This is a genomic window from Dokdonia pacifica (assembly GCF_900188275.1).
Taxonomy (GTDB): Bacteria; Bacteroidota; Bacteroidia; order Flavobacteriales; family Flavobacteriaceae; genus Dokdonia; species Dokdonia pacifica.
In genome coordinates, this window is record NZ_FZNY01000006.1 from 57672 (window position 1) to 115135 (window position 57464).

At 33.8% G+C, this 57464-nt stretch carries 63 protein-coding genes and 2 tRNA genes (2 of these 65 cut by a window edge); 14 read left to right on the forward strand and 51 right to left on the reverse strand.

Annotated features, from left to right (window positions below; translation table 11 throughout):
- From secDF to CHB80_RS16825, 3 genes are all read left to right on the forward strand, one after another.
- Positions 1-183, forward strand: partial view of a protein translocase subunit SecDF gene (gene secDF, locus CHB80_RS16815; protein WP_089372676.1) — the 3' portion only. 2850 nt of this gene lie to the left of the window's left edge; the window shows 183 of its 3033 coding nt (coding positions 2851-3033); its start codon lies beyond the left edge, outside the window; its stop codon occupies positions 181-183.
- A 208-nt stretch (positions 184-391) separates the two neighbouring features.
- Positions 392-1345, forward strand: coding sequence for a signal recognition particle-docking protein FtsY (ftsY, locus tag CHB80_RS16820; protein ID WP_089372677.1), 954 nt, complete (start codon positions 392-394; stop codon positions 1343-1345).
- A 92-nt stretch (positions 1346-1437) separates the two neighbouring features.
- Positions 1438-3111 carry an amidase family protein gene (locus CHB80_RS16825; protein ID WP_089372678.1) on the forward strand — a complete coding sequence of 558 codons (1674 nt, stop codon included), beginning with the start codon at positions 1438-1440 and terminating at the stop codon, positions 3109-3111.
- 73 nt (positions 3112-3184) lie between these two features.
- Here CHB80_RS16825 and CHB80_RS16830 read toward each other — a convergent pair whose 3' ends face one another.
- Complete coding sequence (locus CHB80_RS16830; protein ID WP_089372679.1) at positions 3185-4303, reverse strand: serine hydrolase domain-containing protein; 1119 nt, start codon at positions 4301-4303, stop codon at positions 3185-3187.
- Between the two features lie 327 nt (positions 4304-4630).
- Between CHB80_RS16830 and rimO the strand changes: the two genes are divergently transcribed.
- Complete coding sequence (gene rimO / locus CHB80_RS16835) at positions 4631-5983, forward strand: 30S ribosomal protein S12 methylthiotransferase RimO (RefSeq protein ID WP_089372680.1); 1353 nt, start codon at positions 4631-4633, stop codon at positions 5981-5983.
- Positions 5984-5996: 13 nt separating this feature from the next.
- On the forward strand, positions 5997-7220 hold the full coding sequence (locus tag CHB80_RS16840; RefSeq protein WP_229746926.1) for a sialidase: 1224 nt from the start codon (positions 5997-5999) through the stop codon (positions 7218-7220).
- 105 nt (positions 7221-7325) lie between these two features.
- Here the strand turns inward: CHB80_RS16840 and CHB80_RS16845 are convergent, their stop codons facing one another.
- The 5 genes from CHB80_RS16845 to CHB80_RS16865 form a co-directional block, all read right to left on the reverse strand.
- Positions 7326-8207, reverse strand: a complete 882-nt coding sequence (locus CHB80_RS16845; protein WP_089372681.1) for a helix-turn-helix domain-containing protein — start codon at positions 8205-8207, stop codon at positions 7326-7328.
- 27 nt (positions 8208-8234) lie between these two features.
- Positions 8235-8897 carry a hypothetical protein gene (locus CHB80_RS16850; RefSeq protein WP_089372682.1) on the reverse strand — a complete coding sequence of 221 codons (663 nt, stop codon included), beginning with the start codon at positions 8895-8897 and terminating at the stop codon, positions 8235-8237.
- Positions 8898-8994: 97 nt separating this feature from the next.
- Positions 8995-9471, reverse strand: a complete 477-nt coding sequence (locus CHB80_RS16855; protein WP_089372683.1) for a hypothetical protein — start codon at positions 9469-9471, stop codon at positions 8995-8997.
- 14 nt (positions 9472-9485) lie between these two features.
- On the reverse strand, positions 9486-10142 hold the full coding sequence (locus CHB80_RS16860) for a putative signal transducing protein (protein ID WP_089372996.1): 657 nt from the start codon (positions 10140-10142) through the stop codon (positions 9486-9488).
- 153 nt (positions 10143-10295) lie between these two features.
- Positions 10296-12779: a M14 family metallopeptidase gene (locus CHB80_RS16865; protein WP_089372684.1), complete on the reverse strand. Its 2484-nt coding sequence runs from the start codon at positions 12777-12779 to the stop codon at positions 10296-10298.
- Positions 12780-13020: 241 nt separating this feature from the next.
- On the opposite strand from CHB80_RS16865, the gene bshC reads away from it, so the two are divergent.
- Positions 13021-14640 (forward strand): bacillithiol biosynthesis cysteine-adding enzyme BshC, encoded by a 1620-nt coding sequence (gene bshC, locus CHB80_RS16870; protein ID WP_308489842.1) that lies wholly within the window; start codon positions 13021-13023, stop codon positions 14638-14640.
- Here the strand turns inward: bshC and CHB80_RS16875 are convergent.
- The 7 genes from CHB80_RS16875 to CHB80_RS16905 all read right to left on the reverse strand — a co-directional run bounded on the left by CHB80_RS16875 (position 14630) and on the right by CHB80_RS16905 (position 21493).
- Positions 14630-15085: a tRNA (cytidine(34)-2'-O)-methyltransferase gene (locus CHB80_RS16875; RefSeq protein ID WP_089372686.1), complete on the reverse strand. Its 456-nt coding sequence runs from the start codon at positions 15083-15085 to the stop codon at positions 14630-14632. The two genes, bshC and CHB80_RS16875, sit on opposite strands and share 11 nt — an antisense overlap.
- A gap of 157 nt (positions 15086-15242) precedes the next feature.
- A complete protein-coding gene (locus CHB80_RS16880; protein WP_089372687.1) occupies positions 15243-15719 on the reverse strand; it encodes a cupin domain-containing protein in 477 nt (158 codons plus the stop codon).
- A 163-nt stretch (positions 15720-15882) separates the two neighbouring features.
- Entirely contained in the window at positions 15883-16599 is a 717-nt protein-coding gene (locus CHB80_RS16885; RefSeq protein ID WP_089372688.1) for a gluconate 2-dehydrogenase subunit 3 family protein, read from the reverse strand.
- Positions 16600-16608: 9 nt separating this feature from the next.
- On the reverse strand, positions 16609-17064 hold the full coding sequence (locus CHB80_RS16890; protein WP_089372689.1) for an OmpA family protein: 456 nt from the start codon (positions 17062-17064) through the stop codon (positions 16609-16611).
- Between the two features lie 3 nt (positions 17065-17067).
- On the reverse strand, positions 17068-18786 hold the full coding sequence (locus tag CHB80_RS16895; RefSeq protein ID WP_089372690.1) for a GMC family oxidoreductase: 1719 nt from the start codon (positions 18784-18786) through the stop codon (positions 17068-17070).
- Between the two features lie 609 nt (positions 18787-19395).
- Positions 19396-20409, reverse strand: coding sequence for a glycosyltransferase family 2 protein (locus CHB80_RS16900; RefSeq protein WP_089372691.1), 1014 nt, complete (start codon positions 20407-20409; stop codon positions 19396-19398).
- Between the two features lie 88 nt (positions 20410-20497).
- Positions 20498-21493, reverse strand: a complete 996-nt coding sequence (locus CHB80_RS16905; RefSeq protein ID WP_089372692.1) for an NAD-dependent epimerase/dehydratase family protein — start codon at positions 21491-21493, stop codon at positions 20498-20500.
- 131 nt (positions 21494-21624) lie between these two features.
- On the opposite strand from CHB80_RS16905, the gene CHB80_RS16910 reads away from it, so the two are divergent.
- On the forward strand, positions 21625-21813 hold the full coding sequence (locus CHB80_RS16910; protein ID WP_089372693.1) for a hypothetical protein: 189 nt from the start codon (positions 21625-21627) through the stop codon (positions 21811-21813).
- Positions 21814-21979: 166 nt separating this feature from the next.
- Positions 21980-22174, forward strand: coding sequence for a hypothetical protein (locus CHB80_RS16915; protein ID WP_089372694.1), 195 nt, complete (start codon positions 21980-21982; stop codon positions 22172-22174).
- Between the two features lie 72 nt (positions 22175-22246).
- Here CHB80_RS16915 and CHB80_RS16920 read toward each other — a convergent pair whose 3' ends face one another.
- The 8 genes from CHB80_RS16920 to CHB80_RS16955 all read right to left on the reverse strand — a co-directional run bounded on the left by CHB80_RS16920 (position 22247) and on the right by CHB80_RS16955 (position 30116).
- Positions 22247-22717: a sterol desaturase family protein gene (locus tag CHB80_RS16920; protein WP_089372695.1), complete on the reverse strand. Its 471-nt coding sequence runs from the start codon at positions 22715-22717 to the stop codon at positions 22247-22249.
- A gap of 8 nt (positions 22718-22725) precedes the next feature.
- Positions 22726-23565 carry a phytoene/squalene synthase family protein gene (locus CHB80_RS16925; RefSeq protein ID WP_089372696.1) on the reverse strand — a complete coding sequence of 280 codons (840 nt, stop codon included), beginning with the start codon at positions 23563-23565 and terminating at the stop codon, positions 22726-22728.
- A 5-nt stretch (positions 23566-23570) separates the two neighbouring features.
- The gene (locus CHB80_RS16930; protein ID WP_089372697.1) at positions 23571-25028 is read right to left on the reverse strand and encodes a phytoene desaturase family protein; all 1458 of its coding nucleotides are present in this window, start codon (positions 25026-25028) and stop codon (positions 23571-23573) included.
- Positions 25021-25950, reverse strand: a complete 930-nt coding sequence (locus CHB80_RS16935; RefSeq protein ID WP_089372698.1) for a MerR family transcriptional regulator — start codon at positions 25948-25950, stop codon at positions 25021-25023. Before CHB80_RS16935 ends, CHB80_RS16930 begins: the two co-directional genes overlap by 8 nt.
- Before the next feature lie 233 nt (positions 25951-26183).
- On the reverse strand, positions 26184-26615 hold the full coding sequence (locus CHB80_RS16940) for a hypothetical protein (protein WP_089372699.1): 432 nt from the start codon (positions 26613-26615) through the stop codon (positions 26184-26186).
- A 4-nt stretch (positions 26616-26619) separates the two neighbouring features.
- Positions 26620-27201, reverse strand: coding sequence for a hypothetical protein (locus tag CHB80_RS16945; RefSeq protein WP_089372700.1), 582 nt, complete (start codon positions 27199-27201; stop codon positions 26620-26622).
- Positions 27198-28601, reverse strand: coding sequence for a hypothetical protein (locus CHB80_RS16950; protein WP_089372701.1), 1404 nt, complete (start codon positions 28599-28601; stop codon positions 27198-27200). Before CHB80_RS16950 ends, CHB80_RS16945 begins: the two co-directional genes overlap by 4 nt.
- Positions 28602-28607: 6 nt before the next feature.
- A complete protein-coding gene (locus CHB80_RS16955) occupies positions 28608-30116 on the reverse strand; it encodes a hypothetical protein (RefSeq protein ID WP_089372702.1) in 1509 nt (502 codons plus the stop codon).
- 305 nt (positions 30117-30421) lie between these two features.
- Here CHB80_RS16955 and CHB80_RS16960 point away from each other — a divergent pair, with 305 nt between their 5' ends.
- On the forward strand, positions 30422-30733 hold the full coding sequence (locus tag CHB80_RS16960) for a LytR/AlgR family response regulator transcription factor (protein WP_179218201.1): 312 nt from the start codon (positions 30422-30424) through the stop codon (positions 30731-30733).
- Positions 30734-30837: 104 nt separating this feature from the next.
- Here CHB80_RS16960 and CHB80_RS16965 read toward each other — a convergent pair whose 3' ends face one another.
- The 11 genes from CHB80_RS16965 to CHB80_RS17010 form a co-directional block, all read right to left on the reverse strand.
- Positions 30838-31029 (reverse strand): hotdog family protein, encoded by a 192-nt coding sequence (locus CHB80_RS16965; RefSeq protein WP_089372704.1) that lies wholly within the window; start codon positions 31027-31029, stop codon positions 30838-30840.
- A 148-nt stretch (positions 31030-31177) separates the two neighbouring features.
- Complete coding sequence (locus tag CHB80_RS24720; protein ID WP_179218202.1) at positions 31178-31327, reverse strand: hypothetical protein; 150 nt, start codon at positions 31325-31327, stop codon at positions 31178-31180.
- Between the two features lie 204 nt (positions 31328-31531).
- Positions 31532-31726, reverse strand: coding sequence for a hypothetical protein (locus CHB80_RS16970; protein WP_089372705.1), 195 nt, complete (start codon positions 31724-31726; stop codon positions 31532-31534).
- 178 nt (positions 31727-31904) lie between these two features.
- A complete protein-coding gene (locus CHB80_RS16975) occupies positions 31905-32087 on the reverse strand; it encodes a hypothetical protein (RefSeq protein ID WP_089372706.1) in 183 nt (60 codons plus the stop codon).
- Positions 32088-32223: 136 nt separating this feature from the next.
- Entirely contained in the window at positions 32224-32496 is a 273-nt protein-coding gene (locus CHB80_RS16980) for a hypothetical protein (RefSeq protein WP_089372707.1), read from the reverse strand.
- A gap of 37 nt (positions 32497-32533) precedes the next feature.
- Positions 32534-32974, reverse strand: coding sequence for a DUF3592 domain-containing protein (locus CHB80_RS16985; protein WP_089372708.1), 441 nt, complete (start codon positions 32972-32974; stop codon positions 32534-32536).
- A 285-nt stretch (positions 32975-33259) separates the two neighbouring features.
- On the reverse strand, positions 33260-33403 hold the full coding sequence (locus CHB80_RS24725) for a hypothetical protein (RefSeq protein ID WP_179218203.1): 144 nt from the start codon (positions 33401-33403) through the stop codon (positions 33260-33262).
- Between the two features lie 898 nt (positions 33404-34301).
- A complete protein-coding gene (locus CHB80_RS16995) occupies positions 34302-34580 on the reverse strand; it encodes a hypothetical protein (protein WP_089372710.1) in 279 nt (92 codons plus the stop codon).
- The gene (locus CHB80_RS17000; protein WP_089372711.1) at positions 34577-35290 is read right to left on the reverse strand and encodes a HEPN domain-containing protein; all 714 of its coding nucleotides are present in this window, start codon (positions 35288-35290) and stop codon (positions 34577-34579) included. The genes CHB80_RS16995 and CHB80_RS17000 overlap by 4 nt, the downstream gene beginning before the upstream one ends.
- Positions 35291-35531: 241 nt before the next feature.
- A complete protein-coding gene (locus CHB80_RS17005; protein WP_089372712.1) occupies positions 35532-36464 on the reverse strand; it encodes an STM4504/CBY_0614 family protein in 933 nt (310 codons plus the stop codon).
- 283 nt (positions 36465-36747) lie between these two features.
- Positions 36748-37665, reverse strand: coding sequence for a GTP pyrophosphokinase (locus CHB80_RS17010; protein ID WP_089372713.1), 918 nt, complete (start codon positions 37663-37665; stop codon positions 36748-36750).
- 502 nt (positions 37666-38167) lie between these two features.
- Between CHB80_RS17010 and CHB80_RS17015 the strand changes: the two genes are divergently transcribed.
- Positions 38168-39097: a hypothetical protein gene (locus CHB80_RS17015; RefSeq protein WP_089372714.1), complete on the forward strand. Its 930-nt coding sequence runs from the start codon at positions 38168-38170 to the stop codon at positions 39095-39097.
- A gap of 212 nt (positions 39098-39309) precedes the next feature.
- Here the strand turns inward: CHB80_RS17015 and CHB80_RS24730 are convergent.
- Both CHB80_RS24730 and CHB80_RS17020 read right to left on the reverse strand, forming a co-directional pair.
- A tRNA-Leu gene (locus tag CHB80_RS24730) sits at positions 39310-39392 on the reverse strand.
- A gap of 52 nt (positions 39393-39444) precedes the next feature.
- Positions 39445-39517, reverse strand: a tRNA-Lys gene (locus tag CHB80_RS17020).
- A 123-nt stretch (positions 39518-39640) separates the two neighbouring features.
- Between CHB80_RS17020 and CHB80_RS17025 the strand changes: the two genes are divergently transcribed.
- Positions 39641-40162 (forward strand): shikimate kinase, encoded by a 522-nt coding sequence (locus tag CHB80_RS17025; protein WP_089372715.1) that lies wholly within the window; start codon positions 39641-39643, stop codon positions 40160-40162.
- Here CHB80_RS17025 and CHB80_RS17030 read toward each other — a convergent pair.
- Positions 40154-40657, reverse strand: a complete 504-nt coding sequence (locus CHB80_RS17030; protein WP_089372716.1) for a phosphoribosyltransferase family protein — start codon at positions 40655-40657, stop codon at positions 40154-40156. The two genes, CHB80_RS17025 and CHB80_RS17030, sit on opposite strands and share 9 nt — an antisense overlap.
- Positions 40658-40685: 28 nt before the next feature.
- Entirely contained in the window at positions 40686-41090 is a 405-nt protein-coding gene (locus tag CHB80_RS17035; RefSeq protein ID WP_089372717.1) for an RNA-binding S4 domain-containing protein, read from the reverse strand.
- A gap of 89 nt (positions 41091-41179) precedes the next feature.
- On the opposite strand from CHB80_RS17035, the gene CHB80_RS17040 reads away from it, so the two are divergent.
- Positions 41180-42193, forward strand: a complete 1014-nt coding sequence (locus tag CHB80_RS17040) for an FKBP-type peptidyl-prolyl cis-trans isomerase (protein WP_089372718.1) — start codon at positions 41180-41182, stop codon at positions 42191-42193.
- Positions 42194-42263: 70 nt separating this feature from the next.
- Here CHB80_RS17040 and CHB80_RS17045 read toward each other — a convergent pair whose 3' ends face one another.
- The 7 genes from CHB80_RS17045 to pyrE all read right to left on the reverse strand — a co-directional run bounded on the left by CHB80_RS17045 (position 42264) and on the right by pyrE (position 47056).
- Positions 42264-42485 carry a hypothetical protein gene (locus tag CHB80_RS17045; protein WP_089372719.1) on the reverse strand — a complete coding sequence of 74 codons (222 nt, stop codon included), beginning with the start codon at positions 42483-42485 and terminating at the stop codon, positions 42264-42266.
- A gap of 161 nt (positions 42486-42646) precedes the next feature.
- Positions 42647-43273, reverse strand: a complete 627-nt coding sequence (locus tag CHB80_RS17050; protein ID WP_089372720.1) for an outer membrane beta-barrel protein — start codon at positions 43271-43273, stop codon at positions 42647-42649.
- Positions 43274-43367: 94 nt separating this feature from the next.
- Positions 43368-44321, reverse strand: coding sequence for a transketolase family protein (locus CHB80_RS17055; protein ID WP_089372721.1), 954 nt, complete (start codon positions 44319-44321; stop codon positions 43368-43370).
- Positions 44318-45037 (reverse strand): hypothetical protein, encoded by a 720-nt coding sequence (locus tag CHB80_RS17060; protein ID WP_143337170.1) that lies wholly within the window; start codon positions 45035-45037, stop codon positions 44318-44320. The genes CHB80_RS17055 and CHB80_RS17060 overlap by 4 nt, the downstream gene beginning before the upstream one ends.
- A 2-nt stretch (positions 45038-45039) precedes the next feature.
- Positions 45040-45885: a transketolase gene (locus CHB80_RS17065; RefSeq protein WP_089372723.1), complete on the reverse strand. Its 846-nt coding sequence runs from the start codon at positions 45883-45885 to the stop codon at positions 45040-45042.
- Between the two features lie 113 nt (positions 45886-45998).
- Entirely contained in the window at positions 45999-46394 is a 396-nt protein-coding gene (locus CHB80_RS17070; protein WP_089372724.1) for an SRPBCC family protein, read from the reverse strand.
- A 23-nt stretch (positions 46395-46417) separates the two neighbouring features.
- On the reverse strand, positions 46418-47056 hold the full coding sequence (pyrE, locus tag CHB80_RS17075) for an orotate phosphoribosyltransferase (RefSeq protein ID WP_089372725.1): 639 nt from the start codon (positions 47054-47056) through the stop codon (positions 46418-46420).
- Between the two features lie 7 nt (positions 47057-47063).
- Between pyrE and CHB80_RS17080 the strand changes: the two genes are divergently transcribed.
- Entirely contained in the window at positions 47064-47687 is a 624-nt protein-coding gene (locus CHB80_RS17080) for an NUDIX hydrolase (RefSeq protein WP_089372726.1), read from the forward strand.
- Here the strand turns inward: CHB80_RS17080 and CHB80_RS17085 are convergent.
- The 8 genes from CHB80_RS17085 to CHB80_RS17120 form a co-directional block, all read right to left on the reverse strand.
- Positions 47655-49409 (reverse strand): M14 family metallopeptidase, encoded by a 1755-nt coding sequence (locus CHB80_RS17085; protein WP_089372727.1) that lies wholly within the window; start codon positions 49407-49409, stop codon positions 47655-47657. The two genes, CHB80_RS17080 and CHB80_RS17085, sit on opposite strands and share 33 nt — an antisense overlap.
- 153 nt (positions 49410-49562) lie before the next feature.
- Positions 49563-51866 (reverse strand): T9SS type A sorting domain-containing protein, encoded by a 2304-nt coding sequence (locus tag CHB80_RS17090; protein ID WP_089372728.1) that lies wholly within the window; start codon positions 51864-51866, stop codon positions 49563-49565.
- Positions 51867-51985: 119 nt separating this feature from the next.
- Positions 51986-52639, reverse strand: a complete 654-nt coding sequence (locus CHB80_RS17095; protein ID WP_179218215.1) for a uracil-DNA glycosylase family protein — start codon at positions 52637-52639, stop codon at positions 51986-51988.
- Between the two features lie 10 nt (positions 52640-52649).
- On the reverse strand, positions 52650-53378 hold the full coding sequence (locus CHB80_RS17100; protein ID WP_143337171.1) for a hypothetical protein: 729 nt from the start codon (positions 53376-53378) through the stop codon (positions 52650-52652).
- Between the two features lie 78 nt (positions 53379-53456).
- Positions 53457-53912: a hypothetical protein gene (locus CHB80_RS17105; protein ID WP_089372731.1), complete on the reverse strand. Its 456-nt coding sequence runs from the start codon at positions 53910-53912 to the stop codon at positions 53457-53459.
- 222 nt (positions 53913-54134) lie between these two features.
- Positions 54135-54899, reverse strand: a complete 765-nt coding sequence (yaaA, locus tag CHB80_RS17110; RefSeq protein ID WP_089372732.1) for a peroxide stress protein YaaA — start codon at positions 54897-54899, stop codon at positions 54135-54137.
- 209 nt (positions 54900-55108) lie between these two features.
- Positions 55109-56146 (reverse strand): RluA family pseudouridine synthase, encoded by a 1038-nt coding sequence (locus CHB80_RS17115; protein WP_089372733.1) that lies wholly within the window; start codon positions 56144-56146, stop codon positions 55109-55111.
- On the reverse strand, positions 56133-56750 hold the full coding sequence (locus CHB80_RS17120; RefSeq protein ID WP_089372734.1) for a PASTA domain-containing protein: 618 nt from the start codon (positions 56748-56750) through the stop codon (positions 56133-56135). The genes CHB80_RS17115 and CHB80_RS17120 overlap by 14 nt, the downstream gene beginning before the upstream one ends.
- 190 nt (positions 56751-56940) lie before the next feature.
- On the opposite strand from CHB80_RS17120, the gene CHB80_RS17125 reads away from it, so the two are divergent.
- Positions 56941-57464, forward strand: partial view of a D-alanine--D-alanine ligase gene (locus CHB80_RS17125; protein WP_089372735.1) — the 5' portion only. It continues 457 nt past the right edge of the window; 524 of the gene's 981 nt are visible here — the first part of the coding sequence; it begins with the start codon at positions 56941-56943; its stop codon lies beyond the right edge, outside the window.

The following is a 57464-nucleotide window of genomic DNA, read 5'->3' on the forward strand; positions in this document are numbered from 1 at the left end:
GTGTTATTAGCAATCTTCTTCCTAGGAGCAGATTCTATTAGAGGATTAATGTTTGCATTAATTGTTGGGGTAATCGTAGGAACGTATTCTTCACTATTTATTGCAACTCCAGTAATGTTTGATACGGTACAGAAGAAAGCATTAAAAGAAGAGAAAAAAGAAGAAGAAACAGAAGAAGCTTAATCTTTCTTTTCTATTAGAGATACAAAAACCCGTTATACAATTGTGTAACGGGTTTTGTTTTTATGTATATATGAGTCCGCTTTCGCGAAAGCGTATAAAAAACCTGTCAAAACAGTAGATAATAAAGCAATAAAAAGAGATACCTACCTGACATAATTGCATTCTCAGGAAAAGGCATTATTTTTGACATTCTATCCAAAAAAGAAACATGAGTTTTTTCAAAAAAATATTCTCAAAAGACAAAAAAGAAACCTTAGACAAAGGACTCGAAAAATCAAAGACTAGCTTCTTTGAAAAAATGAGTAAAGCCGTTGCGGGAAAATCTAAGGTAGATGATGACGTTCTCGATAACTTAGAAGAGGTGTTAGTAACTAGTGATGTAGGCGTAAAGACTACCCTTAAAGTGATAGAGCGTATCGAAGCACGTGTTGCAAAAGATAAATATTTAGGAACCGATGAGCTTAATAAAATCCTTCGAGAAGAAATAGCAGGATTATTAAGTGAAACCAATACCGGAAATGCTACCGAATTTGAAGTGCCTGAGGGAACAAAACCTCATGTAATTATGGTGGTAGGTGTAAATGGTGTTGGAAAAACAACCACCATTGGAAAATTAGCTTATCAGTTTAAAAAACAAGGCAAAAAAGTAGTTTTGGGCGCAGCAGATACCTTTAGAGCAGCAGCAATAGATCAATTACAAGTGTGGGCAGATAGAGTAGATATTCCTATTGTAAAACAACAAATGGGAAGTGATCCAGCCTCTGTAGCTTTTGATGCTTTAGAAAGTGGCGTAAATCAAGGTGCAGATGTGATTATAATAGATACTGCAGGACGTTTACACAATAAAGTAAACTTAATGAATGAGCTTACAAAGGTAAAACGTGTGATGCAAAAAGTAGTAGGTGATGCACCGCATGATGTTTTATTAGTATTAGATGGTTCTACAGGCCAAAATGCTTTTGAACAAGCCAAACAATTTACCGCAGCGACCGAAGTAACATCACTTGCTGTTACAAAACTAGATGGCACTGCAAAAGGAGGCGTTGTAATTGGTATTTCAGACCAATTTCAAATTCCTGTAAAGTATATAGGAGTAGGAGAAGGAATCGAAGATTTACAGGTATTTAATAAAATAGAATTTGTCGACTCATTCTTCAAATAATGAGATTGTATATAAAATATTGAAAAGGCTTTGCATTGCTATGTAAAGCCTTTTTTTATACCTTGAAAACAAAAAGAAAATATTTGCACATTATGAAAAAATCGTTACTCCTGTTTTTAAGTATTAGTTATTGTCTATTCTCATGTAAACAAGCTCAAGAAGAAACACCAGTTATAAAAAATGAGCCTATAGTCTGGCAAGCTTATGACGAGACTGAAGATCTGGCAGGCACACAGCAATTAGAAAACCCTAGAATGCATCTCAAACTAATAAACTCTAAAGTTCGAGATAAAAACGAAATTTGGAAACCTGTTCAAGGTATTTTACAAGGTTTTTCAATAGCGCGTTATAAAGAACTTTTACCACAAATTTTAGAAAAAGATATTCCTACATTACAGCAAAGTATTAAAAATGGAATATTCACTTATGAAGAACTTACGCTATTCTATTTATACCGTATTGCTAGTATAGAAAGTGATAATGATCGTGCGCTTAATGGTGTGATAGTCTTAAATTCAAATGCGGTAGCAAAGGCTCGAGAATATGATCAGGTAGATAAAAATCAAATTGATACATACTCTGTTTTTGGAATGCCTATTCTTTTAAAAGATAATATTGGTACTGCGGGCATGAATACTACTGCTGGAGCAATCGCTTTACAAGATAATCAAACAGGAAATGCATTTATTACAGAAAGACTAGAAGCAGAAAATGCTGTTATACTAGGAAAAGCAAATTTGAGTGAATGGGCTTATTTTCTTTGTACAGGATGTCCTGTGGGATATAGTGCTGTAGGTGGTCAAACCATTAATCCCTATGGGAGATTGCAATTTGAATCTGGAGGATCAAGCTCTGGAAGTGGCGTTTCTGTAGCAGCAAACTATGCGGTAGCAGCTATAGGAACAGAAACTGCCGGATCTATCTTATCTCCTTCTAGTCAGAATTCTGTGGTTGGTTTAAAACCTACTATTGGAGCCTTAAGCCGAACAGGAATTGTGCCTATTTCTAGTACGTTAGATACACCTGGACCTATGACTAAAAACACAATAGATAATAGCATTATCTATCATGCTTTGGTTGGGAAGGATTTAGCAGATTCAAAATCTGTAACACTTCCTACCTTTAATGCTTCGGAAGTAACAAAAGGGTCCGTAAATGGAAAACGATTTGGAGTTATAAAATCATATTTTGCAGATACACTCTATGCCAAAGCAATTGATAAAATAAAAGCGAATGGAGGAGAAATAATAGAAATAGAACCCGAACGTGTTAATCTTCCTGGCTTTCTTACGGTGTTGAATATAGATATGAAAAAGGATTTACCTGAATATATAGAGAAGCATGCAGGGACTTCGGTAACCATTAAAAACATAGAAGATGCCGTGGCATTTAATAAGAAAGATACACTACTACATGTACCTTATGGGCAGCAATTATTTGAAGGTATTTTAGCAGATACAACAACAGATCAGGAATTAGAAAAAATTAAAAACAACTTAGAGACTATTTCTAGAGCATATTTTGATGTGTTCTTAGATGATTATGAATTAGATGCATTTTTATCTATCAATAATTATCATGCGGCTTATGCAGCGATGGCAAAATATCCTGCACTTACGGTTCCTATGGGTTATACTGAAGATGGCGAACCTGAAGGACTTACTTTTATTGGAAAACCCTTTACAGAAATGGACCTCTTACAATTGGGATATGGCTATGAGCAGATTTCTAAAGAACGTAAACTCCCTAAAGGGTATGAAGAGTAACTTTTTATTATAGAGAGGTTGTCGTATACGCCATTTCGATAAGCTAAATATACGCTTTCGCGAAAGCGTACCCTTACTCAATCACAGCATTGATTTTTTCCCAAAGCTCATTATCAAATCCAGAAGGACCTAAAACCTCCATTCCTGTGCTATCACCCATCCGAATGATCACGAGGTTTTTGCTAGGTGCGATATATAGTTTTTGGTCATTAGCTCCTAAACCAGCAATAAGATCGTCCGGGGCATTGGGGATAAGGCTTCCTGAGAATTGAGCAGTGCTACTAGGTAATCTATAACTGTCTTTTCCATTAAGCCACCAAAGATATCCATAAGCAGGATTCAAGTTTTGAGAAGTAGTTGTCATCTCATCAAAATAAGAAGACGAGATAAGTGGTGTTCCATCCCAATTTCCTTCGTTAAGATGTAATAATCCAAAGCGAGCCATGCTTCTGGCTGTACTAAAATAAACACGATTAAAACCAAGATCAATCCATGCGCCATTCATGCCAATGACGTTTTTAAGTTGGCTGTCAAAATAAGCGTCAAACCCTTGCGGAATTGCTTGATGTAGTACAGGCTGTAGTAAGGTATAAAATGCATTATGATAATACCAGTCAGTACTAGGTGCATTGAGATATAAAAGACATTCCGGATCTGTACAAGAAGTATTTGAAACCGTATAATCACCTCCCGAAGTCATGGTTAATTGATTTCTTATGGTAATGGCTTGTTCTTGTTCTAAAGTCATAGCGGTCCATTCATCACCTAAGTATGAAGATGTAGTGTCATCTATAGATAAAAAACCATCATCTTGCGCCATTCCTGTTATAAAACTGGTGAGTGTTTTTCCTGCCGAAAACCAAGGATTGTTATCACTTATCGCAGCACCATTATAATAGTCTTCGATTACAATCTTTCCATCTTTTAAAATCATGAACGCTTTGGTGTTATGGTCTATCAAAAATGTACGTAGTGATGCTAATTCCGAGACATCCCATCCTATTGTTTCTGGAGTGATTGTTTCCCAAGTGTCACTATCTATGGGAGGGAAATACAAAGTTGTATTTGAAGTGTCACCGTTAGTAGGTGTAGGCTCTTCTGTGGTCATCTCTTCAGATGTGATATCTGTAGGATCATCAGAAGAAGAACAACTTAAGCATATTAAAAACGCAATGAAGTACATAACTCTCATCTAGATTATATTGATTTTGGTTATCTTTTGGACTCTGTAAATCTCAAATAGTTTAATAGTAACCCATTGTGCATTTGATTCTATTTCTACTATTTTTCCTACCCTAAAGGGTAAATAGTAGAAATTTTCATTCCATCCTTTAGGATTTGAGGAAAAGAATGAAAATACAGTAACTAAACACAATCTATTCTTCCCAAATGTACAAGTGTTAATAGTCGTATAAAAAAGTATGATGTTGCCTAAGACTGACTAGCAGCTTGTTTTACTAATTTATGTGTTGCTCCTATTTTTTATAACGTATCTTTGCACCCCGAATAAAAGATAGGTATGAGAACGAAAACCCTCAAAAAGAATAAGATCAATGTAGTCACTCTTGGATGTTCTAAGAATGTATATGATAGTGAAGTATTGATGGGACAACTAAAGGCAAACGGTAAAGATGTGGCTCATGAAGAAGAAGGAAATATCGTAGTGATTAATACCTGTGGTTTTATTGATAATGCCAAAGAAGAGTCTGTGAACACCATTCTTGAATATGTAAAACAAAAAGAAGAAGGTGAGGTAGATAAAGTATTTGTGACAGGTTGTTTATCTGAGCGTTATAAGCCAGATTTGCAGAATGAAATTCCAGATGTAGACCAATATTTTGGTACTACAGAATTACCAGGTTTACTAAAAGCATTAGGAGCAGATTATAAACACGAACTTATAGGAGAGCGTCTTACCACGACACCTAAAAACTATGCTTATCTTAAAATAGCCGAGGGCTGTGATCGCCCATGTTCGTTTTGTGCCATTCCTTTGATGCGTGGAAAACATAAATCCAAACCTATCGAACATCTTGTTACAGAAGCTCAAAAACTGGCAGCCAACGGAGTTTCAGAATTAATTCTGATTGCACAAGATCTTACTTATTACGGATTAGACTTATATAAAAAACGAAATCTAGCAGAATTGCTAGAAGCACTCGTAAGAGTAGAAGGGATTGAATGGATTCGTTTGCATTATGCCTTTCCAACAGGATTCCCTATGGAGGTTTTGGAGGTGATGAATCGCGAGCCTAAAGTGTGTAACTATATTGATATTCCATTACAGCATATCTCAGATCCTATCTTAAAGTCGATGCGACGTGGTACCACCATGGTGAAGACCAATGCTTTGTTAGACCGCTTTCGCGAAAGCGTACCCAACATGACTATCCGTACTACTTTAATTGTAGGATACCCAGGTGAGACCGAAGAAGATTTTCAAACACTGAAACAATGGGTGAAAGATCAACGTTTTGAACGTTTAGGTTGTTTTACATACTCTCATGAAGAAAATACACATGCTTTTAACTTAGAAGATGATGTACCTGAAGAAGTGAAAATGGACCGAGCCAATCAAATCATGGAAATTCAGTCGCAAATTTCTTGGGAATTAAATCAGCAAAAAATAGGACAAGAATTCAAAATTGTAGTCGATCGTAAAGAAGGAAATTACTTTGTTGGTCGTACAGAATTTGATAGCCCAGATGTAGATAATGAAGTGCTGATAGATGCCACAAAGTATTACTTGAAAACAGGAGGCTATACCACGGTAAAAATAATAGAAGCAGAAGATTTTGACCTATATGCAGAGCCTCTAGAAATATTGGAAAAACCAAAACCAATGCATGCCAAGTCTAAAGCTACTAATTAAGTAATGTCTATATATGAGATACTTTATTCTATTACTCATCTGTGTGTCTTTTTCGTGTAAACAAAAAGAAGATACCCCTCAAGTAGAAGAAAAGGTACAAGAAGTTGTATCAGGTTCGTTATTTAAAACTATAGAAAACCCAAGTACAGGAAAAGCACATTTGCCTAGATTAGTTGCTCAAAATGGCACTTTGCATATGAGTTGGGTAGAAGAGGAAGACTCACTTGCAATACTTAAATATGCTTCTTACAACGATGCAAAATGGACGACTCCTAAAACCATTACTTCTGGTTCGGATTGGTTTGTGAATTGGGCAGATTTCCCAGCATTGGCTGTCAATGGAGAAACGATACTTACCAATATCCTTCAGAAATCTGCACAAGGTACATATGACTACGATGTGAAACTGAATTTGCTATCTGGAAATGAAATTATAAAATCTAATTTTCTTTTAAACACGGATGGCATTCCTGCCGAACATGGTTTTGTTTCTATGCAACCCTATGATGATGGTTTTTATGCCACATGGTTAGATGGACGTCATACAAAAAATGAAAACGAAGAGCTTAATCAAATGAGTTTACGAGCGGCTATTGTAGGGCTAGATGGAACGATAAGAGAAGATGCCGAAATAGATGCCAGAGTTTGTGATTGTTGTAATACGGCTATTGGGATTACCTATAATGGACCAGTAGTTGTGTATCGTGATCGTTCTGAAGATACAGAAGAAATACGTGACACCTATATCGTACGTTGGGAAGATGGTGCTTGGGGACTCCCTACAGCAGTGTATCATGACCAATGGAAATTAAATGGTTGTCCTGTAAATGGACCAGCTTTAGATACGAAGGAAGAGAATGTGGTTATTACTTGGTTTACCGCTTCCAATGATACTCCTAGAGTTTTGGTCACTTTTTCAAAAGATAATGGTGTAACCTTTGGAGACCCTGTACGAGTAGATGCAGGAATGGCCATTGGGCGAGTAGATACCTCGTTTCTTAATGATGGAAGTGCCTTGGTAAGTTGGTTAGAACCCAAAGAGAAAGCTGTTGTTTTGCAAATGGTGCGTGTGTATCAAGATGGACATAAAGACGCTCCCATGACTATCACAACAACATCTGCACAACGCGCCAGTGGTTTTCCTCAGATGGAAACTATTGATGATACCGTATATGTCGCCTGGACCGATCTTCAAGGGGATGCTTCACAAATAGAGATGGTATCTTTTAAACTATAATTGCTGTTTTATACGCTTTCGCGAAAGCGAACTTGTGAGATTCACAACCAAAGGGAGAGTGTAGCGTTAAAGCGTATAAAGAATTTTTCAGCTTTAAAAAAGATATTAATTCAATTCTGCTTTTCCAAAACCAACAGTGTCTCGATACATTTGCGGAGAAATAGCAGTATTGTTTTTAAAGAACCTGCTAAAATAAAACTCGTCTGCATACCCTAATTCCCATGCAATCTCTTTGATTGTTTTTCGAGTCATATATAATTCCCGTTTTGCTTGAATAATGATTCTTTCTTTAATAAGATGCGTAAGCGTCTTGTTATAATGGGTTTTTACCAGTTTGCCTAACGCATTGGGTGATATGTTTAATAAATCGGCATACTGACTGGCGGTGTGTTTTTCTTTATAATGAATTTCTATGGCATCTTTAAGACGTTGAAGCTTGTATGGTGTTTTTGTGTCAGCAAATCGTATGTGTTGAGAAGAAGATTTCTCTTTTGCTCTAGAAGCCTGAACTAATAGAATTTTTAAATGAGGAACAAGTAATTCATAGTTCTCAAATTCATTTGCAGTAACTTCTGTTTTTAATTGTGAAACATACATTTCAAATTTTTCTTGATAAAAAGAAGTAAGTGTGAAAAAGGGAGCTTCATATATATTATTAAAAAGAATAGTATTACAATTGGTTTCAGTAGGATTTCTATGAATGCAATAAAAATCTGAATGAAATTGTATCGCGATTCCTTTAAAACGATCATTAGCCGAAAAAAAGAAAGGTTGAAAAGGAGCAAAAGAAAGCAATGTGTTCTCTTGAATGGTGTATTGTGAGAAATCTACTTTAAGTAATGCTTCTCCTTTTTGTAACCAGATAATAGTATAAAAGTTGTTTTGTTGTAATGTATCAAAATGACTGTTATCCTGAAATGAAAATAATTTAAAAGCAAGATTGCCATTTTGTTGATTTACTAACGTAAAAACATCTTTTTGTGCCATGGTACAAATATAAAACAGTTACTACATCTAGTTCTTTTTTAAAAGTTTTAGAATGGATGCTGTATGAATCCAAAGGAATAAGACTCCTCCAAAGAAAACAACATATTGCATATTATGATGAGGCCCTATGTCTTCCCATACAAAGAAGCAGATACTCGTAACTATAATTAAAATATCAAGTACACCAATAATATTGGCAATCCATAATGCGGTGGTTTTTAAAGACGAATTTTTTACATAGAGTATGGCTGCTATTAATGCTGAAAAGGCAGAGATGGCATGCATAAAACCATCTAAAATTCCAAAATAAAGCGGAATAATACCTAAAGCTGCTTCTGTAAAGAACCCTGCTGAAACAAAAATACGCACCCCTTGAATCATTTGTAAATGTTCTTGAGAAAGATTAAAGAAAGGAGTTCTTAGTGTGAAATAAAATGTGCCTACTCCAAGAGTAGCAACTCCTAAAATAATTCCAAAAAAAGAGAGGCCAGAAATGGTTTCAGAAAAGAGAATATGACTTCCAATAAGCCAATGCTCTAGCATAATGTATACTAAACTTATAACTCCTGTGATACGTATTGTCTTTTTAGATGCTTTCCCAATATGTAGAAGTAATAATAGGCAACCTGCAAGTAGGATGTTGAGAATGATGACATAGTAGGTCGTTGCAGCATAAGTTGTGATATCCATGTTTTAAAGCTTTTATGTAATGTTATTAGTGGCGTTACAAAGATGTATGAGCTTTAAAAATTATAGAATGGATAATTTATGCTTTGACATGGATGATTTAAAAAATGTTTTTCAAGTTATTTAATACTGTTATAAAGTTTTTATCTCTTAGTTCATATTTCTCTTTTCCGTAACTTTTATATAAAAGTGTTATTTCTGCATGATCACTTTTGATGATTATTTTATCTTTTTCAATAATTTGGATGTCGGTTATAACATAGTTGGGAATATTATTCTCTTTAATGGACTGTAAAACATTACTATTATGAAATAAGAATTTAGTACTACGACCTCTATAATAATCATAGCCAGAAATTAAGATGTCTTTTTCGTTATGAAATACCTTCAAATCAATATCATTTAAAATGTGAAGGGAAGAAAACGTAACTTTTCCTATAATTTTAAACTGATATTTATATCTGGTTTCTAAAGTTTTTAAAAAAGTATCAGTAATCTTATTCTTTTTGTGAGTATAAAAAACATTAGATATAATAATTAAGACAAAAACGATAATAAGAGGAGAAACATATATCATGAATTTTCATTTAATTAAAACTCAAGAAAAACTCGAATGAGTAGCGCAAGTGGAATTAAAATAAGGCCTATGTAAAATATATATTTCCCGTGTTTTCTATCTTTTTGAGCATATGAATATACTTTTTGACCATTAGGTAATACTTTTTTAGAAGTCCATAAGAAATACCCTATAATGAGCCCTAAAAAGCCTCCTAGAAATGAAAATACATACCCAGCGATAATCCATGGTTTTTGATTGCCCTCTGGTGCTGCAAGATCTTTTAAACGTTCATTTTTTAAGGAGTTTAGTAAACTTTCGTCAACAGGTTTTCCTCGTTCCAAAAGTATATTTTGAGCAAGCGTATAGTCAAAAGCACTCCACTCATCAGATTTCAATAAGATTTCATAAAGTTCTTCATTTGTAAAATCAAATAGATAATAATCACGATCTATTTCATTAATGATATTTTTTGCATTTTTTTCTAAAAGCTTTGTGGCGGTCTCAAAATCTTCTTGTGGAATGCGTACTTCAACCTCATGTTGTAATGTATTTCCAGAAAATGTGACATCTACAGATGGTACATTATCACCAAGAAGACAAGGAATATTATGATTTTCTAATAGTTCTTTTAGTTCAGTAGCTAATTCTAAATTGGGGAATTTTCTGAATATTGCGTATTGTTCTTCCATAGCTGTTGTGAGCAAATTTCTCAACATATTATATCGTGTAAGATATATCTTTTATGTGAGGTATATAACTGAAAATTCGCCAGAATTTGTATTTTAAAATTTACAAATTCTGGCGAATAGTCAACGTTACGTTAGGTAAAGAACGTGTTATTTTTAGATTCTAAATTTATTATTGTTAGTAAAGAAAACAGCATTGGCAAAAAATAACTTTCCATTTTGCCAGAATGCACGGAATAAAGGATCATCAGCCATATAGATAATACTACCGCGCCCCATACGCTCTTCTCCAAAAACTAGGGATTTTGGCAACCTGTCTTTCGCTGCATCTCCAGCAAAACCAGAAACATTGGTAGGATTTTCTCCAATGTATGCTACATTAAAACCATTATCAAGATATTTATAAGCACTACTTCCTAGTTTTAAGCTGTAATAGGTGTCTCCGTATCCAAAAGCCATCGGATGTGTAGGATCTACAGTAGTTTTAAAAATACTTCCAGTAATAAAATTAGTAACACTTGCTTCCTCACGATCTGCATAAGGAGTTAAGTTTTCTTTTTTGTCTTCTTTCTTCTTATCGTCTCCAGAAGATGTATTTCGCTTTAAGCTAAAACCGCTTTGTCCAGCAAAAGAATTTAATGCATTTCCGGTTGCAATTACTTTTCCGCCTCCACGCACAAAGTCTTTTATACTACTCATAGTGCCTTCATTAAGAACACCTCCATAATATCCATTAGGGATGATGATAATATCAAACTGGTCTAGATTCACACGTCCAATACGATCTGCTTCTATAGAAGTAACTGGGTATTCTAGATTTTGTTCAAAATAATACCAAGTAGCTCCATAGCTTAGCGATGAAGTACCTTCCCCTTTTAATAAAGCTATTTTTGGCGGGTTGATTAATTTTATTTCTGGAGAGCCAAAATCAGGACCTTCTTTAGAAAAACTAGAAGTAGCAGGAATTAATTTTCTGTCATGCGAAGCCGCTACTTTATACACATCACTTACAAAATTTGGATTGTTTTTATTATCGCTTTTAGTAATGATAAGCGATCCGCGATCAAATTTCTGACCACTATTAGTCATAGGTTTTTCTGTAAAACGTACTTTGATACCAGCTTTTAATAAACCTGCAAGGAATTTCGCATCATCCATACTGTCCCATTTTGCGATATAACCAGGAGCATCTATACGTTGTTGATTGACTACCTTCGAAAAAGGATTGCTACTATTTGAACTTACTTTTGAAGTACTAGCAATAGCATCTAGGCCATACGCATGTGGTAAACTCCATGCAGTAATATCATAGGTAAGAGGTGTAGATAGTTTTGCATCTGGTTCAAATAATACCTTCACCATTTTTCCTTTAGGCTGATCAGTCTGAACAATCATAGCAAGATCATAATTCATGCTACCTTGTCCATTATTCGTATAGCTAAAACCACTTGCTTTTCCGTTAATAGCAAACTCATACGTAATTTCGTGGAGATCTAATAAACTCGCTAATGCCATAAGATTGTCTTGTGAGCCTTTTAATACATAACTCTTATACTTTAAATTACGATTGTCAAAAAACTTAGCAAACTCGCTATTTATTTTTGAAGCTGTTTTTGAAGAGATTTCTACCGTAGAAAGCCCCGTAGTTTTATGATGAGCCACACGATCAAAAAGTGTAAGTTCATAGCCTTCATCAGTATTAATCCCTAATCCTGCGCGACCATGACCAGCTTGTTCGTAGGTCATTCCAATAGCCCCCATATAAGTTGGGTAAGTATCTCCATAACTAGGGTATAGTAAATCAAAACGTTCACGTGTAAAAAATAACCATCCCTCTTGATCAAAGTAGCGTGCGTGATTTTGTCCTATTTGTGTTTGGAAATCACGTTGCCAGTCTGATATAATCTCATGAAAAGGCTCGGCGGCTGGCGCAAAATAATAAGGCTCATTAATCCCTTGCTCATGAAAATCTACGTGTACATGAGGTAACCATTTGTTGTATATTTTTAAACGTGCTTTAGACTCTACTTGTGTTGCCCATGCCCAATCACGGTTCAAATCAAATAAATAATGATTTGGTCGACCTCCTGGCCAAGGCTCATTATGTTCTGAAGCTACTTGAGAAGGGTCATAAGGTGTTGAAGCAACTTGGTTGAACCAATTTGCATAACGATCACGCCCGTCTGGATTAATACACGGATCAATAATAACAACCGTATTGTCTAACCAAGCTTTTTTTGTAGTGATAAGTTCATATAATGTCACCATAGATGCTTCTGTACTAGAAGCTTCATTTCCGTGTACGTTATAGGATAACCAAACAATAGCTTTATCTGCAGTTGACGAGGAAGAACCAATACCAGCTTGCGCAAGATTTGCCGTTCGTATATTTTCAAGATTCCCATGATTTGCTTTTGAGGTAACCACTGCATACGTAAGTGGGCGACGCTCATTGGTACGTCCATATTCCTGATACGTTACAAGGTCACTATTTTGAGCAACATGCTCAAAATAACGAACCACATCTGAATGTCGAGAAAATTGAGAGCCAATCTCATATCCTAAAAATTCTGAAGGAGATTGAACCTGTGCTTGAAGTATTCCTGTAAGTAAGAATAGGAATAAAGTGAAATGACGCATAAAAACTTCTTTAAGATAAAAGTTTAAATATACCTATTATAGGAAAATAAATACGTGTTTTTAGACAAATTTAGGTTTTGTAAGTCCTTAAAACTATGTAGGAGATACAAATGCTAACTATGAGAAAAACCAGTTTTAACGATGTATTATATCATGCTATGATTTTCATAGAATGAAATGTAATTTTCATCGATACATTCAGACAGACCATATTATGTAATCATCATCAAAAGACCTATTTTTGAAAGGAAATTGTTATACCAAGATGCAAAAAGACACCATTACGTATTCTGAGACGGGATATTTTTCAAAGCTTATTTGTCATTATCTAGATCAGGATGAACGAGTAACTCCTTTTTATCATAGATTCCCATCATTAGAGAATTTTGAAGCACAGATTATAGAAAAGCAAGCTTGGTTTTCATCGGCTTCTAGGAATGCATTGGTGACCTCTTTAGAAAAACAATACGAACAATTTTCGGTATCTGATGCCACACAATTACATATAGAAAAACTTTCGGCAGCTACGACTTTTACTATTACAACAGGGCACCAGTTAAACCTCTTTACGGGACCGTTGTATTTTTTATATAAGATTATCCATACGATTACGCTTTCGCGAAAGCTAAAACAACAACACCCCAATTATGATTTTGTACCTGTGTATTGGATGGCTACCGAAGATCATGATTTTGATGAAATTAATTACTTCCGATTCAAAGGATCAAAAATTCAATGGAATCGGGAAGATGGTGGTGCTGTAGGCGAACTATCTACCGAAGGTCTTGATGCTGTTTTGGAATTATTTTCGACAGCTTTAGGGAGCTCAAAAAATGCACAATATTTAGCCTCTCTTTTTGAAGAAGCCTATATAAAACATAGTAATCTTGCAGATGCGACGCGATACCTGGCTAATGAGCTTTTTGGTGAATATGGTCTTGTGATTGTAGATGGAAATGATGTAGGTTTAAAAACACTATTTGCACCTTATGTAGAGCGAGAACTATTTGAAGAAGTTGCTCATCAAACAGTAAATTCACAAACAGAAAAACTCACTGCTTTAGGGTATCCAGAACAAGTACACCCTAGAGAAATTAATCTTTTCTATATCATAAAAGGGATTAGAGAGCGTATCATTAGAGATGGCAATGATTTTGTAGTAAATAATACAGAGATTCGTTTTACAGAAACTGAAATTCGTTCTGAATTGCAAGCATATCCTGAGCGCTTTTCTCCAAATGCATTATTGCGCCCTTTATTTCAAGAAATTATTTTACCTAATCTTACCTATATAGGCGGAGGAGGAGAATTGGCTTATTGGTTTCAATTGAAATCTTGTTTTGAAGCAATGGAAGTTCCTTTTCCTATGGTATTGCTTAGGAATTCTGCATTGATCAGAACAGAAAAGCAAAAGAAAAAAACGGAAGCATTATCGATTACAGATTCACAATTGTTTTTAAAACAAAATGAGTTAGTGAATCAGAAAATACGCGCCATTTCAAATATAGATATAGATCTTTCTAAACAACGCCAATTTTTACAAGAGCAGTTTAAAGAAATGCATACTCTTGCTGCCGAGACTGATGCTTCTTTTATAGGCGCTGTCAAAGCACAAGAAGTAAAACAATTAAAAGGGCTTGATCACTTAGAACAACGGTTATTAAGGGCTCAAAAAAGGAAGCTGAAAGATCAGGTGCAACGCGTTGTTGATATTCAAAATGCTGTATTTCCATTACAAAGTTTACAGGAACGCAATACCAATTTTGCAGAATTCTATTTGGAATTTGGAACTGATTTAGTGCCTGCATTACTAGAATGCTTAGATCCTTTAGGTGGAGAATTTACATTAGTTACTTTGTAGATAACTGCCGTATGCCTTCGTAGACTACAATACCAACAGCATTTGCGAGATTTAAACTGCGTATATGCTCACTGTATAAAGGAATTTTGTAAAGTGCCTCTGAGTGCTTCTCAGTAATTTCTTTTGGCAGTCCTTTTGATTCTTTTCCAAAGACTAAGAATAAATTGTCTTGGAATGGAATCTCATAATGAGATTTTGTGCCATGACTGGATAGAAAGGCAAATTTTGCAGAAGCATTTACAGAAAAGAAATCATCGATACTATCATAATAGGTAACCGATAGGTGTTGCCAATAATCTAAACCTGCGCGTTTAAGGCGTGTATCTGTAATTTCAAAACCTAGTGGTTTTACAAGATGTAAACGACATCCAGAACCCAATGCAAGTCTACCAATATTTCCTGTATTATTAGGAATTTCTGGGTGTATAAGAACAATGTTGAGCATAAATTATAACAGTAAGTTATCGTAAGATATGATCTTGCTTATGTGTTGATTTATTTTAAGATTTTTCAAATCATAGCTTAATATATACTTAACTAAATAAGTGCAATATTAAAATGAAACTCTCGTGATTCTACTTTTTAGGTAAATTTCCTTTTATTTAATGATCTCCTAATTTTTTTGCAATGTTATCATAATATTCTTGCGTAACTACTTCAGTCCAAGTTGTTGGTTGTCCACCACCATATAAAGCTAAATAAGTTACATCACTATTCTTAGTTGATGAGTGCCAATGTTCGATATCTTTTTCACATTTAATTAAATCACCTTTTTTTAAAATGACTGGTTTTTTACCTCTTTCTTGATAATATGCTTCTCCATCTACAATTATTAAGACTTGAGCAGAACTATGTTTGTGCCAATCTAACGTTGAATTTGCTTTAAAGGTAGCTTTTGTGATATTGTAACCTAATTCAGTGTCATCGTGAATAATTGCATTTAACCAAGCTTCCCCTATATAATGAGTATTTGGAGCTTTTATTCCTTCTGTAAAATATGAGGAAACTTTATAGTCAGCATCTTGGGAAAACCCAGATAAAGAATTTAAAATTAACAGTGCTAAAATTATTTTTTTCATTTTGATAATTTATTAAATATTTATTTTTAAAAATAATACCAAATTTACATTTTCAATATCCTAAAGGGATGGAAAATTTTTAATCATGACAAGATTGAGAAAAAGTCCACCCTTCAGGGTAGGGGAAAAAGCTTTTTCGGATTTTTGGTGCGTTTTAACTAAATCAAGTCAATAAATTCCCATGTTCATCCCATTTTGCGATGTCTCCGCGTTTACTTTGATCAATGCATTTTGCAATCCATTCTGGATCATAGGCAACACCATGCTGATCGAGTACGTCTTGTGGTACACCATCCCAAACATTAGGTTGATTTCCTTTGTAACCTAAGTCTTTGATTCCCCACTCAGAAGTGTAGTAACCTGTCATGGTAAGATTTCGCATCAAACTAAACCATTGAATTTCAAAAGGACGTTTTCTAGACGGAACCTCAGGATCGTAAAAAGCAATGGGATCTAAGATTTGCTTTTGTTGCGAAAGCTCTAGGGATTTGAACTCCTTATTAAATAACTCAAGCGATTGGTTGTCAAGCCACAATAAACCACCCAATAAGGTGTTTTGCATTCTTGGCATGTCTTTGCCAATAAACTCTATAAATTCAGGAACACCAGCTTCTAATGGGCCTCCTACTTCAGGTTTTGGAGGTAAAATTACTTCGCTTAATACAGCAATAGTTTCTAATTCATGCTCATTAAAAAGTTGTTCGGCATTCAGTTTTTCTATGCGTTCTAATTCTTCTGGAGTTCGTCCAAAAAAACCATCGGCGCTTTCAATAATTTGTTCTTCTAATGCAGGTTCTCCTTCACTTACACAACTGTGTAAGCCAAGGCTTATGGCGCCTGCGCCTAGTAACATGGTTTGTATACTTTGTCTTCTGTCCATAACCAACAGTTATTTTTTTATTATATAAATTTCTACTCTCTGATTTTTTGAATCATTTTTTAAGGAGCTAACAGGTTGAGTATCTCTATTATCATTTATTTCAATATTTCCTATTTTGAATCCTAATTCTTCCATCAAAGTTGCTATTTTTTCTGCTCGTTTTAATGATAGTTTACTATCTCTTAGTAATTCATTTGTATTACAATGACTACTTAACTCTATAGAGTGAATGTTATTTTCTAGGAGTATGTTAGTAAAAAATCTTAATGAATCTTTATGAGGGTATTCAATAGAATACGTCTCAAAATAAAATACAGGTAATCGTGTCTCATTATTAATACAGTTTGAAATTTCTAATTCTTTTCCTGTTTCTTTGCTCGTTACTTTAATTGTATTTTGAGAAATTACTTGATGTCCTATTAATAAGTAAGTAAAGAATAATAAAGTACTAATTCTATTTTTCATTACTTAAATATTCTGTTGTTTCAACTGCTCAATAATATAGTCTGATGCTCTCCAAGAGAGTGCCAATATGGTCCATGTACAGTTTTTATCTGCTTGGGAAACAAAAGGCCCGGCATCTACAATAAATACATTGTCTACATCGTGCAGTTGATTAAACTTATTAGTTACTGATGTTTTAGGATCATTCCCCATACGGGTAGTTCCTACTTCGTGTATGATTTCACCGGGTTTATTTAAACCGTTGTCAGGTCCTCCAGGTCTGTCACCTAATACTTGCCCACCCATATTATGGATAATTTCTTCAAAAGTATCTTGCATATGAGTCGCTTGTTTACGCTCTAAATCACTCCACTTGTAATTAAATTTGAGTACTGGAATTCCAAATTGATCAACAGTAGTTTCATCAATTTCACAGTAATTATCTTTACGGGCAACTCCTTCGCCACGACCAGCCATTCCGACAACAGCTCCATAATATTTCTTCACATCATCTCGTAAGACATCGCCATATCCGCCTACTTTAGTTCCAAAGAATTTATTGAATTCATTGGCATTAAATCCAAAACCATAACTAGGCATTCCCATACCTCCCCAGACTTCAATATGATATCCTCTTGGGAAATCTAGTTGAGAGTTGTCACCCCACCAAGGTGAGTAGACATGCAGTCCGCCGACACCATCTTCATTGTAAGAAGGTTTTCTATTCATTAACTGAGGAATAAAACCTGAGCGACTAGACCCTGTAGAATCATGTAAATATTTACCCACCACATCAGAACTATTTCCTAAGCCATTAGGATGCTGAGGACTTTTACTATTCAATAATATACGAGCAGAGCTACAAGCAGAAGCAGCTAGTACAACCACACGAGCTTTTAATTTATATTCTCTACGATCATCTTTACTAATGTACGATACCCCTGTTGCTTTTCCTTCTTCATTTGTTGTCACTTCACGTACGACACAGTTGGTATATAAGCGCACTTTTCCGCCACTTTTTTGAGCTGGAAAAATAAGGCAACTTCCTGAAGAAAAATCGGCATAAGCAGAGCAAGAACGTGCACATTGCCCACAGTAAAAGCATACCCCACGATCATTATTTATTCGTTTGGTAAGCATAGACATTCTACTAGGAATCACAGGAATTCCAGATTTTCTGGCGCCTTGTATATAAAAAAGTTCGTGTAATCTTGGTTTAGGAGGCGGTAAAAAGAACCCATCAGGATCATTTTCTAGCCCTTCATTAGTACCAAAAACACCAATGAGTTTATCTACTTTATCATAATAGGGTTTGACATCTTCATACCCTATAGGCCAATCTTCTCCATATCCATCGCGTGTTTTTCCTTTAAAATCTTTAGGCCCAAAACGTAAAGAGATCCGTCCCCAGTGATTGGTACGTCCTCCTAGCATATGCGATCGAAACCAACGGAACTCGGTTCCTGGTTCATGCGTATACGGTTCTCCTTCTATCTCCCAGCCGCCATATGCCATATCAAATTCCCCAAAAGGACGATCTGTTCCCGCACCTCTTCTAGGCGATTGATGGGGCCATTTCATTTGTGTCATTGTTTTGGGATCGGCGGGATCAAAAAAGGGACCTGCTTCTACAACAGCAACATTAAAACCTGCGTCTGCTAATTGTTTGGTGGCCATACCGCCACCAGCACCAGAACCTACAATGATCACATCATAAATTTCGGAAGATTCTTTTATTTGCATAGGATTGGAATAGTTTCCCCTAAAATACTAAAAAAAGAGTCAAGAAGAATTTACTTTTTCGCTTTCGCGAAAATGTATGCTGTTTAAGGGTTTAAGGGTTTAAGGGTTTAAGGGTTTAAGGGTTTAAGGGTTTAAGGGTTTAAGGGTTTAAGGGTTTAAGGGTTTAAGGGTTTAAGGGTTTAAAAAAGATATATAAGATACAAAGAATAGGATTCGTTTCTTCAATGGAACTACATAGATTATGTTAGATGATTGAGTGATTTTCGCTTTTCGCGAAAATAGTATCGAAATTATCTGTTAGAAATAGAGTAACACTCTATTTTATGTGCTAAAAAAACTCATTTCTATAGAGAGGGAAGGGTGGGTGATCTCTCAACTGCGCTTGAGATGACTAGTTCTGTCATTTCGAGGGAAACGTAGTGGCGAGAAATCGCATAACAGTGAGTACGTCTAGGTTGACTTGTTTGAGATCTTGTTAGCTACTTTTCTGAGCTAGCCTATGTGATCTCTCGACTGCGCTCGAGATGACTCATCTTTTGTGAAGTGTATGTAATGATGCTGTTTTTTCTCACCCTTTGGGAGAGATGTCCGTAGGACAGAGAGGGAAGATTATGCAAAAAACCAATAATCTTCTACGGGTTTTTTGGTCCATTTTTGGAGGTGTTCTAAAATTTCTTTCTTCCCATCTGGGGACGAAACAACAATAAGGATTTGTGGATTTTCTATGGTTGGAATAGCTTCAAAAGACTGCATGCGTACCTCATAAATATCTTTGCCTATCTGTTTTGAATTATTAGATACCCAATGGAATGTATCTTGGTACGACTGTAAGATTTTTGCCATATCTTTTCCATTACGACCAGCACCCCAAAGTACCAAGGGTCTACTATAATCTCGATCGATCTCGTAAAAAAAACGCATTTTTAAATCAAAATAACGATTGTCTTTATATTCCTCCCACGTTCGGGATATTCTATTAGAGCGATCTCTCCAGTGATGTAAAATAACATTTATTCCCATAACTTTTAAACCATGACGATACATTCTAAAACAGAGATCATAATCTTCTGGATATACAATGGGATTAAAAGCACCTACGGCATCAAAATCTTCTTTATGGATAAGCCAGCAATGTGAAGGAATCACACATTCCTTATAAATTTGTTGGTAATGAGTACTTGTTTTGGCTACTTCATTCAGCCAGCGTTCATAGCGTAAAAAACCATCTCCTACTTCACCTTCGTCTACAAAATGTTCGGTGCCTCCAGCAATGACATGACCTTTGCCGTATTTATGCCACTCATCTACGAGTACTTGAATTTTGTAGTCTGGCATTTTGTCGTCAGAGTCCATTCTATTAATGAGTGTGCCTTTAACTTCTCGATATCCGTATTGTAAGGTCGGAATAAGTTTAGGCGTATCACTATGAAATACACGTATTCTTGAGTCCGCTTTCGCGAAAGCGTCCAAAATATCAGGCGTAGCATCGGTACTATGATCATTTACGGCAATGAGTTCCCAGTTTTGATAGGTTTGTGCTATGATAGAATCGATACAGTCGTGTAAATACGGAGCCGTGTCTTTTACGGCCATGATAATAGAAACGAGGGGTTCTGGATTCATAGATTTATAATTTTCGCTTTCGCGAAAGTAACTAAAGCTTCTAATATAGTCATAAGAAATGCTCAAGATAAAAGAGAGAATTTGCACGTTATGACTTCCAAGACTCAGGTAAGTTTTTAGTAATCTCTATGTTTTCAAATGTACTACTTTCTCTAGCGCCATGACTGTATACCCAATCTACCATTTTTAAGATGCCTTCTTGTAAAGGAGTTTCTGGCGAAGGATTAAAAATGGATGAAAATTTGGAATGGTCTGAATAGGCATGAACAACTTCTTCTCGTTGTTCGAGATGTTCTATATGTACTTCTGTTTTCATTGCCGTAGCAATTTCTTGTGCTAAGGTATTGACGGTAGTAGGAATGTCACTTCCTATATTAAAGGTTTGATTATACGCTTTCGCGAAAGCGGGAGCCTTTGCTATATAAGGCGCAACATCATCTATATAGGTGAACGCACGACTTTGATTGCCATCTCCAAAAACAGTTAATGATTTATTTTGAAGGATTTGATTCATGAAAATACCCACCACATTACGATACTTATCTCCGATATTTTGATTCGGACCATATACATTGTGAGGTCTAAAAGTGATATAATTTAATCCAAAGAGCTTATGCGCATTCTCAAGATCCATCTCTACGGCATATTTGGCAATGCCATACGGATCTTCGGGTTGTGGTTTTTGTTGTTCCTGTAAAGGAAGCTTCTGATCTCCATATACAGCAATAGAAGAAGTAAACACAAAACATTTGATAGCGTGATTTACAGATGCATTAATGAGGTTGATACTTCCTATAAGATTGTTTTGGTAATTAAACTTGCGAATAAAATGACTCAAGCCTTCTGCGGCATAGGCGGCTAGATGATATACATAATCAAATGTGTATTCCTCAAAAAGAGCATTGACGAGTTGTGTATCTGTAATAGCGCCTTCTTTAAAAATAGCTTTAGGATGTACATTTTCTTTAAAACCACCAGAAAGGTCGTCTAAAACAATCACTTTATGATTTTGCTGTATAAGATGTGTGACGACATGAGAACCTATAAAACCTGCGCCTCCAGTAACTAAAGAAGTGTATTGCATATTACAAACTTACGAATAAGCAATAGAGTACTAAAGTGTAATTGTGTACAAAAAAAGAAATGAAATTATAGAATTATTTGAATTACAGTAAATAATGTATAACTTTATAAAAACCTTAAAATCAAAATATTATGAAAAAACTATCATTGATTTCTGGCGCTGTTACTTTAAACAGCAAACAACAAAAAGATGTTTTAGGGGGTGCAGGCGGTGGTCCAGATGGAGAGGCTATGGTATGCGGGTGTGATTGTGCAGGAAATGTTACAGGGCCTTCTTATTGCTCTTTTATTATATCCTGTCCTCAGATATATACTTGCTAGCTACTATATTTTAAGTTGTTAGAAAATGCTTGTAATGGAAACACTACAAGCATTTTTTTAGTTTTTGCATATGATAAAATTGTTAAAGAAAATAAATCAAGTACGTTTCTATTTGAATTGCAGTAAATTATATATAACTTTATAAAAACCTTAAAATCATAAGATTATGAAAAAACTAACAGCAATTACAGGAGCTACTATTCTAAGTGGTAAACAACAAAAAGACATTATAGGAGGTGTTAGTGGTGATCCAGATTTATCTAAATGCGGATGCGATTGTGCAGGACGTGTTACGGGTCCATTTTACTGCTCTTTTTATATGGGATGTCCGCAAGTATATACGTGTGATGATGACTCTTAGAATGTAGTTATAAGAAGTAAAAGGAAAGCCTGTACGATATGTACAGGCTTTTTATATGTAGTATATTTTCTTTTATTTTTTTACTTGTGCTTTTGCTTGCTTGAAATATTTGATAGGAGGGAAGAGCATTCCAAAGGATTCTCCGTCGTGTTTTCCTAAATGTTTATGATGCATTTTGTGTGCACGTCTTAAAGCTTTTCCATACCAACCATCAGCATTTCTAAATAATTTAAAACGCTGGTGTATAAAAATATCGTGTACCATAAAATAAGCAACACCGTAAGCAAAAATTCCTAAGCCAATAGGAAGTCCAGCCCAAAAACCTTCATAACGCCATAATAAGAAGCATCCAATACTTATTAAGGCATAAAAGATAAAGAACAGGTCATTGCGTTCCCACCAAGAATCATGTTTTTTATGATGGTGATCTTTATGTACTGACCACATAAAACCATGCATTACATATTTATGGGTAAACCAAGCCATAAATTCCATGATACAAAATGTGATTAAAAAAATTGAAATCCAAAGAAAGGTTTGCATTGTATAACTTAAATAAGATTTAAACGATATTTTACATAACTACGTGCCAATAGACTCACTTTTACATGATCTGGCACACGTATTCTGCTATTTTTAATTTCTGAGGAAGGAACACGCTTTAGCTTAATTAATAGTTGTTTGTAATATCTATAAGCTGCGTATACGCCAAACTTTGCTTCTATTGGTAATTTATGAATACCTTCAAGTCCTTTTTCAAAATCTTCTTCTATTTCTTTAATGATGCGTTGTTTGGATTCCTCATCAAGTTCTTGAAGATTTGTGTTTGGAAAATACGTTCTGCTCAATCCTTCAAAATCTGCTTTCAAATCTCGTAAAAAATTTACTTTCTGGAAAGCAGAACCTAAACTCATTGCACTTTCTTTGAGCGCATCGTATCGCTCTTTATCTCCTTTTACGAAAACAGTAAGACACATAAGCCCTACAACATCTGCCGATCCATAAATATATTCTTTGTATTCTTCGTCCGTAAGATAATCAGACTTGGTAAGGTCTAAACGCATACTCTTCATAAAAGCATCAATAAGGTGCTTTTCTATATGGTATTTATGAACGGTTTCTTGAAAGGCATTTAAGATAGGGTTTAGACTTATTTTATCTGTTAATGCATGTTCTAGGTCTTGCTCAAATCTTTCAAAAAGAATTGCCTTATCATAGTCGTGAAAAGAATCTACGATTTCGTCTGCAAAACGTACAAAGCCATAAATATTATAAATATCCTGTCTAATGACAGGAGACAGCATTTTTGTAGCACTTGAAAATGACGTGCTATATGACTTGGTTACGGTCATTGCACACTTTCTGGATACGATGTCAAATAGTGATTTCATGATTCTTAGTTGTTTTTGGCTATTAATTGTGCAGTGAGTTTTCCTGATATTAATGCAGGAGGAACTCCAGGGCCAGGAACAGTGAGCTGTCCTGTAAAGTACAAATTTTTAACCTTTTTACTTTTAAGTTTAGGTCTCAGAAATGCGGTTTGTGACAGTGTATTTGCCATACCGTATGCATTTCCTTTATAGGAGTTGTATTCTTTTACAAAATCATTTACACAAAATGATTCTTTAAATAAGATATGCTTTTTAAAGTCTTGCCCAGAAAGTCGTTCTAAGCGCTCCATGATGATATCAAAATATTGATTTCGTAGGGCTTCCGTATCTTCTACACCAGGAGCAATAGGAATTAAGAAGAAGCCATTTTCCTTTCCTTTAGGTGCCATTGTCTCATCATTTATAGATGGAAAATTTGCATAAAATAAAGGTTCTTTAGGCCATGCAAGATCATCATAGATAGTACGCGCATGCTCATCAAAATCGGTATCAAAAAACAGATTGTGATGCGCTACGGCATCAAATTTTTTATCAAAACCAACATAAAATAATAAAGAAGAAGGCGCAAATGTCTTTTTGTCCCAATAGGCTTCAGAGTATTGCCTGTCTTTTTCAGAAAGTAATGTTTCAGAATGATGATAGTCTGCACCAGAGACGACAATATCTACTTTATGGAATGTACCATTTACTTCAAGTCCTTTTACATTTCCGTTTTCTACATTTATTTTTGTAGCAGGGCTATCGGTATGCATTGTAACTCCTAATGATTTTGCAAGATCAATCATTCCCTTAATCACCATATGCATACCCCCTTTAGGATGCCAGGTTCCTAAACCAAAATCTGCATAATTCATAAAGCGATAAAATGCAGGAGTTTTGTTTGGTTTTGCGCCTAGGAATAATACAGGGAACTCTAATATAGAAACTAGTTTTTCGTTTTTAAATGCTTTTCGAACATCATCGCTAATCGTTCTAAAAAACTGATCAACACGCACAGCTGTTTCTGGAGTGACTAATTCAAAAGGAGAGATGCCTGGTTTGTTTACCACATCATTAATAGCAATGTCATAATTCACACCTGCCTTTTTGATGAATTTTTTTAATGCTGGCGAACTTCCAGGTTCTATGCGTTCAAATTCTACGGCTATTTTGTCTAGGGTATCTCCTATGGTTACAATTTCATCCTGGAACCATACTTGGTAGGCAGGATTTAATTTTTCTAAATCATAAAAATCAGAGACATCTTTGCCAAAATCTTTGAAGAATTTATCAAAAATATCTGGCATCCAATACCAGCTTGGTCCCATGTCAAAAGTAAACCCGTCTCTTTTATATTGACGTGCTCTACCTCCTAATGTGCTGTTTTTTTCAAATACCTCTACAGTGTTACCTTCTTTTGCAAGATAGCATGCAGCTGCTAGTGAAGAAAATCCAGAACCAATAATGGCAATGTGTTTAGACATATTTTGCAGCAGATTTATTAATAAGGTTTACAAATTCTCTAATACTCATCATGACTCTAATATTCTGAGGAACGGTTCTTTCATCAATCGTATTGGTCATACTTCCTAATACATATAGATGTAAGTTTTGTTTTCCAAATAACTTATTAAAATCCTTGAAGTACTGTGGGATTTCTTCTTTAGCTGGTTGTACCGTAAAATACGTGACAAATGCTAAGTTAGGATGGTTTATGGATAAATACTTGAGGTTTTCAAGCATAATACTTTGTCCTAAATAAATCACTTTATATCCATGAGAAACAATCTCATAATTAAGGAACAAAAGTCCTAATTCGTGAATTTCATTTTCAGGAAGGTATAAGGCAAAGGTTCTATCATTACGAGGTAATGTCTCACGTTGTTTCTTTTCAATATTGATTAAAATCTTTTGCTTAATCAAGTTGAAAATAAAATGTTCATGAGATGGATTAATCGTATCTGTTTGCCATAATAATCCTATTTCGTGTAATAAAGGGAGGAAAGACTCATAAAAAATCTCCTCAAAGCTTTTGACTTCAAGAAGGGAATTATAGGTTTTATAAAATAGGTTTTGATCAAAATTCATCATGGCAATCTTAAACGAATTGATGGCATGATTTTGATTGCTGACACTTTTTTCTGATACAATTTGTGCTACAATAGCTGCAATTTCTGTCGAAGAATATTGTGCTATTTTAGAAATCTTATACCTGTTTTCTGTAAGAAATACGACATTTAGTAATTTTTGAAGATCACTAAGAGCGTAGGTTCTAATATTCGTAGTAGTACGTTCAGGTTGTAAAAGATTATATCTTTTTTCCCAGATACGTATCGTATGTGCTTTAATACCACTAAGACTTTCGAGGTCTTTAATGCTAAATTTAGTCTTTACTACATTATCCATAAGCATTTTTTAACATCTCAAATTTAAACAATAAGTTTCTTTTGTTTAACAAAAGTTAGTTAAAATTTAAACAAAACTGAAAATCAATAGATTTACGCTTTCGCGAAAGCGTATAAATAAAATTAACTATATGATTTATAATTGATAATCAACTTGTCACCTCTTAAAGAAGTTTTTTTAATTTGATATAGTAGTAATATTTGGATTTAGATACTCGAAAAAGTATTGTTGTGTTAGCTGTTATCTTCTGTTGATTTTTTGCGAAACATCTTATCATATATTATCAAAATATACTTAGCAGCTTCCTCAGGAGGGAGGTCTTCTATAATTGCAAGTGAGACATCCATTAAGTTTTTTTCTGCCCATAATTTCCTAAGCCAAACTATTATACCTAATAAGGAGAATATTGACCCTCCTAAAACAACGCTCATTGTTGTAGGTTCGTCTCTATAGTAAATGGCAAAATAAACTCCTAAAAAGAAAAGAATGCATAAGAGAACAATCGAAATGATTAATATAGAATTATTGAATTTTGATTGTTTTATTAATCTTTCTTTTAATGTATTTGTATTACTTGGTGCCTGCTGTTGCCCACCCATAGAACCAAGATCTGAAATTTTACTTTCATCCAAGTATTTCTTAAATATGTTTTTTAATGTGCTCATTGTGTTATGATTTTATAAATTTTGATGTTATTATATTAAATGCATTTAAGTAGGTTGTATTCATTTCTTTTAGATGCTTAAATAATTCAGCATAAAAATTTAACCATACAAAAGGAATAGCTTCCTTCTGATTGTATATGCAAATTAAATCTTTAGATTTAGTTTTTCTAATTAATAATGCTAGTTCTGTTTGACTGCAAACACTAAGGTCAATTACTCCTGAGTAATCATCTGGTATTAGGCTAGCTATGTGATTATAATCAACCAGTCCATCATAAAATTCTATTTTACTTTTTTCCTTTTTCCAATGTGAAAATAAAATAACAACTTCATACTTATCAAATAATGGTTTAAACTCGTCAAGAGTCAAATTTTGTTTAATCACTATACCAGATCTAGAGAGTTTAGGTAATATTGCATTTAGCTCACTAACTACTTCACGATTATATTTACTCCAAGTATAGAAATTTTTTGCAAAATCTTTATTTGGGTTTTTCAAATCAGAAAAAAAAGATTCTTTATCTGTTGGTATTCCAAAAGCCAAGACACATTGGTTGGGTTTTACAGTTTTTTCTTGGGTACTCATTTACTATTTATAATAAACACTATTTTTAATTCATCTTTACTAAATAAACTTAAATCATCTATAATTACGATATCTTTTTGTTCAAATTGATTTGTAATTATATTTTGATAGTCACTATTATTAAGATCAAATTTTTTCAGAATTCTCTTTTTTGTATCAAAAAAGCTTTCTGAAAAAGTTGCTTTATTTTTTACTTTTCTGCCAAAAAACTTAAAAAAAGATTTAATAATTTTTTTAGATTTTTCTCTTGTGATTTTTGGCTTAACATCTATATCTAATCTTATCTCTTTTGGAGTGTCTCCTACTTTAACTACATAAGAATTAAATCCAGAGTAGTCATTAATTAATGTGTATTTTGGATTTAAAATAGATTCAAGAGTCCCATAAAAAAAAATATCTTCATTATTTTTTGGGTATCGTTTAACCTCAATCTTTATTTTTTTTGCATTTATTTTATTTGAGATAGATGAGAATATACCATCTTCTTTAATTTCACTTATCCCTTTTACTTTTAAGAATTGTATAGTTTCGTTTGAATTTGACTCATTTACTATATCATTGATGAAATCATCTTTATTTTGAATATTATACTCTTTTTTAGGATTTAATCCATCAAATACAGAAAAGGAAGTCCTATTCTCACTTTCTTCAATGTACTTAATGTTATAATTTGAATTACTTTTATTATTTAGGTCTTTTATTTTTAATAACGTATTATTCTTTTCATCTAAGTAGGAAATATCTTTGTCTGGATAATTTACATTAAATTTATTTATACTCTCTTTAGCCAATGTAAGATTGGCTTCATCTATTTGATTAGAAATATCAATTTGTTTAGCCTCAGATGTTATATCATTGTAATTCTTAATAATTCTGTTTTGAGCTTTAAATTCTGAGTGAATTATCGAAAGATCAAAGTCTGATTTTCTTTGGTTAACTTCAATACTTGATGGTGTTATACCAGAATCATCTATGCTTTTTAGGATATATTTTTCTATTAATTTAATTTCTGTAGGACTAAACTTGTGCTTAGTAGCGGGAGAATCATTAATATACTTTATTGGAATTTGACGTACTTTATTATTAGATTTTATTACTACATTATTATTTATAATTGAAATACCATCTTGTATAATATCTTTATTAGGAATAGTGCTTTTAACAGAGGCGTCATAAATTATTACATTACCATGCGTTATAATTTGTTCATCTACTCTAGATAAAGGGAATTTACTTCTATCAAGAATTTTATCACCCAAATAGTTTTGATACATTTCTGAGCTATAGAAAGAATCACCCGATGGCTTTCTAACTTTAGTTAAGGAACTTTGTGGATAGGCACTAAAACTAAATAAAACACAAATAAATATTCCGATTTTTGAAATTCTGTTTACTTTCATTGTAACTTAGTTTTTTGAATATCTATGATTTAAGGGACTTGTTAAGTAACTAATTCCAATTTCCTTATCTATTACTTGAGCAAAATTTCCGCCAGTAATTTTATATGGGGTTATTTTAAAAAAATCTCCTTCAGATGTAACTTTAAAAAAAACATCATCTGCATGGAGTACTCCAGCAAGTTTGTCATTAACATCTAAATTAGGTGTTTTTGATAGAATATATTCCCATACAATTTTTCGTTTAGATAGATACCAATCATCCAATTGTGTATTTAAATTGTCATCTTCGGTATTAAATGCCCATCCTCTTAAAAAGGCATCGATGATATAATTGATATTAGTTTTATTTGAATATTCTCTTTTAAGGTCTATCAAATTATTTAAGTCATTTTCTACTTTACTAATTTCATTATCAAGATCTAACCCCCCGAATTCTTGTTCTGCTAAACTTGCTATTTTATTTTTTACTGATGCTGTAAATTCACCTTTTAAATTATCTTCTTTATAAGTTTTCGAGACAAATTCATTAAATACTACACTCTTATTATATGTTCTCGTTTGTCTATTGTGAAGAAATCCATATTCATCTTCCTCGCCAGTAATTTGAGTTTGTTGAATAGAAATTATATCAAACTCTCTATAAGCATTCAATCGGTTTAAATATCTTTTTATATCCTCATTTAAATTTTCGTTTTCAGGATATTTCAATCTATTGCTTGCGTTTAATCTAGGATAGGATGAAGCGATGTTTTCGAATGATAAGTTGTCTAATGAATATTGCAAATTTTGTAATCTTTTTAATTCAGTTTCCCTGTCATTTATGTAGGTAATTATATTTTTTAATACTGATTTTCTTGCAAGTTCAATTGGGATTTCTCCAAATAGTGATTTAGGTACGCTTAAAGTTATTTCTTCATTAATCTTGGTATCATAAAAAGGGGTAATTATAGGATATTCAGGAAGCTTATATTCAACAATATGAGTTCCCCATTCATTAGACTTATTTGCTAAATTAATATGGGATTTTATTAATTCTTGTTTTGAAATATATTCTTCATAATCAACGTCACTCACGGTAACTTGTCTTAAATGTATTTTTGCTAGTTCTTCAAACTTAGCTTTCATGTCAATTATAATGTCATGGTATTTTTCTTGTTGCTTTTCATCAGAATTAAAATTATAGCCTATGCCAAATGAAAACATAGAGTTGTCTTTTGCACCTAATTTCTCTATTTTATTAGCTATTTCTAGAGAGGCTACTTCGCAAATGGCTTTTTCTGCATGCCCAGCAATAATAAATCCTACATAAGTAGTGTCCTTTTTAAAAAACCAAGCACTTATTGGATCTGTATTAATATCATAATTTGGCAATCCATATTGCAAATTCCTACCGTTATATTCACTTTCTGAAAAAATACTATTTTCATCATTATAAATCTGTGACCAACAAAATGATGATTGGTATAAGAAAAGTAACAATGTTAATGTAAATAATAATGGTTTTCGTTCTTTCATTTTATGGTTAATTATCTTAAATAAATATTATAGTATGCGTTCTACTTTTATGTGAATCTAACTGATTTTTAGTTGTTTGAAATTACTAAAAAAATGATAGATTACTAATGACTAAGCATATTAGATTCTAATTGTACGTTATCATTTTTCTTAAATGTATGAATATTACACTAAATTATTTTACGGTATGCCGTAAGAAATAATTCATATGTACACTGTTTGCTTTCAATGGTTTAACCTCTTTAAAACGATTTAAAAAACGAAGTCATGAGCTTGAAGGAGAGCAATCTGAAGCTATAAAACAATTGCAAGAATTAAAAAATATTGTCACCAAAGATTATATTGTATTAAAAGATAAAACCAAAGTTTACATCTCAGATTTAACCTATATAAAGTCTGAAGATCATTATTTACGAGTATTTCTTACGAATGGGAAACACAATTTTGTACGCGGAAAATTATCTCAAATCAGTGACGAGTTCCCGCCTAATTTTAAACGTTGTCATCGGTCGTATATCGTCAATGAAAATTATATAAAACAACGTACTGTTTCTTTTGTGGTAATGAATGATCATACTCAAATTCCAGTGTCTAGAACGTATAAGAGTAATTTGTAAGGGGATTTTTCCTTGGTACGCTTTCGCGAAAGCGTATAAAAGACTCCTCCTAAAAGAGAAGCCTTTTTATAGTTTTAGTACAGATTGAAACGTATTAAAAATAGTTAACACGCTACATTCCAAGAAGGACATCCTCTTGTATGATCTGGATCTGGTGGTTTTGGGCAAGTTTTTGCAGGTGATGAATCTGCTGCACCCGATTCTCCTGGAGCAGGCGGAGGATCCCCAATACCACCTACTATTTTAGCAATTTTCTCTTTGTTAAGAACTAACATGTTAAGCTTCTTTTCTTTCATAATTATGGATTTTATATACATATGAGTAGAAATAAGAAATATGTTACCAAGTAAAAAAGAAAATCGCCGATGTCCCACGCCATATAAAGTAGGTCTTATTATCACAGCAACAGTTAAAAGTAGGATTCTATAGGAAACAGGTGTTTTGTTAAGAGTGATCTACCCATCTAACGCCACATCTTGTACATACAGTGCCATCACCCATAAAGTAGCCACAGTCGCCAGACTTTATAGACGTAGAAGAGTGAAATGTTACGTTTTCTTGAGTTGTGTACATGAGTTGTGTTGTGTCTTTCATAATTGTAAGTAATTGGTTTATACTTACTCATCGAGAAGAATGAAAAATGTCATCACGTAGTTTGCAATTATTTGAAATAGTACAACTTGACTAAGTATTTTTTGAAACACGTTTAGAAAACTAATATGCGTAATAGATAATAGTATAATGAAGTATGCAAAAAAAAAATAGCGAACCGAAGTTCGCTATGCAATATGGATTGATTTAGAAACAATGTTCTGATATAACGATAGGAGGACTTCCTAATACACAATGTGCCACCAATTGCCCGTTTAGGCATTGTACAATCCCTCGATATCCACCTGGGCATATATAAGGATCAAAACCTCCGTTAATGTCTTTTTGTTGCGCCTTTTTTAATGGCTGTACGCCTTTTAATCTTGAAATTTTTTTTAACATAGTATTGTTTTTTTTAATTAATAATAGCATCAAGTTAGTGAAATTATTTGATAATCAGTAAATTACGGTTTTACCGTACTTTTGACTATAACAGTAAAAAAATAACCCTCCGAATTCGGAGGGTTATTTACATATGAACGGTGTTTTGCCTTTCATAAGTAAAAACTAATGGGTACGATTAACAGTATAAATCGCAAGGTTGTTCAATACCGTCACAAAAGCACGTTGCTAATCCTGGGATATCTCCGTGAATTTCTACATCATACTGATCAAGATCATACGTATGCGAAAATCCTGCAGTAATGGTTCTTTGTTCTGCTTTGCTTAAAGCAGTTCCTAATTTTGAAATTGATTGTAACATGATTCTAATTGTTTATTGGTTTATATACTTCTATGAGTAGAAAAAAGAAGTTTGTTACCTAATAGCAGTAAGATATCATTAGAATAGTAGTAGAAATACTAGTTGTAAAATCAATAAAAACTAGAATAGACTATAGCTATGCTTTGTAATTTTTAATAAATAAAAAATAACCAATAGCAACAAGTAATAGATAGACATAGTCTCTTAAAAAATAAAAAAATTCTCCTCTTAAATAGATAAATAATTCTAGGGTGACTATCACTACAAAAAGACCAAATCCTGCAATCAAAAACTTACTTGCTAAAGATCCTTTAGACTTTACATAGAAATAAATAGATAACCCCAAGAATAAAATGTTCGCTAAAAGGTAATAAAAAGGGTAGGTGTCTAAAAAGTGACTTAATTTCATGGTGATGATTAGTTTACGTAGAAAATTATTTCAAAGATTATTCAATGGTATTTATAAATAAACTCATGATAATAATAAAGAAGCTCCAAATAATTCCACCAATAATGAAGATGATTCCTCCTATATAAAATATCATGGTAGGCAAAGAACCTGAAGTGCCGTATTCATGAGCTTCAGATGGGTTATTAGCATCGTAAACTACTTCTATTTCACTACCAATAGTCCTAGGCATACGCATTCCAAATTTCATTCGTAGTTTTAATGTTCCTTTTACAGGATCATTTACTTCAATGATAGGAAAATAGTAGTCTTTGTCCCCTATGAGTGTTTCGTCATTATCAATCACAACTCCTTTTGCACGACCGCCATCCTTTGTTAATTGTTCTCTTTTTTTCTTCACCTTAGAACTATAGGCTATTAGTAATACGCCTATTACTATAAATAACAAGGCTGGGAGTAAGAAAAAAGAAGTAATCATTTTTTAAATCGTAGTTTTTAAAATGGATGTACAAAAGAATACTATGATAGTTGTTCTATCTATCATAGTGGAGATAATCAAATATAGTTTATTTCATAAATAGTTGCGAGATATGTGTATTGGTAATTGGAAAGTTTTTGTATTGCTAAAGCTCTTGGTGTAGGAGTAGCAGTAGGTTTTTCAAAATAATTGTTTGTTGGAGAAGAATAAAAAAGTAGGAAGAATGAAAAATACTGCTGACAAGGCTTTATAGCACTCGTCAGCAGTAGCAGTTTGCATTAAAGTTTAACACTCATGACAAGGTGGATTCTGATTGCCATTACCGTTTGGATTGCCTGAACAGCTACATCCTCTTCTACCGCGAATGGTTTTTAACTCAGATGGTTTTAAAACTTTTGCATTTTCTAATTTTTTGATGAATTCTAACATACTAATAAAGTTTATATGATTTATATACCAGTAAGAGGAGAAAAGAAGAATTCGTTACCCAAATGGTTTGTTTTTTGAAGGCTTATAGGGCTCTTGGAGTTCTTGAAAGGGAGTATTGTATATGAGATATAGATTCCTTTTTCTGGAATTAAATAAAACTAAAATTAATAAGCTTAAGAATGACCCAAATGGCAACAAATACAACGATTAGTATGTAGAGAACAGGTTTGGGTAGTTTGGGTAAAACGCTATCAAAAGCATTTTTTCCTAAAAACAAAATTTTAAAAATAATAAAGATGCTAATTACGAGTAGTAACGTCTTTAAAAGTAATATTCCTAGTTCTTCAATGGAGAGGTTCATTAACGATCAAAGTTAGTAATAACAAATGAAATCTTTTGATATAGCATTGTAGGGAAGAAATTACTGCTAGCGCTCGTTTGCAACGAGTGCCGAGATTTACTTTTTTAGTTGTACCCGGAATGGGATTGAATCCCTCCGTATTTTGTACTAAACAACCCCTCGTACACCCCTATTTTACTGCAATTGTAATTAGTATATTTTAGTGATTTGACCCAAATTTGACCCAGACCAAATGCTGTAACGACTTGTGTTTACAGGGTGTAACAAGATTTATGAATGCATTTAAAACGTCATGTATACCTATATACCCCCTCAAACACCCCTAAAATACGATAAAACAATGTAGGTGAGATAAGAGCTACACTCCCTAAAGATTACTCTGATAAGTATACGATTGAGTTTTAACGGACTCGGCTATGAATAGTTGCTTGGGTTAGTACGGACTTTTGTAAGTACACGACAAGCTGAAAAATCCTGCAGGATTTTCAGGATAAGCCTGTAATAGCAATTGTTTATAGCCATTGTTAGCGATAGTTATTATTTCAGATTTTTTTTCAGATAGTCAGTTACATCTTGGCTAAATGATGTCAACCAAGCTGAAGGCGCACTTGTTGTTCCAACATAGATTTTATCTCCAGAAATTAGATTCTTTTTTAAGTTGTCACGAACATTAGCGGCAGTTTCTTCTGTCCAAATTATACAAGCATTGTCCATAAGAAATGCAAACTTTCCATACTCTCGAATCTCGTTTCTTAGAGTATTCTTTTTTTCGAGAGTTGGATTCTTGAATTCAAATACTATTATTAGTTGATTCATTTCTCTTGGCTTATTTTATGGATTTCACTTGCAATAAGCTTTACCAATTTAATACATTTTGACGCAGATCCTTTGTCTATTTCTATTTCTGTAAGTTCTGTTTGTGTTAAGTCGTGGTCTCCACAATGAACAATCAAATGCCTTCTTTGGGTGAAATTTTCAATTGAACTTAAAATATTATCTATACTTTTATCTGCGCTAATCGAAATTTGTTTAAAAACCTGATTCATACCAGCAAGTTTCATAAACTTATCAATTGATTTTTGTCCTTGGAATGAGCGTTTTTCAAAGTCAGCATCAAATTTTTGAATTACTTTATCATAAAAATTATTCTCTAGTACTACTTGGTGTAATTCTTCTTTACTAAATAATTCTTCCTTGATATATTTTTTTAGGTCGCCGGATAAAGTTCTTTCGTTCAGATTTTTCTTAATCTCTACTATTAAAAATGTTTTTATGTAAGAATCTAATGCGGAAATAGACAATACCACAACAGCACGATATGAATCCAACAATTTATCTTCTCGAATTCCAAGAGAATCTCCAGAAGAATTAGTGTCGATTTCAAGTAAATTTTGGGCTCTTTTAATTCCGCTTTCAAAAATTGAATAAGCTTGCTCTGATGAACTTCTTACGGTTTCAGCAGAATCATTATCAGATTCAGAACTGGGAATATCCTTCCCAATTTCATCATTTATATCTTTGCTCATTGTTTATATATCTATTGGTGTTAATTATCGCTAACAAGAATATAAACGACATACGTCCCTTATATCCCATATACTTTCCTCTATAAAAATAACAGATTTATTTGATATCTAGTAATTTACGTTTCATGACGGTGTGTATGTGTAGAAAAACTATGTATATGAGATAGGAGCGACACTCCCGAAAGATTATTCTGATAAGTATACGATTGAATTTTGAAGATTCATAAATTTTAAACTTATACTATTTAATACCACTTTGTTCAATTAGGAAAATAATATTTGTTCCAGTTAAATTTAAACCATATCTAGTCATTTCGTCATCTACTTTTTGTGGTACATGACCTTGTCCGTGTCCCCCTAGTTTATTTCTAATTGTAGGTATTCCACTTTCTAATAAATTTTGTAGTGAAGTAAATTGATTTTGAGTGAATGTTGGCACTAGTCCATTATTAAAAGCTATTTGGATTAATTTTCTAGCTGTATCGTTAGGTGTATAAGACCATTGTTTTTTGTTACAAATAATTTTTAAAGTACTTTCAAACGCTTTAAGACATTCTGTAAGACATTCTTTGTTTCTCCCATTTCTATAATGTTCATGGGCTTTTAAATATTCTTCATTTGCTCCTTTAAATTGCTTATTCCAAAGAAGTGACAATGTTGGTTTTGTGATTTCAGTATGAATATATGTGGAATCAATTTTTATTATTTCCCCACCTTCGAAACCATAACCGATTCCTTCTTCTTTGAATCTTTTATTCAATTCATCAATAGCTTCATCAGGTGTTGATTTTGTATTAGTAGATTGCATTTTATAGTTGAAATAATTTTCTCTTATATTTTCGTTTATATATTTGAATATTAATTCAATTACATCAATCACTTCTTCATTTTGCTTTGTTTGAAGTAGAAAATTTAGAACTTGCTCCTCAGGTCCATGATTATTATTTGTCAAGCTAAATTTTCCATATTCTCTACAAAGAGCCTTTTGTATGTAATTATATGATTCATTTATTCTGTAATTATCTCTTCTATAATCATTCTCACCGATAACGTCTCTTATAATATGAATAATTTTTATTCTAACATTTCCTGGTATATCATCATAAGTTAGAATATCAGGAACTTCTCCTTGTAATCTTTTTTGTCTTTTTGAAAACAAATCAAATATTGCCATTATTTATTTTTTCTATTGTATTACTACAAACCTACAACTATTTAATTGATGTATAGATGCTTACAGAACTATTCTGTTCACAGTTTTCTTCACATATACCTACACCTAAACACATTCTTAAACACGATAAACATTGGGGTTGAGATTCCTGTTTCTACAGATAAAGCCCTCCCAGAAGATCTAGAAGCATCAAATAAAATGCCTTTTAATTCTAATTCCTGATTTTGACATTTATTTGTTTTATAGTACCCAACGTTTTGGCTAAACTGCGTTATAATGTAGTTTAGGTTTTGTTAGGTGTAATTTTTAATTTATACTTTCCCTTAAAGTATTCAGTGGCTCCAGGTATTTTATCTCTCATAGCCCATCTCACAATCCCTAATTCATTCAAATTACTTCCATCAGGATTATACCAGGGCTTTTTAAGTAAATCCCTGAATTGTTTGACAGTTTCAATATTCATATTTTGTAAATCTTCAAGCAACTTAGAGTGACCACCTTCACTTGTGTGGTGTTTTTTCGGTATAAGCTTTCTCATTAAAAACTTCAACATGTCCACATTAAGCTCATCTGAACTATCTGTTTTATTTAAGCTAGATAGGAATTTATCTCTTTCAGTCTTTACTCTACTAAATTCAAGGTCAACTGTTTCTAGTAGTGCAGCAGTTCGATTGATAGTCCTTCTAAGTGGTAATGGTATATCGTCTTCTCTTTTGTACTGTAGAATATGCGAAGTGGCAGCCCAAATATGTTGAGCAGCGGTCCTTACTTGGATTTCAATTTTTAGCTTTTTTAGGTTGCTCAAGGTTGGTAAATTGAACCATTCATCAGGTGGGGTTACTTCATAATGTATAGACCCATATCCAAATTGATTATCTTTTAATCTCCCTTCTGTGTTTTCCTTACGTAGGACTTTGAAATTTCCATCTATTATTTTTTCTATGTTGTCAACATCTTCTTGGAAAAGAGAGACTAGCCTAATGCCTGCAATGTCATTGATTTCAGAAATATCGTTAATAGTTATATTGTATCGGTTGCATTTGTCCAAAATTGAATCTAAATCCTTGACCCTTGATTCGATAGCAAAACCAAGCTTTATATCCTCCTTTTTTAGAAGATACTCAATCTGTTGGACTGACTGTTCCACTAAGCTATGATATAGCCCGATTTTTGAGTTGTAGTTTGATTCTATTTTTTCCATTTACAGTTAATTACATCTAAAAGAACATAAACGACATATGTCCCTTATGTCTCAAATATATTCACATGTAAAAATAATTGATTTATAGGATGTTAATAGGATAAGCTCTAAAACGTTATCCACACTCTGTTCAATTTCATTTTACCTATACCATCCTCATACACCCCTAAAATATACGGGAACTATTATTCGTAACATTACGGAAACCCACAATGGACAATCTACGGTTGCAGAAATATTTTTCCTTCGGAAAAGAAAGCGGATTGTACTTACATATTTTGATGTAAGGATGAAAAATGATATGATATAAAAAGGAAATTGAGAGGTATGATAAAGGTTGTAGAATATTTAAGTAATAGTTTATGGTGAGTTTAGATTTATAAAAACAAACCTGTTATTTCCGATATACATTTCTTTACGGAAACTCGTAAATGCTGTATTACAGTGTATTGCATTTTTATTGTGTAAGATATTATAGTATATTAGAGAATATTTCTACGCAATGGGGAGCGATAAAGAAAAAAAACTTAAACAAAGAATAGAAAAATTAAAAAAGAAAGCTAGTTTCCCAGATAGACTATATAAATTATTTACTCTTATTGGAGTACCTTCTCTTGTTGTATTAATTGGTATTTTATTTTCCCAAAGTGAAGATTTAGATGAAAAAACTCTAAATGTTAAAGAAGAAAGAATTGTTTTATTAGAAGAAAAGATAAAAGACCTCGAAAAAAGACAGTCAATTGTTCTAACTCAACGTATCATTACAATAGAACAAAATTATGAAAGTATTGTCTCAAAACTTGAATTCAAAAATAATGAACTTCGCAAAATATTATTCAAAAATAAAATTGATTATGATTCATTAAAGTTAGCTTACGGAGTTGATGATTTATTTGATGATGTGAATCCAGATTACAATAAACCAATATTACCTTGGGAGTTTGATACACGAGAAGTAGCACTATTATATTCAGAAGAAAGGAAAAATTATATCTCATCAAAAATTAATGGTTTTATCGGCCTAACTAGATCTAATAGTGATCCAGAATTTAATGGATTTAAAAAGTATTTGTATTCTCTTATACCTACAAGTGAATATTCAAATATATCAAGTATAGAAAAACATGACAATAATATACAGTTTTCAATAAATTCGATTGAAGGTTTTAAGAGTACAATTTCTAATTTTTATATAGAACAACAAGTAATAGATTATTGTAATAATCCTAATAATTCTATTTTAAACAATAAAGATTTTTTGAATCCATTTGAAAGCCCTTTTTTTTATGAAAAATCTGTTCTAGAAAGATCAGAAAAATGGGATTCATTAGAAAGATATTATGATGAATATAAAGATTTGATAGATTTATATTTTATCTATAACAAATACTTTTATGGTTTGAGAATAGGGGATTCTTTAAAGCTGGATTAATTACTAAAACCCCCGCTACCGCTCCTTTGCAACGAGTGCCAAGATTGAGTAAGCAAAAATGAGTAATTCCTGAATAGTTAATGTGAATATGAAAAATGGAAATCTCCCAATATCGTATACCGATTATTTTTTGCAAAAAGAATCACACTAGTTGCTATTTCTTTATATGTAAAATGTAAAAAACCCATCAAGAAATGATGAGCTTTTCGTTGTACCCGGAATGGGAGTCGAACCCACACGCAACTAGTGCACACGGCCCTCAACCGTGCCTGTCTACCAATTCCAGCATCCGGGTAGACAAATGTGTATAAAAGTAAAAAAGTCGTGCATTATGCGACGACTTTTTGTGACCTGGCTGGGGCTCGAACCCAGGACCCTCTCCTTAAAAGGGAGATGCTCTACCAACTGAGCTACCAGGTCTTTTCCTGAATGCGGGTGCAAATATACAGCCAATTAATTTATATATCAAAGCCTTTTTAAAATAAATTTTACATTTTTTCAATCTTTTGACAATACCTTTGCTTTTTAATTCAAAATCACCACATGGATATTTATTTAATGGGATACATGGGATCCGGAAAAACCACTATAGGACAGCGATTAGCAAAACAAATAGGGTACACCTTTGTCGATTATGATCAATTTATTGTCGAAAAAGAAAAAATGTCCATTCCCGCTATTTTTGAATCAAAAGGCGAAATTTATTTCAGAAAAAAAGAAGCACTTTATCTAAAAGAGATCTTACAAGAAACAAACACCAAAAAAATTGTAGCCCTAGGAGGAGGAACGCCTTGTTATGGAAGTAACTTACAAGAAATAAAAGAGAGTGGAGTACTTTCTATATATTTAAATGTACCCGTACCTGAACTTACCGATAGGTTATGGGAAGCAAAATCTGAGCGTCCTGTAATTGCTGGGCAAGAGTCTAAAGAAGCATTAGAAGAATTTGTTAGAAAACATCTATTTGAAAGAGCCTTCTATTACAATCAAGCGGGTAAAGTGATTAAAGTACAAGGGCAAAGTGAAGCAGCTATTGTAGAAGAAATCGTTGCGGCTTTATTCTAAGATCGCCATATCGTTTCCTTTTCTGAACGTAACTTTAACAGATTCATTCAGCGATGTACTTAAAGAGATGCCCTTAAAATCTGCTTTTACAGGGTATTTCTTATGATTTCTATTCACAAGTACAGCGGTTTTAAAACGCTTTAATGGCACATTTAAAAAATGTTGCACACCATAAATAAGTGTCGTTCCAGAGTTCAATACGTCATCTATAAGAACAATAGATTTGTTGGCATAGGCTTCTTCTGTAAGACTTGTTTTCACCGTTCCTAATGGATTTTCCTTATTCATGGTTACTTTACACAAAACAGTTTTAAAGCTCGCAATTTCTGTAAGTGTTGATTGAAGACGCTCGGCAAATTTATAGCCATTGTCTGCAATACCTGCTAAAATAATTTCCTCTTCATTGGCATTGCTTTCATATATCTGATATGCAATACGACGTGTTTTATGTTGGATCGCAGTATGATCTAGGATTTTGTCAAGTTTTACTTTCATAATCGTATAATTAGTACAATACTAAGCATTATTCTTCTTCATCGTTAGGAGCATCTGTAAAAAAATCATCATTTTCATAGACTTCATCTATATCTCTACGATCTTTTTTGGTAGGGCGTCCCGTTCCTTTTTTTCTATAATAATCCTTAGAATATTTGAGTAATTCTAGTTTTTCTAAATTTTCTTTAGGAGTTGTGTCTTTTCGATAGATATCCACCAGCTTAGCTCCTAATCTGCTTTCAGGTAAATCTAGCACTTCTAACGTGTATGTAACCTGGTTTTTACGCACACTAATATGGTCAGAAGGGTAGACGTCTCTAGAAGGTTTTACTACCTTGTCATGTACCTTTACTTGCCCTTTTTTACAGGCATTGGTGGCTATAGATCGTGTCTTAAAATAACGGATACACCATAAATATTTATCAACTCTCATATAAAAATGCTTAAAAGCACGTTAATCTATGTAATTATTAGGTCAAAAATACGTCAAAATTGTATCTTGCACCCTCGAAAAAGAATTTTATGAATATTAAAAATTATCTTAGTATACTAGCGGTATTGGTTTTATTTATCTCTTGTGGAGAAGATGACAATACCCCAGACGCCATTCCTTTTAGAGATAGAGGAGAACAATCTATAGCAGATGATGCCTTTATTAGAGAATATCTAGAAACGCATTTCTATAACTATGAAGAGTTTGCAAATCCACCTGCAGATTTTGATTACGAAATTCGTTTTGATACCATCTCTGGAGAAAATGCAGATAAAACACCTTTGATCAATCAAGTGGTTTCTAAAACCTATGATCGTTTTGAGGCTTCCAATACATTATATATCCTAACAGCTAGAGAAGGAGTAGGTCCTGCTACAACACAAGTAGATTCTACATTTGTAACCTATAGAGGAGAAAACATTTTAAGTAATGTATTTGATAGTGCCTCTAACCCAATTTGGTTTAACCTTCCAGCAACCATAGATGGTTTTGCAAATGGAATAGAAGGTGCTAGAGGAGGATCAGGATTTACTATTGCTCCAGATGGAACTACAGAATTTAATAATGATTATGGTATCGGTGCAATATTTATCCCAAGTGGATTAGCCTATTTTGCACAACCACCTAATAGTGATATCGGAATTTACTCATCGTTAGTATTTACGTTTTCTATGTATGATAGTAAGGTAACCGATCACGATGGTGATGGTATTCTTACCATAAATGAAGATATAGATGGTAACGGATTCTTATTTGATGATATAGACAATACCGATGACGATACACAGGCAAACTTCAATGATCCTGATGATGATAATGATGGCGTGACAACACGTTTAGAGATCGTACGAGATGACGAAGGTAATTTTGTAGCGTTTATAGATACCGATAATGATGGTGTGGTTGATCACTTAGATACAGATGATGATGGTGATGGTATTGATACCGTAGATGAGATCAATATCAACTTTAATACAGGAGAAATCACCTATCCAGATACAGACGGTGATGGTACCCCTGATTATTTAGATTCGGATAGTTAATAGTCCGCTTTCGCGAAAGCGTATACACATATAATAAAAAAGGCAACTCATAATTGAGTTGCCTTTTTTATTACCTATGAACTTCTTGATGAGAAAATCCACCATGACTTGCACATATACCATGTGGAGAATAAGGGATTCCTGTGCAACATCCAATACTAACCCCGTAACCATCATGACACCAGACAGTAACACCATCACATCCACATTCAGAAAGGCCTTCTCCATTCATTGCTAATTGTTCTAAATTTGATAAGACTTTTACACCTTTTAGATTTAATAATTTTTTCATTTTAAATATTTTTTGAATTAAACAATATTTAAAGCTGTAAAAAAAAATATACATCCACAATAGTGAATGTATATTCGTATAGATAAATTTAATAAGTGCTTTAGAATATTTAAATCCCGCATCTCTCAAATAGATTGAGCGGTTTTATCTTGTTGATATGCTTATTTTTTATCTCCGTTACCTTTTAGTTGATACGATAAACTTAAAATCCATTGTGAAGGCCTAGAGTCTACGACAAATCCAAAGTCTTGAACATTTGTATCAGAAATGGCATCATTATCTTGAAAAGCGCCCTCATAGCGTAAATCAATACCAAGCCTTCCTAATTGAACTCCAGCCCCTAATTGATACCCAATAGTAAATGAATTTTCAGGGTCTTCTATAGCGACTCCTAATCCATCTAGATCATTGTTGAGTACTAATTGAAAGGATGGTCCTGCTTTGATATTTAATGGTCCTACTATATCAAGCCCTACCAGTAATGGAATATCTATTTTGGAAAAGTTATAATCAGCACTCGTTCCGTCTTGACTATATTCTGTATTTAAACGTGTGTATACAAGCTCAGGTTGAACAAAAATTCCTAGAAGTTTAAACTTAGAGTACAATCCCACATGGAAACCTACTTTATCATCTCCATCTATTGAAAAATTTTCTGCAAATGGTGCGAAGGTATCTAATCCTCCAGTAGATCCATAGTTAAGTCCTCCTTTGAGTCCAAATTGTGCACTTTGTCCAAAAGCAGTTACGGATGATACAAATAGTATCAGAATCATTAGTTTTTTCATAATTGAGTTTTAGTGTTTGAATGAATGACAAAAATAAAGGCAGAATGTTACACTCTGCCTTACAATGTTTTATAAAAACGTAAAATTACATTCTTTATTTTCTAGTAATCGCTTTCTTTGAAGCTTTTACAATAGCTGCGGCATTAAGTCCGTATTTTTCCATAAGTTGTGCAGGAGTTCCACTTTCCCCAAAGGTGTCTTGTGTAGCAACAAACTCTTGAGGAGTTGGATGTGATGTCGCTAATGTTCTCGCAACACTTTCTCCTAATCCTCCTAAGAAATTATGCTCTTCGGCGGTAACGATGCATCCTGTTTTCTTTACAGAAGCAATGATAGCTTCTTCATCTAGCGGCTTGATTGTATGTATATTGATCACATCGGCAGAAATTCCTTCTGCATGTAATGTTTTAGCAGCTTCTAGTGCTTCCCATACAAGATGTCCTGTAGCGACAATAGTTACATCATTTCCTTCCTGTAAGTGTACTGCTTTTCCAATTTGAAAATCTTGATTTTCTGGAGTGAAATTGGCTACTTTTGGGCGACCAAAACGTAAATATACAGGTCCTTTATGTGCTGCAATAGCTATCGTTGCGGCTTTGGTTTGATTATAATCACAAGTATTGATAACAGTCATCCCAGGTAGCATTTTCATAAGCCCTATGTCTTCTAAAATCTGATGGGTTGCACCATCTTCTCCAAGGGTTAATCCTGCATGAGAAGCACAGATTTTTACATTTTTTCCAGAATAGGCAACACTTTGACGTATTTGATCATAGACACGTCCCGTAGAGAAGTTGGCAAATGTTCCAGTAAATGGAATTTTACCTCCTATAGTCATCCCGGCAGCAAGACCAATCATGTTTGCTTCGGCAATACCTACTTGAAAGAAACGTTCTGGATGATTTGCTTTGAAAGCATCCATTTTTAAAGATCCTGTAAGATCTGCACAAAGTGCCACTACATTTTCATTGGTTTTTCCTAGAGCTTCTAGGCCTGCACCAAATCCTGATCGAGTGTCTTTGTTTCCTGTGTTTTCGTATGTTTTCATTCTGAGATTTTAAAGCTGTTATTGATGCTTATTTTTAAAGGTGTATCATCTACGCTAATAGCACGGAGTAATACATTATCTGATTGATCTATTATAGAAAGAATAAGCCCATCGGGAATTTGTCCCTGAATATCACCTTTACTATTGGTAGATGTTAGCATAAGTTGAAAAAAACTTTGGAATAAATTATTGTTGTCCATTGCTTTAGATTCGTCTAGTGCTAATTTGATTATACTTTTATTTTCTATATCTGGATAGATTTCATATACTGGGAAAATGTCGCCATTCATATCATATGTACGACTTGTTTGTCTTGATTCTAAAACGACAACTTCATCAAAGGCATCATCTTGTGTTGTTGTTTCTGACATGATTAATTGGATATCCATATCCATAATCATATTTAAAGAACCTAAATATAATCCTATAAGAAATTTACCTTGTTCACTAGAATACACAAAATGAGCTGCTCCATCAGGAACGTCTTTTATGCTAGGAAGAATTTCTCCTGCAAATTCTTGAGCTAGCCCTTTATAATCAGACCACAAATATTTTCCATTTTTTTCAAAACCAACAGTAATGGTGTCTTTTGCTCCCTTTTTTGCATTATCTATCACATATTTAACTGTGTAGTCAATGGTGAACTCATGATTTTGGGATTGCCCCCAAAGTGTCATGGAATATAGAAAGCTTACTAAGAATAATAGTGATCTCATGATTAGTAATCTCCTAATGTTTCTGCGTTTTGAGCAAGACCTGTAGCAAGTTGCTCATCATTAGGTGCTTTTCCATGCCATGCATGTGTATGCATCATAAAATCAACACCGTTCCCCATAATGGTATGCATTAATACACAAACAGGTTTTCCTTTTCCGCTAAGGTTTTTTGCTTCTTGTAATCCTTGAACTACAGAAGCCATATCGTTTCCTTTTTCAATATCTAAAACAATCCATCCAAAAGCTTCAAACTTTGCTCTCATGCTTCCTAATGCAAGTACATCATCTGTACTTCCATCTATCTGTTGTCCATTAAGGTCTACAGTAGCAATCACATTATCTATATGATTTGCGGCAGCATACATAATAGCTTCCCAGTTTTGTCCTTCTTGTAACTCTCCATCTCCCATAAGGCTATACACTTTATGACCGCAACCATTTAGCTTTTTTGCTTCGGCAGCACCTAATGCAACGCTGAGTCCTTGACCTAAAGATCCAGAAGCTATTCTAACACCCGGAAGTCCTTCATGTGTAGTCGGGTGTCCTTGTAATCGAGAATCTAGTAATCTAAATGTATTAAGTTCTTCTACAGGGAAATAACCAGATCTAGCTAAAACACTGTAAAAAACAGGAGAGATATGACCATTTGATAAGAAGAATATATCTTCTCCTAATCCGTCCATATCAAATCCTTCTTTGCGATCCATAATTTCTTGGAAAAGGGCTACAAAGAATTCTGCACAACCTAAAGATCCTCCTGGATGACCAGAATTTACTTTATGTACTTGTCTTAAAATATCTCTACGTACTTGTGTAACTAGTGCTTCGAGCTTCTGAATATCTGCCATTAGAATAATATATTATTTTGATGTTCAAAAATACTTTATTTGCCTCCGACAGCCTATATAGATACTAGGAGGTTATCAACTAATATGAATAAATAGTAAACAATTTTTAGTCTTTATTGACCAATACGGTCCATATTTGTAGCTAACGTTTCAATAAATTTAGTGATTGGTCCTTTGATCATCATAGACATCATAGGATTAAAACTTCCTTCAAAAATTAATTTAACTTCACTTTTCGTGTCTTCTATCTGAGTAATATTTCCCGTAAGGGTAAATGGTAATTTATCACTAGCAGCACCTAAAACTACTTTAGAATGTGGAACTCCTTCTTTAAGATCTAATACAATTTCTGGCATTCCTTTTAGAGCAAAAAGAAAACGTGTATCGTTAATTTTTTCAAATTTTGTGTTTTCTGGCATCAGTGCTTCAAAATTTTCAACGTTCATTAAAAATTCATAAACTTCTTCGGCAGATTTGTCAACTACTTTTGTTGGACTTTCTAAATTCATTTGGCTATTTTTTTAAATAGGTGTTATCCCCAGGTTGCTGGATCTTTACGCCAGTTTTCTAATGTTATTTGTTCTTTTTCTGTGATGTAATTTGTGTCTGCTGCTTGCTCTAATAAGTGTGAATAATCACTTAAAGTATGTAAATCTACATTTGCTTCTTGAAAGGCAGAGACACTTTTTTCAAAACCATACGTAAAAATGGCAAGCATTCCTTTTACGTTTGCGCCTGCTTCTTTTAGTGCATCTACTGCTTTAAGACTACTCATTCCTGTACTGATTAAATCTTCTATCACTACGACAGAGCTACCAGATTCTAAATGTCCTTCTATTTTATTTTGACGTCCATGCTTTTTTGCTTCGGGACGTATATATACAAATGGTAGGTTTAAATAGTCTGCAACAAGCATACCAATACCAATAGCTCCCGTTGCAACACCAGCAATGGCGTCTGGTTTGCCGTATATACTTTCAACTTGCTTTGCCATCTCTTGATGTAGGTAATTGCGTATTGCAGGATATGATAGGGTAATTCTATTATCACAATAAATAGGAGATTTCCATCCAGATGCCCATGTAAAAGGGTCTTGTGGTTGTAATTTTATTGCATTAATTTGCAATAATAATTCGGCAGTTTTTTTTGCCGTTTCTTTGTCTAAAATCATACTGCAAATGTATAAAGTTTTTGTGAATGATATTCCTATAATTCTATCTACAGAAAAAGAGATTGGGAATAATTATAAATCGATTCCGCTTAAGAAGGTTAGGCTGAAAAGAATTATAAAGAAAATGATCAATGGAGAGCTCATCTATGTGAATCTATATCACAAAAAAGAAGAAAAGCTACTGAAGTTTCTTAAAAAGAAATTACCGGTTATTGTTGCTGGTGGAGGACTCGTATATAATTCTAAAAAAGAGATTCTTTTTATTTATAGAAATGGAAAATGGGATTTGCCTAAAGGTAAAATTGAAAAAGGGGAAGATATTCAAACGTGTGCAATTAGAGAGGTAGAAGAAGAAACAGGAGTTTCGGATATCCAATTGAAAAAATTTATCACAAAAACGTATCACGTCTTTAAGCGTAATGGAAAGTTTCGATTAAAGGAAACCTATTGGTATGAAATGTATACCGATTATAATGGTGAATTGACACCTCAAAAAGAGGAAGGGATCAAAAAAGCCAAATGGAAAGATTTCCAAAAAACGCAAGAAGCTTTAGAAAAATCGTATAATAATATCAAACTTCTTTTTCCAGCAGCTTATTTAACGAAGCATCCTAACGATCGGGTATCGTAAGTGTGCTTTTTCATAATTAGGTGATTTTTTATGGATCCAAGCTAATTGTGCATACCAGTTTTGCGCAAAGGATGGTTCGGATGCTTTCTTAGCTTCAAATTCAGCTTTGATATCAGGATTCTGGTGTAAGAACTCCAAGGCTTTGTCTTCCCAAACATAAGGAGAGAAGCCTTCTTTTTGCTGGAGAATAGTGTCAAAAAAGTTCCAGTTGAAAAAGCTGTCATTTGCTTCAGGTTCTAGTGTTTCTAGTAAATAGCGTAATCCTTTTTTATTTTTTTCTAAGAGTACCATATATCCATCTCTTGGAATGGTAACTTCTTCTTGTGTTTTTCTTACCTGAGTACCGTAATGTGGATAATGACCTTCATATGGGTTTCGGGAGGTTTGGTAACTGTCTATATGATAGACCTCAGCCATAAATGTAGTGTCTTTTTTTAATTGCTTAAACCGAATGTTATTTTCGCGTAATTTTAGCACAATATCTCGATAGCCTCTCGGAATGAAATAGGCCTTAGGAATGGTAACTTCTTTAGTGGGCTTAAAGTAATTGTAATAGGTGACTTCTTTTGTAAAGGGTTTGTCTCTATTATATTTTAAACGCTGTTTTCCTGTGATTTCGCTTGGTATCATTTCACCTTCATATCCTAAGAAGTTCAGGGTAGATGTTTGCGTGCTATCTATGGCGTATGCTAGTGGGTAGGTATCCGCTTTCGCGAAAGCGTTAAAAGCATCTTTACGTAAAACTTTGATCTTTTCTCCTTCCTGAGCAGTTACTTTCAAAGCACTTTTCATCAATTCATACGTGCCTTCTACTCTAGATTTATAAGGCTTAAGCATATGAGTTTCTACCATTAAACCGATGGTATTCCATAGGGTAGTGTAGCCTGTAGAATATCTAGGATGATCCATAAACTGACTAAATCCTTTTTCTGGTGTACGGTTAAATACATTCACATACGGGGTAATATCCCAGTTTTTTGATTTTAAATCTAGCTCTAATTTTGGCTGAAAATCTTGATAGGTATAATCCCCTAACACGCCTCCTAGTTTGTTGTGTTGTGTAAATAGATGTGTGAGTGTGTATTGGTAATCGGCTCCATTACTCACATGATTGTCAATAAAAACATCTGGTTCTACGAGATGAAAAACCTCTGTAAATGCTTGTGAGTTTTTAGTGTCATTTTTTATAAAATCACGATTGAGGTCATAGTTTTTTGCATTGCCTCTAAAACCATAAGCTTCTGGGCCATTTTGATTTGTTCTTGATGTACTGTTTCTAGTAAGAGCACCCCCTATGTTATAAACAGCAATTGCACCTACCCACGTATTTTGAGGGGCTTCTATAGTTCCTTGTGCTAAATCACGCATGAGCATCATTGTGGCATCAATCCCGTCAGATTCTCCTGGATGAATCCCATTATTAATCAATACCCGACGTACATCTTGATCTTCTGAAAATTCACTCTCTAGTGTACGACTAGGATTAAAAGTAATGAGCGTTAATGGTTTTCCAATATCTGTAGTTCCTACTTCATAAGTTTTTATAGAAACATAGGCATTGTCTAAATCTTTGTAAAACTGAATTACCTCATCGTAGGTGGGTGTTTGAGTACCTCCACTTTTTTCAAAAGTAGTTGTAAAATCAATATTTTCAGGATTGTCTACAGATTTTGAACAGGAGAATAGTGCAGCTATAGATAGAAGGTAAAATGCGTATTTCATCTATTGAGTAAAAGGTTGATTGATGCTGTGAAGATACGGAATGTGCATCAACATTTTTTTATTTTAACGTTGTTGCTTATATCTATATATCGTATTGCAAAAAAAATCCCAAGACTGCAAGTCTTGGGATTTTAACAAAGGAAAACGCTTCCCTTATTGTTTTATAATACGTTTTACAGTACTACTAGTAGCAGTCTCGATACGAACAAAATAAATGCCCGATGCATAGTTTGAAATATCGATCTGTCTCTCAGTAAAATTGTTGTTAGTTGGAATAGACTGTAATATACGTCCATTCATATCTATAACGCTCATTTGAGTGATAGATGGAATTCCTGTATAGGTAAGGGTAACAATATCTTTAGCAGGATTTGGATAGATGCTAATCGTATCTTCCAAAGTTTCATCATCTACACTTAAAGAAGATAATACAGTAATATCAAATGTACATATAGATTCATTACCAGATTCATCTGTTGCTGTGAGTGTAACCGTTTGTACGGTGTTTTGATCTAAGATAGTTCCCGCAATAGGATCTTGTGTAATGGTCACTTCACTACAGTTATCACTTGCAGATACAGTCGCTGTAAAGTCATCTAGCGGTACCGTAGAATTTCCTTCTTGATTTACTTCAAAATCTCCAGGGCATCCTATAAAGAAAGGCTGTGTTTCATCTAGGATAGTGACATTAAATGAACAGCTTAAAATAGAACCATCATTTCCTTCTACTTCATAAGAATTGGTTGTTGTTCCAGCAGGGTATAGATCGCCGCTTTCTAATCCAGCAGTTTGCACAGGAGTATTAGATGTTCCTGTAGCTGTTGGAAAATCAAAAGTTGCAATAGCATCACAAGCGGTACCTACAAAGGCTATTTCTGCAAATCCAGCATCGTCATCTCCATAATTACTAATTACTTCTAAACGGATAAAAGCTGCTTCTGTGGCCATAAAACCAAACTGTTCTGGTCCTATAGGTCCATTTTCAATGACTTGAGAAACAAGTGTAGGACCATTAGGAATTACGGTAAAGTTTGTACCGTCGAGCGAAGATGATAAAACAATCTCTTGAATACCAGGTTCTCCTTCAACACCTGGGCCTCCATTATTTTGATTCCATATAGCAACTCCATTCAGCATGAATGTTCCTCCTAAATCAAAATCAAAACTACCAGCTACTTCGTTTTCACTTACAAAAGAATTACCTGGCGAAGTATCGTCATGTGTAGCATCTACACTTGGGAATTCAGAAAGTCCTGATCCATCTATAAGTGCTTCTGGTAAGGTGCCAAAACCTGGGGTATATGTTGTTGTTACGCCTACAGGAACAATACTAGGGTTATTCACTACTTCAACATCTTCAGGACATAAAATCGCAAAAGAGACAAAAGTCATACAGAAATTATCAAGTGTTCCGGCCTCACTACTACTAAAAACATCAATGATTGTTAAGGTCCAGTCTCCATTTATTTCTTCTCCCATAAATGTATCTGCAAATGTTCCTCCTTGCGGTTCAAAAATTCCTGTAAAAGGAGCAGATGTTGCATTAATAGGGTCGCCACCATCTTGAAAAACCGTATCGGTATAGTTGTTTCCACTACCTCCATTTTCATTAGATAAGATTAGGGTAGTTCCCATAGGTGAGGTTAAATTTATATCTAAATCACCTACAAAAGTATGGGTGATATCTAGCATTAGGCTTTCTATAGAAAACTCATTACCTATTGTTCCATTTTCTGCAACAGTAATTACAGAAGTAACGGTGTCTCCTTCATTTGAGCCATCAGGATCAATAACTTGACCTGTAGGTCCACATACTGTAAAAGTTTCATTAGCTAATGAATAACGTATCGCACTTATGCCATCTAACGGGATGGGATCATTAAATGCATATTGATAGACAGTAGTTTCACTTACCACACCAATAGATGCGCTTTGCCCATAGTTGAAATCTGGATCATCAAAAAAGACATCTTCATAGACAAAAAGAATATCGTTTGTTGTTTCAAATAATACTACTTGAAATGTAGCTGGATCAATTTCTGTTTGCCCTGGGAAATGAGGTCTGTCTTCCCATTGTATGATCACACGTCTTGCGGGTGCTGTACCTCGTACTTCCCAGTATACATCACCAGTCTCATCATCAAAATCATCCCAAAAAGGAACAATTCTAGGAGATTCCCCATCTAATGGTAAGTTGCCAGCAAATAAATCACCTTCGGTGACTCCATATAAGATACCACCGTTATTTCCAATTCTAAGATCTGAAGAGATTTGCCCATCCAGATTGAATTCAAAAGGAATTACAATATTTTCTTCTCCATCATCTGTAAGGCCTAAAGCAGTACCGGTTGTACTAATATCTTCAAACGGAGTGGTGTCTGTATCATCCACCATGAGTTGCCCGTAGGAAACCATATAAGTGCATAATAAAAAAAGTAGTAGGGTAATTTTTTTCATAATATGTAATAGATTTAGGTAGGATAAAACTACTGAATATTTTTAAATAAGTGACCTACAGTAGTAAAGAAGTAGCTGTTTCTTAAAAGAAAAGGAAAATTTGATATTAAAAATTGTACTTAAAAAAATGGAGTGTATTGTAACACTCTAAAATCAATAGTAGTGAATTTGGGATTTTCACTTTTCATTTTTTTATAAAGCGCTAAACTACCTACCGCTCTATTGGCTGCTCCCGAAGGTGCTGTCAAGGAGACTGTTTTTATTGTCCGTCCTGCCCATATAAATGAATGTATACGAGGTACTTCATTAGAAAGTATATGAAGTGGGACATTTTTTTCTTTTGCCTTTCGGCGAAAAAAGTATTCGGGGCCATTTTTACTGTTTCCTCCGGTGAATAATAAGGTGTCAACGTTAGGATATGCCTCTAGGTAACCAAAAATATCTCGTAATTGAACGTTTTGCATTCCGAGATCTGAGGCATCTATTTTTGTCCTTTCTGAAGAGGCTACAATATCACAAACCCCTATTTTTCGCGAAAGCAAAAAATGCTTGCGTTGCTCAATCGCTCTATGGGTGTTTTCATACACAAGTCCTAAATCAAATATTTTATCTAAAATAGGCCATAACTGACCATTGCTACTTCCGTAACAAAAGTCTACATCTTTATCATTTAAAGCTCCTGTTGTAAATCTAGGAGGTGGTAAGGTGCCTACAATGAGTTTGGTGGCCCCTTCTAAATTATAAGGTTCGTATGGGTGTGTATGAAGAAAAATAGACATTTATTTAGGCTGTGAGTTCGTCATACAATTTATGGATCTCTACAAATGTGGCTTTATGTAATCGCTTATTAGGTTTGGTCATATAATTTCCTTCAGTTCCTAATTCTTCCAGCAATTCTTTTGCTTCTTCCAGTTTGTTATTGTCTTTGTAAAAACGAGCTAAAATTAAACGTTCTTCATAATTAGAATACCGCTGATCTATTTTTTTTAGAATGACCTCAGCTTCTTGATCTCTTTCCATTTTTGATAATGATAGACCGTATAAAAACTGTGCTTTAGAAGTTTCAAACTCAGGTTTGTCTTTAATAACTTGAGCGGTATTAATAGCTTCTTCATATGCCTGTGTGTAATAATAGGCTTTTAATAGTTGTGCCGTACCATAATAATCTTCACTGTGACTTCCAGTTAATGCTTCTTCATAATTTTTGATGGCATTTTCTAAATCATTGATTTCGGTATAAGCATCGGCGAGATCTAATCTGTTTTGGTAGGTGTCTGAAAAGGCAACTTTAGCTTCTAAGTCTTTGACTTTTTTTGTTGGATTAATAACTGCTGTAATTTCTTTCTGAACAATTGCTACATCTTTCTGGGTAAATACTTGTGTGATTAAATAGATAATAGATCCTAAGCCAGGTGCAAAAAGAATGATAAAATACCAATACAATTTGTTACGAGTTGTATACGCATGGTACAAGCAATATATCTGAATTCCAATAACTAAGTAATAAAGCATATCTCAAAAATAAGGAAAGGAAGTAGATAAACAATCTATAGAGGAAATATACTAGATATTTACATTTGTTGTATATTCTTAATCTAGTTGGGATTTTTGCATTAAATAATTGAAGAAAGCCTTGTCTCTTTTTCGTTCGCTTGAAACGGGAAATCCTATTTCAATACTATCTTTTGTGTAAACAGTTATATAGCTATCTTCAAGGAAGGAGTCGTCATATTCAACATCTAAATGAATGATTTCATTAAAGGGAACAATTGTCTTTGGTTCTTCCCAATCTTTGCAGTATACTACAAGCTTTCTGTCGGTAACAAAGTAAAGCCCTTCCTTAATATCTAAAAGACCATCAGAATAAAAGTATTTTATCTCTTCGTTATTTTCTAAAAGATTAAGCGCCTTTACTTCTTTTACATATTTCTTAGGCATTTGATTACCTAAATAGACAAAAGTGTCTGGCGAATCACAGCTGTAAAGGAAAAATATACTGGTAATAACTAATAGAAATTGTAATAGCGTAGTCTTTTTTAATTTCATAAAGTGTTGTTTTGAATGATTCATAGTATCAATAAAATATTGATACTAAAATAGGTATGCTATACTGCAAAACAAATAACGATAATCTTATTGGAAAATCCTTATTTAATTTATAATGGATTGCTTTAATACTATTAATGATGTGATTCTTGAATACTATACATAAAAATAGCTGCTTCTTACGAAGAAACAGCTATTAGAAATAATAATATATGAGATGTGTTAGCGTATGAAAACCAACTCATTTTTCTCTAGATTAGAATGCTCCTCACTAAATCCGTAGCCTTCATAATCAAATCCTTTTAACCCTTCTAAAGTAGTAATGTCTTTATCTATGATGTATCGTACCATCATACCTCTTGCTTTTTTAGCAAAGAATGAGATCACTTTGAGCTTGTCATTTTTAAAATCTTTAAAAATAGGAGTGATCACAGGTACTTTTAAGTTTTTAGGTTGAATCACTTTAAAGTATTCATTACTTGCCAAGTTGATAAATAACTCATTATCGGCGAGTTCTTCATTTAAATGATGGGTAAGGATGTCTCCCCAGTATTTATATAGATTTTCTTTACGGCCTACTTTTAATTTTGTGCCCATTTCTAGGCGATACGCTTGCATTAAATCTAAAGGTTTTAAGATACCATACATTCCAGAAAGAATGCGTAATGTATCTTGAAGTTGGTCTAATTTTTCTTCAGGCAAACTATATGCATCCAAACCGTTGTACACATCTCCATCAAAGGTATATACAGCAGGGCGTGCATTTTCGGTAGTGAAAGGGGTATTAAAATCTAGTGTACGTTGCTTGTTAAGCTCTGCAAGTTTATCACTGATGTGCATTAACTCTCCAATGGCCTTTTTTGATTTTCGCGAAAGCGCACCATTTAGGGTACTCGCCTGTTCTAGAAAAGCAGGTTGTGTAGCACGTGTAGTTGGAATTTCTGATTCAAGGTTTAGTGATTTGGCAGGAGATACAACAATTTTCATCTATTCAATTTTTATTTTCTTTCTTCTCTTCAAAAATAAGAAATCTCTGCCTGAAAAGAACGCATATAAGATAGATTGTATGTACGTTGGTATAGAGGGAAGTTATAGGTTTAGGAATCGGTAATTTCGGTACGCTTTCGCAGAAAAAGCGAAGGCACTCAATCATCTTGATTTAAATCTATGTTTTCTTTTCTATATTCTTTAAAAAATCACTGCTGATGCGTAGCATATCCTTTCCACTTAGCGATACAAGCCGTCATATCTTCAGGAACAGGTGCTTCAAAACGCATAAGTTTTCCAGTGGTTGGATGCACAAAACCTAGTGTTTTTGCATGTAGTGCTTGACGAGGTAACACTTTAAAACAATTATCTACAAACTGCTTGTATTTTGAAAAAGACGTTCCTTTCAGAATGGCATTCCCTCCATAACGCTCATCATTAAATAGTGTATGGCCTATATATTTCATATGCACTCTGATTTGGTGCGTACGTCCTGTTTCTAATTTACAAGCTACAAGGGTTACATACCCCAAGCGTTCTATTACTTTATAATGTGTTACTGCAGGTTTGCCTAGATGAGCATCGTCATCTTTGTATACTGTGTTTTGTAATCTGTTTTTAGGATGGCGCCCTATATTTCCTTCTACAGTGCCTTCATCATCTTCTACATTTCCCCAAACCAAAGCCACATACTCACGCTCTGTTGTTTTATCAAAAAACTGTTTAGATAAATGTGTCATTGCTTGTTCTGTCTTTGCAATCACAAGCAACCCGCTAGTGTCTTTATCGATACGATGTACAAGACCTGGGCGATCACTACTATTGTTTGGTAAGTTGTCAAAATGATAAATTAATGCATTGATCAAAGTGCCAGAGTAGTTTCCGTGTCCTGGATGTACTACCATACCCGCTGCTTTATTTACAACCAGTACGGTGTCATCTTCATATACAATGTCTAATGGAAGATCTTCTGGGGTTAATAAATACTCATAAGGCGGATGCTCGAAGAGCACACGTACTACATCATTTCCTTTGACTTTGTAATTTTGTTTAACAACCTTTCCGTTTACCTGTATGCTTCCATTTTTTGCCGCTTTCTGAATTTTATTACGAGTTGCATTTTCTATAAAATTCATAAGGAATTTATCCACACGCAGCGGTTCTTGTCCTTCACTGGCTGTAAAACTATAATGTTCGTATAGCTCGTCGTCTTGTGGTTCAGGTCCTATAGGACTAGTTTCCTCCATCCGTATCGTTGTTTTGAGAATCACTATCGTTGTCACTTACACTAGATCGGTACGATCCTTTTCCATTTCCTAAAACAAGATCTATCGTAGCTGTTTTTTGAAGTTTATCTCCAGGTTGAATACGTTTTCCCTTGTGATACATTTCGCGCAATTCATTCTCACCTATATAATCGACAAAGGTGATTTTTCCGATCTTAAAACCAAGAGATATTAAGGTTGGTTCGGCTTGTCTACGTGTTTTACTTATCACATTAGGAATTGTGATTTTACGATATCCAGATGGGTTTAATACCAGATAAATCTGTCTGTTTTCTTTTACAAATTTACCAGCAGCAGGACTTTGTTCTATCACAGAAAATTTAGGGTAATTAGGATTGTAATTTGCACTGTCCATAATAAAAGGACGTAAGTCTGCATTACTTAATTCTTGCTCTACCACATCAAGTGTCATCCCTTTAAGGTCTGGAACTGCGATAAGCTCATCATGATTGGTAGTGCTTCCTAGCCACCACTTTACAATAAAGATAAAAACAACAAGTATCAATAGGGCAAGACCAAGTTGTTTTAGAAAAGTCTTACTAAACAGAAAACGAAATATACTCATAGGGTCATTAGGTTAGTGTAGCAAAGATATAAAATTGACTGCCTTTTGATAGCCTACTTCGTATCTAGTATTTTTGATATTCATTATGACAACGTAAATAACTGAATTTTCTTTTAACGTGTCTCTATAAATTATACTATTTTTAGGTAATAATTCTATATATTTTAAAAACAGTAGAACTCTTTCTTTTATGTCAAAAAATGTTGCCGTTCTCATGGGAGGTTATAGCAGTGAATATGAGATTTCTATTCAAAGCGGAACCACAGTTGTCAATGCGTTAGATCCTGAAAAATATACCGTATATGCCATCCATATATTAAAAGATAAATGGATATGTATGTATGAAGGAGAAGAGTTTTATATGGATTTGGGAGAATTTAGCGTCTTACTTCCATTTGGGAAAGTATATTTTGATGTATGTTATAATACCATTCATGGTACTCCGGGTGAAGATGGAGAGATTCAGGCGTATTTAAAGATGATGGGAATTCCACAAACCAGTTGTGATTTTTATCAAAGCGCCCTTACATTTAATAAAAGAGATACCTTGAGTGTGTTGCGTCCTTACGGGATTGATATGGCGCAATCTGTATATATCAATAAAGGAGATGTGGTAGATGACGCTTTCGCGAAAGCTATTAAAGAACGCATCCAATTTCCATGTTTCGTAAAACCTAACCGAGCAGGATCTAGCTTTGGGATTAGCAAAATATA

Bases quoted from the DNA above. Each gene is read 5' to 3' on its own strand.
- CHB80_RS16895 (WP_089372690.1), bottom strand. From the start codon at position 18,786: ATGCAAATAAAAGAATCTTCCGAAATTTATGATGTGATCATTGTAGGT.
- CHB80_RS17090 (WP_089372728.1), bottom strand. From the start codon at position 51,866: ATGAAAAAAATTACCCTACTACTTTTTTTATTATGCACTTATATGGTT.
- CHB80_RS17060 (WP_143337170.1), bottom strand. From the start codon at position 45,037: ATGAGATCACTATTATTCTTAGTAAGCTTTCTATATTCCATGACACTT.
- CHB80_RS17100 (WP_143337171.1), bottom strand. From the start codon at position 53,378: ATGCTTTATTACTTAGTTATTGGAATTCAGATATATTGCTTGTACCAT.
- CHB80_RS17080 (WP_089372726.1), top strand. From the start codon at position 47,064: ATGTATAAAGTTTTTGTGAATGATATTCCTATAATTCTATCTACAGAA.
- ftsY (WP_089372677.1), top strand. From the start codon at position 392: ATGAGTTTTTTCAAAAAAATATTCTCAAAAGACAAAAAAGAAACCTTA.
- CHB80_RS16940 (WP_089372699.1), bottom strand. From the start codon at position 26,615: ATGAGCACATTAAAAAACATATTTAAGAAATACTTGGATGAAAGTAAA.
- CHB80_RS16930 (WP_089372697.1), bottom strand. From the start codon at position 25,028: ATGTCTAAACACATTGCCATTATTGGTTCTGGATTTTCTTCACTAGCA.
- CHB80_RS16985 (WP_089372708.1), bottom strand. From the start codon at position 32,974: ATGATTACTTCTTTTTTCTTACTCCCAGCCTTGTTATTTATAGTAATA.
- rimO (WP_089372680.1), top strand. From the start codon at position 4,631: ATGAGAACGAAAACCCTCAAAAAGAATAAGATCAATGTAGTCACTCTT.
- CHB80_RS24720 (WP_179218202.1), bottom strand. From the start codon at position 31,327: ATGAAAGACACAACACAACTCATGTACACAACTCAAGAAAACGTAACA.
- CHB80_RS16910 (WP_089372693.1), top strand. From the start codon at position 21,625: ATGAAAAAACTATCATTGATTTCTGGCGCTGTTACTTTAAACAGCAAA.
- yaaA (WP_089372732.1), bottom strand. From the start codon at position 54,899: ATGAAAATTGTTGTATCTCCTGCCAAATCACTAAACCTTGAATCAGAA.
- CHB80_RS17040 (WP_089372718.1), top strand. From the start codon at position 41,180: ATGAATATTAAAAATTATCTTAGTATACTAGCGGTATTGGTTTTATTT.
- CHB80_RS16950 (WP_089372701.1), bottom strand. From the start codon at position 28,601: ATGAAAGTAAACAGAATTTCAAAAATCGGAATATTTATTTGTGTTTTA.
- CHB80_RS24725 (WP_179218203.1), bottom strand. From the start codon at position 33,403: ATGTTAGAATTCATCAAAAAATTAGAAAATGCAAAAGTTTTAAAACCA.
- CHB80_RS16920 (WP_089372695.1), bottom strand. From the start codon at position 22,717: ATGCAAACCTTTCTTTGGATTTCAATTTTTTTAATCACATTTTGTATC.
- CHB80_RS17045 (WP_089372719.1), bottom strand. From the start codon at position 42,485: ATGAAAAAATTATTAAATCTAAAAGGTGTAAAAGTCTTATCAAATTTA.
- CHB80_RS17030 (WP_089372716.1), bottom strand. From the start codon at position 40,657: ATGAAAGTAAAACTTGACAAAATCCTAGATCATACTGCGATCCAACAT.
- CHB80_RS17025 (WP_089372715.1), top strand. From the start codon at position 39,641: ATGGATATTTATTTAATGGGATACATGGGATCCGGAAAAACCACTATA.
- CHB80_RS16945 (WP_089372700.1), bottom strand. From the start codon at position 27,201: ATGAGTACCCAAGAAAAAACTGTAAAACCCAACCAATGTGTCTTGGCT.
- CHB80_RS16915 (WP_089372694.1), top strand. From the start codon at position 21,980: ATGAAAAAACTAACAGCAATTACAGGAGCTACTATTCTAAGTGGTAAA.
- CHB80_RS17010 (WP_089372713.1), bottom strand. From the start codon at position 37,665: ATGGAAAAAATAGAATCAAACTACAACTCAAAAATCGGGCTATATCAT.
- CHB80_RS17055 (WP_089372721.1), bottom strand. From the start codon at position 44,321: ATGAAAACATACGAAAACACAGGAAACAAAGACACTCGATCAGGATTT.
- CHB80_RS17065 (WP_089372723.1), bottom strand. From the start codon at position 45,885: ATGGCAGATATTCAGAAGCTCGAAGCACTAGTTACACAAGTACGTAGA.
- CHB80_RS16880 (WP_089372687.1), bottom strand. From the start codon at position 15,719: ATGAAAAAAATAATTTTAGCACTGTTAATTTTAAATTCTTTATCTGGG.
- CHB80_RS17050 (WP_089372720.1), bottom strand. From the start codon at position 43,273: ATGAAAAAACTAATGATTCTGATACTATTTGTATCATCCGTAACTGCT.
- CHB80_RS16850 (WP_089372682.1), bottom strand. From the start codon at position 8,897: ATGGATATCACAACTTATGCTGCAACGACCTACTATGTCATCATTCTC.
- CHB80_RS16845 (WP_089372681.1), bottom strand. From the start codon at position 8,207: ATGGCACAAAAAGATGTTTTTACGTTAGTAAATCAACAAAATGGCAAT.
- CHB80_RS16830 (WP_089372679.1), bottom strand. From the start codon at position 4,303: ATGAGAGTTATGTACTTCATTGCGTTTTTAATATGCTTAAGTTGTTCT.
- CHB80_RS16890 (WP_089372689.1), bottom strand. From the start codon at position 17,064: ATGAAAAATAGAATTAGTACTTTATTATTCTTTACTTACTTATTAATA.
- CHB80_RS17000 (WP_089372711.1), bottom strand. From the start codon at position 35,290: ATGAGCAAAGATATAAATGATGAAATTGGGAAGGATATTCCCAGTTCT.
- pyrE (WP_089372725.1), bottom strand. From the start codon at position 47,056: ATGATTTTAGACAAAGAAACGGCAAAAAAAACTGCCGAATTATTATTG.
- CHB80_RS16855 (WP_089372683.1), bottom strand. From the start codon at position 9,471: ATGATATATGTTTCTCCTCTTATTATCGTTTTTGTCTTAATTATTATA.
- CHB80_RS16825 (WP_089372678.1), top strand. From the start codon at position 1,438: ATGAAAAAATCGTTACTCCTGTTTTTAAGTATTAGTTATTGTCTATTC.
- CHB80_RS16885 (WP_089372688.1), bottom strand. From the start codon at position 16,599: ATGGACAGAAGACAAAGTATACAAACCATGTTACTAGGCGCAGGCGCC.
- CHB80_RS16875 (WP_089372686.1), bottom strand. From the start codon at position 15,085: ATGCTCAACATTGTTCTTATACACCCAGAAATTCCTAATAATACAGGA.
- CHB80_RS16905 (WP_089372692.1), bottom strand. From the start codon at position 21,493: ATGCAATACACTTCTTTAGTTACTGGAGGCGCAGGTTTTATAGGTTCT.
- CHB80_RS17085 (WP_089372727.1), bottom strand. From the start codon at position 49,409: ATGAAATACGCATTTTACCTTCTATCTATAGCTGCACTATTCTCCTGT.
- CHB80_RS16900 (WP_089372691.1), bottom strand. From the start codon at position 20,409: ATGAATCCAGAACCCCTCGTTTCTATTATCATGGCCGTAAAAGACACG.
- CHB80_RS17120 (WP_089372734.1), bottom strand. From the start codon at position 56,750: ATGAGTATATTTCGTTTTCTGTTTAGTAAGACTTTTCTAAAACAACTT.
- CHB80_RS16955 (WP_089372702.1), bottom strand. From the start codon at position 30,116: ATGAAAGAACGAAAACCATTATTATTTACATTAACATTGTTACTTTTC.
- CHB80_RS17015 (WP_089372714.1), top strand. From the start codon at position 38,168: ATGGGGAGCGATAAAGAAAAAAAACTTAAACAAAGAATAGAAAAATTA.
- CHB80_RS16860 (WP_089372996.1), bottom strand. From the start codon at position 10,142: ATGGAAGAACAATACGCAATATTCAGAAAATTCCCCAATTTAGAATTA.
- CHB80_RS17035 (WP_089372717.1), bottom strand. From the start codon at position 41,090: ATGAGAGTTGATAAATATTTATGGTGTATCCGTTATTTTAAGACACGA.
- CHB80_RS17005 (WP_089372712.1), bottom strand. From the start codon at position 36,464: ATGGCAATATTTGATTTGTTTTCAAAAAGACAAAAAAGATTACAAGGA.
- CHB80_RS17115 (WP_089372733.1), bottom strand. From the start codon at position 56,146: ATGGAGGAAACTAGTCCTATAGGACCTGAACCACAAGACGACGAGCTA.
- CHB80_RS16925 (WP_089372696.1), bottom strand. From the start codon at position 23,565: ATGAAATCACTATTTGACATCGTATCCAGAAAGTGTGCAATGACCGTA.
- CHB80_RS16840 (WP_229746926.1), top strand. From the start codon at position 5,997: ATGAGATACTTTATTCTATTACTCATCTGTGTGTCTTTTTCGTGTAAA.
- CHB80_RS16865 (WP_089372684.1), bottom strand. From the start codon at position 12,779: ATGCGTCATTTCACTTTATTCCTATTCTTACTTACAGGAATACTTCAA.
- CHB80_RS17105 (WP_089372731.1), bottom strand. From the start codon at position 53,912: ATGAAATTAAAAAAGACTACGCTATTACAATTTCTATTAGTTATTACC.
- CHB80_RS16995 (WP_089372710.1), bottom strand. From the start codon at position 34,580: ATGAATCAACTAATAATAGTATTTGAATTCAAGAATCCAACTCTCGAA.
- CHB80_RS16965 (WP_089372704.1), bottom strand. From the start codon at position 31,029: ATGAAAGAAAAGAAGCTTAACATGTTAGTTCTTAACAAAGAGAAAATT.
- CHB80_RS16970 (WP_089372705.1), bottom strand. From the start codon at position 31,726: ATGTTAAAAAAAATTTCAAGATTAAAAGGCGTACAGCCATTAAAAAAG.
- CHB80_RS16975 (WP_089372706.1), bottom strand. From the start codon at position 32,087: ATGTTACAATCAATTTCAAAATTAGGAACTGCTTTAAGCAAAGCAGAA.
- CHB80_RS16980 (WP_089372707.1), bottom strand. From the start codon at position 32,496: ATGAAATTAAGTCACTTTTTAGACACCTACCCTTTTTATTACCTTTTA.
- CHB80_RS17070 (WP_089372724.1), bottom strand. From the start codon at position 46,394: ATGAATTTAGAAAGTCCAACAAAAGTAGTTGACAAATCTGCCGAAGAA.
- CHB80_RS16935 (WP_089372698.1), bottom strand. From the start codon at position 25,950: ATGGATAATGTAGTAAAGACTAAATTTAGCATTAAAGACCTCGAAAGT.